We start from the raw sequence: 57,671 nt of genomic DNA on the forward strand, positions 1-57,671 counted from the left end.
GGAGTATCCGCATCCGGATGGTTGAGAAAAACCGCTGACGGGACAAAGCACTGTTGATCAGAAGTCATGAATCATTTCCAGGATTTGTATTGTCCGGGCTGGCCTCTTCGCCGAGAAAATCGATCAAGGTACGCACCGACGGCAACAACCCGCGCCGCGATGGGAAAATCGCATGCACCACCCCGGACTTGGGCGCCCAACCCGGAATCAGCTCGACCACGCGTCCGGCGGCAATGTCCTCACGCACCACCACACTCGGCAAGTGCGCCACACCGACCCCGGCAATCACTGCCTGACGCAAGGCGATCAGATCATCAGTGACCAGCCGTGGCGTATGGCGGATCAGCGCCGTGTTGTCATTCGGCCCCAGCAACTCCCACTGATACTCACGCTGCGCCGCGCCCCAGTGCAGGCTCGGCAGTCCGTTGAGGTCCGCAGGCGAGGGCGGTGACGACAGGCGTTCGACAAACTGCGGGCTGCCGACCACTGATTGCGTACTGTTGCCGAGCACTTTCATGACCATGTCGGTGTTCTCCAGTGGCGGAAAACGCACTCGCAGCGCAATGTCGAATCCTTCGTGAATCAAATCGACACGGCGGTTGGTGCTCTCGATGAACAGCTCCACCAGCGGGTACTTGAGCATGTAACGCGTGAGCATCGGCCCGACCCACGAATTGAGCAGCGCCGTCGGGCAACTCAGGCGCACCAGGCCTTGTGGTTCGGAACGATTGCGCTCGATCAGCTCGGCGGCGCTTTCGGCCTCGACGCGCATCGCAAGGCAGCGCTGGTAGTAGGCTTGACCGATTTCGGTCAATGAACAGTGGCGACTGGTGCGGTGCAGCAGGCGCACGCCGAGGCGTTCTTCCAGTTCGGAAATCCGTCGGCTGAGCTTTGATTTGGGCATGTCCAGCGCCCGCCCGGCTGCAGCGAAACCATGATGTTCGACTACTTGGGTGAAGTAGTAGAGGGTGTTGAGGTCTTCCACCATCGTTCTCCATATAGAACGCTAAGGCTGATTTTTGCAGTCTAGTGCATTAATGGTCATGGATTTAAGCTTGATCCATCGCATCACTCACCCTATTGGAGACGACCATGAAAAATATCATCGGTATCTACACCAGCCCGCGCGGCCATTGGGTCGGCGATGGTTTCCCGGTTCGCACGCTGTTTTCCTACGACAACCTGGGCAAGCACATCAGCCCATTCCTGCTGCTCGATCACGCCGGCCCTGCCGATTTCACCCCGACCACCGAACGCCGTGGCGTTGGTCAGCATCCGCACCGTGGGTTCGAAACCGTGACTATCGTGTATGAAGGCGAAGTGCAGCACCGCGACTCGACCGGCAGCGGCGGCATCATCGGCCCGGGCGATGTGCAATGGATGACCGCGGCGTCGGGGATCCTCCACGAGGAATTCCACTCGGAAAACTTCGCCAAGACCGGCGGCAAACTGGAAATGGTCCAGCTGTGGGTCAACCTGCCGGCCAAGGACAAAATGGCCGCGCCGGGTTACCAGACCATTCTCGACCGCGACATCCCGAGCATCGCGCTCAAGGACAACGCGGGCAGCCTACGGCTGATCGCCGGTGAGTTCGATGGCCACACCGGTCCGTCGCGCACCTTCACACCGATCGACGTGTGGGATCTGCGCCTCAACGCCGGCAAGTTGCTGACGCTGGATCTGCACGAAGGCCGCAATACCGCGCTGGTGGTGTTGAAAGGCTCGGTGCAGGTCAACGGTGTGGAATCGGTGCGCGAAGGGCAGTTGGCGCTGTTCGAACGTGACGGCCATCAGTTGACGCTCGAAGCCAGCCAGGACGCGGTGGTGTTGCTGCTCAGCGGCGAGCCGATCGACGAACCGATCGTCGGCCACGGCCCGTTCGTGATGAACACCGAGCAGGAAATTCACCAGGCGTTCGCCGACTTCCAGTCCGGCCGCTTCGGCCAGATGCACGCTTAACGCACAACCACTCAACGACATCGAAGGGCTGGGCACGCTGTTCTCCAATCACATCCCGGATTACCGCAACCTGTTCACCAGCTACAACAGCCTGACCAACGGTAAGTAACTCCGGGCATATGCAATACCTGTAGGAGTGAGCCTGCTCGCGATAGCGGTGGGTCAGTCAACGAGATTTCGACTGATACCCCGCCATCGCGAGCAGGCTCACTCCTACAAGGGTTTTGCGGTGTTTTTGCGCAGGCGTTCATGCTCTGAAATCAATTGCTCCTACACTTGCTCAATCTGTGCGATCTTCTCGCGATTGGCCCCCGTCGGAGTTGTTTGATGCTGTCTCTGCTCACCGAACATCCGTTGTTCTGCGCGTTGATCCTGATCCTTCTCGATCTCGGTCTGTGGCGTCTGATCAGTTCCCATGGCAGCGAGTGGAAACTGCTGGTGCGGGTGCTGATTTTCACGCTGTTCAGCGTGCTGCTGTTCAACGAAGGCCTCAACCCGATGGAGCCGGCGCCGTGGGCCGACAACGTGCCACTGCACCTGGCGGCGACCGGGTTGCAGATCGGCTGGTGGCTGTTCGGTGCGCGGACTTTGACGGTGTTGATCGGCGCTGTGATGATGCAACGGGTCGGCCACACCGGACGACTGTTGCAGGACTTGCTCGGCGCGGTGATTTTCCTCATCGCGATCATTGCCGCGCTGGCCTATGTGCTGGATCTGCCGGTCAAAGGCGTGCTCGCCACCTCCGGCGCCTTGGCGATCATTGTCGGTCTGGCCTTGCAGAGCACGCTCAGCGACGTGTTCTCCGGGATCGTCCTCAACACCACCAAGCCTTATCAACTGGATGACTGGATTTCCATCGACGGCACTGAAGGCCGGGTCACCGATATCGACTGGCGCGCCACGCGCCTGCAAACCAGTCAGGGCAGCATGGCGGTGATCCCCAACTCGCTGGCGGCCAAGGCCAAGATCATCAACTTCAGCCGGCCGAGCAATATGTTCGGCGTCGCGGTCAGCGTGCAGGTCAGCCCGCATGCGCGGCCCAGTTCGGTGATCGATGCGCTGGAACGGGCGATGCAGGGCTGTCGGCAACTGCTCGATATACCTGCTCCGAGCGTCGCACTGAAAAGCTCCGGCAGCAGCGGTGCGGAATACGAGATCAGCGGTTTTGTCGCTTCGATGGGTGAGAAGCGCGTGGTGCGCAATCAACTGTTTGACCTGGCGTATCGGCATTTGCAGGCGTCCGGGGTCAATCTGCTGTCGAGCGATGAAAGCACTGCGCCGACCAACCTGTCGCGGCCTCGGGCGCTGCTCGACAGTTCGCCAATCTTCTCCACCCTGCGTCAGGAGGAAAAAGACACCTTCAGTCAGAACATGAGCCAGCAAACCTTCCGCGCCGGTGAGGTCATTCTCGCGGGCGGCGAGGTCAGCGATCACCTGTTCATTATTGAGTCCGGCGTGGTTTCGGTGACGTTGAAACGCCACGGTACGCCGTTCGAATCCGGGCGCATGGGGCCGGGGGAAGTGATTGGCGAGGCGGGGATTCTGTCCGATTCCTCGTTGCCGGCGGACTTTTCGGCGAAGACCTTCTGCGTGCTGTACCGCATCGAAAAATCCTACCTCAAGCCGTGCCTCGATGCGCGTCATGACATCCACGACGCGATGCAGACGCTGCTCGATTACCGCTTGCACAAAGCGCAGTCCCTGACCGAGGAAGCGCCGGCGGTGGTACCGAAAAGAGGCTTTCTGCAGTGGCTGCGCAATCGCGCCTGAAGGGTCAGGCGCCGAGTTTCTGTTCCAGATGCAAGCGCACCTGTGGCCACTCGTCGTCGATGATGCTGAAACGGACCGAATTGCGCTTGCGCCCGTCCGGCATGATCCGCTCATGCCGGACGATGCCTTCCTGCTGCGCACCAAGACGCAGGATCGCGTTGCGTGACTTCTGGTTGTTCTCGTCGGTGGTGAACTGTACGCGCACACAATCGAGCACGTCGAAGGCGTGACACAGCATCAGGTACTTGGCTTCGGTGTTGACGAAGGATTTCTGCCAACTCGCGGAGATCCAGCTGCTGCCGATTTCCAGCTTGCGATTGAGCGGGTCGATCTTCCAGAAACGTGTTGAACCGATCACTTCGCCAGTGTCTTTCAATACGATGACAAATGGCATTACCGTGCCGGCGTCACGGCCATCGAGCGCTTTTTTCAGGTAGTTGTCGACGGTGCTGGCCGACGGCACCACGGTGACGGTGAGATTCCACAGCTCGCCGTCGGCGGCGGCATGGAGCAGGGCAGCGGCGTCGGCATACTGAAGCGGGCGCAAGAGGATGCGCTGACCTTGCAGCGTGGTTGGCATGGGATTCCGGTCTCGGCAGTGCGGGCGAAAGGCGAGCGCCTATTACGCCGTACCGGGCGGATCCGATGCAACCGCCGCGATGATTGCAGGGTCAGATTTTTTACAGCCCATGGGCAGGAGCCTCAGCCGATGAAAAACCTGCGGATCGCCACCTACAACGTCAATGGCCTGCGCGCACGCTTGCCAAACCTGCTGGACTGGCTCAAGCGCGAACAGCCGGACATTGCCTGCCTGCAAGAACTCAAATCCGTCGACACGGCGTTCCCCGCCGCCGAACTGGAAGCCGCTGGTTACGGCGCGATCTGGCAGGGTCAAGCTTCGTGGAACGGCGTGGCGATTCTCGCCCGCGATGCGCAGCCACTGGAGAGCCGGCGCGGTCTGCCGGGCGATCCGGATGACAAGCACAGTCGTTATCTGGAGGCAGCGGTGCACGGCGTACTGGTCGGCTGCCTGTATCTGCCCAACGGCAATCCGCAGCCTGGGCCAAAATTCGATTACAAACTGGCCTGGTTTGAACGATTGATCAGCTATGCGAAAGACCTGCAAAGCAGCGATCACCCGGTGGTGCTGGCGGGTGACTACAACGTCGTGCCCACCGACATGGACATCTACAACACTCGTTCCTGGCTCAAGGATGCGTTGCTGCAACCGCAGAGCCGCGAGTGTTATCAGCGCTTGCTCGATCAGGGCTGGACCGATTCGCTGCGGCATCTGTATCCCGCGGATCGGCTCTATACGTTTTGGGATTACTTCCGGCAGCATTGGCAAACCAACTCCGGTTTGCGCATCGATCATCTATTGCTCAACCCGGCGCTGAGCCCGTACTTGCAGGAAGCCGGGGTAGACGCCTGGGTGCGCAACGAACCCCACGCCAGTGACCATGCGCCAACGTGGATTCGTATCGGCTCACGCAAGAAACGCTAGTGGGCGATTGGCGAAATCAATTGTCGAAAACACTGCCCGATCCCGTATACATGGCGACCATCAACGCAGTGACCTGCGGCCCCATGCATAAGGACCGAGCAATGAGCGAGCCACGCCTGACGAATCTGAAGCTGTACCTGCAACGCCTCGGTTTCGAAACGCCACCAGCACCGACACTCGAGACCTTGCGTCTCCTGCAATTGCGCCATACCGGCGTGTTTCCTTTCGAGAACCTGGCGACGATTACCGGGGCTCCGGTGTTGATCGATCTGCCGTCCATCGAGGAAAAAGTCCTGCTCGGTGGGCGCGGTGGCTACTGCTATGAGCTGAATAACCTGTTCTTTGCCTTGTTGCTGGAATTGGGTTTCGACGCTCGGGCCATCAGCGGGCGGGTGGTGATGAATCAGCCGGAAGGCAGCTGGACGGCACGCACGCACCGTTTGAGTCTGGTGACCATCGACGACGTGCGTTACATCAGCGATGTCGGCTTCGGTGGCATGGTCCCGACCGCGCCGCTGCTCCTCGACACCGAGACCGAGCAAGCGACCCCTCACGAACCGTATCGCATTGAAAAGCAGGCCGACGGCTACATGCTGCGTGCCAACGTAACGGGTGAATGGCGGCCGATGTACCTGTTTGACCTGCAACGCCAGGAAGACATCGATTACACCATTGGCAACTGGTATGTCTCGACGCATCCAGAGTCGCCGTTCACCCAGCGTCTGATGGTCGCGCGCACGGGTAATGGCTGGCGCAAGACCCTGAACAACGGCAGTTTCGCTGTTCATCGCATGGGCGCCAACAGTGAGCGACGCGAGGTAACGCAGGTCGATGAGCTGATTGAATTGCTGGCGCGCGAGTTTGCTCTGCACCTGCCGGATCTGCCCCACATACGGCAAGCTCTGGCGCGGATGATCGTACCGGCTTCCGTTTAGGGTTTGGCGTCGGGCTCCAGCACTCGGCGGATTTCCCCGACCGCTGCCGACAGTTTTTTCTCGAGACCCTTGAGGTCTGCGGCGGTGATGCCTTTCTTGAATTGCCCGCTCGATTCGGCTTGTTCCGGTTTGGCAACGGCGTCGAGCAGGGCATGACGCAGGGTGTTATTGATCACCGTCTGATAACCGAACCCTTCGTTCTCCGCGACCGTACGCGCCGCTTCGATGACGGCGTCGTCGAGCATGATGGTGATGCGGGTTTTGCCTTTGTTTGACGCCACTGCGCCGCGTTTGCCCTGAGAAAAGTCATATTCGTCTTGCATCGATCAAGCCTCCAGAAAATAAGCGCTACGTTCGCTGGGTGTGGCGACACGTGCAGAAATGATTCGAACGACATTCGCATCCCGGTAACTGTAAGCAACGACCAACAAGCGCCCTTTGCCGTTGAGGCCAATCGTGATCCAGCGCTGTTCGTCATGGTCGTTATCCTCGATCGTCAGTGCTCGTTCGTCGTCAAAGACCGGCCCGGTCTCGGCGAGGCTGACGCCTTTGTGCTTGAGTTTGTTGGCTGCGTTCTTGCTTTTGTCGTACTGAATTTCGAATAACTTAATTATGCATACTTTATATGTATAAAAAGAGCGCGACGGTGCCGTCGGTCGCCATGAACAATTCAGCCTAGTGCGCACGCGGGCAGGTGCAGGAAGGGATGTGTTGCCGGATTTGTGGGGGATGGGACCGGCGGGATAGAAGGTTGGGTGGCTACCTATCCATTTTGTGACTGACAAGTTGTATACAACTCTATGGACATTTGTCACGAGTATTGAATACAGTGTGTGCATAACAAAAACCAGGGAACCCCCCACCATGAAAACGCCCCATGTTTCACACCAACGGCCCGAGGACGAAAATCTCGGGGTCGGCGCGAATATGGCTTACGGCCTGCAACATGTTCTGACCATGTACGGCGGTATCGTTGCGGTGCCACTGATCATCGGCCAGGCGGCCGGCCTGTCGCCGGCGGACATTGGTTTGCTGATTGCTGCTTCATTGTTTGCGGGGGGGCTGGCGACACTGCTGCAAACCCTGGGTCTGCCGTTTTTTGGCTGTCAGTTGCCGCTGGTACAGGGCGTGTCGTTCTCCGGCGTAGCGACCATGGTCGCGATCGTCAGCAGTGGCGGGGAGGGCGGCTTCCAGTCGGTGCTTGGCGCTGTCATTGCGGCGTCGCTGATCGGCTTGCTGATCACGCCGGTGTTCTCGCGCATCACCAAGTTCTTCCCGCCATTGGTTACCGGTATCGTCATCACCACCATCGGCCTGACGCTGATGCCGGTGGCCGCGCGCTGGGCGATGGGTGGCAACAGCCACGCGCCGGACTTCGGCAGCATGCAGAACATCGGTCTGGCGGCGGTGACGCTGGTGCTGGTATTGCTGCTGAGCAAGGTCGGCAGCTCGACCATCTCGCGTCTGTCGATTCTGTTGGCCATGGTGATCGGCACGGTGCTGGCGGTGTTCCTCGGCATGGCGGATTTCTCCAGCGTCACCACCGGACCGATGTTTGGCTTCCCGACGCCGTTCCATTTCGGCATGCCGACTTTCCACTTCGCCGCGATCCTGTCGATGTGCATCGTGGTCATGGTGACGCTGGTGGAAACTTCGGCGGACATTCTGGCGGTCGGTGAAATCATCGGCACCAAGGTCGATTCCAAACGTTTGGGCAATGGCCTGCGGGCGGACATGCTGTCGAGCATGTTTGCGCCGATTTTCGGTTCGTTCACCCAGAGCGCTTTCGCCCAGAACGTCGGGCTGGTGGCGGTCACCGGGATCAAGAGCCGTTACGTGGTCGCTACGGGCGGTATCTTCCTGGTCATCCTCGGCCTGCTGCCATTCATGGGCCGGGTCATTGCGGCAGTGCCGACTTCGGTGCTCGGTGGCGCCGGTATCGTGCTGTTCGGCACCGTGGCAGCGAGCGGCATCCGTACGCTGTCCAAGGTTGATTACCGCAACAACGTCAACCTGATCATCGTCGCCACCTCGATCGGTTTCGGCATGATCCCGATTGCCGCACCGAACTTCTACGATCACTTCCCGAGCTGGTTCGCGACCATTTTCCACTCGGGCATCAGTTCGTCGGCGATCATGGCGATTCTGCTCAACCTGGCGTTCAACCACTTCACTGCCGGTAACTCGGATCAGCAATCGGTGTTTGCGGCGGCGGAAGAGCGGACTTTGCGTTATCGCGATCTGGATGCGCTGCGCGAAGGCGATTACTTCAGCGACGGCAAACTGCATGACTGCGATGGCAAGGAAGTGCCGGTCATCGAGCCTGATGACCACGATCACGGGCACGGTGCCCCGAAAGCGCAGGTGAGACCCAGCGAGCATGTCTGACGGCTGTGCCTGAATAGAAAAGGGCCGATCTGGTAAGCACAGATCGGCCCTTTTTCATTTCAAGATCTTTTAACCTTTTCGAGCGCCCACAAAAAAGCCCCTGAATCTTTCGATTCAGGGGCTTTGCTATTTGGCTCCACAACCTGGACTCGAACCAGGGACCCAATGATTAACAGTCATTTGCTCTACCAACTGAGCTATTGCGGAATTGGTGCGTATGTTACTGATTCAAAAAGAGAAGTCAAGCGCCGGTGGCAAAATTAAGTGAATCATCGGGACGAACGGCGTTTTGTCAGCGATTGGCGGTTACCAGAACCGCAGCAGAGGTCTACCATGGCCGCCCGGAAGTGGTCACACGCGCTGCCGGCCATTCGCCGAAAAAGGTCCGCGTCATGAACCATTTATCCCGCAACAGCGAGGTGTTCGCATGAGCATCGCGCAAATCAGCCTGCCCAAGGGCGTCGGCCCACACGCCGAAAAACTCTTCGATGCGATCACTCAGGCCAGCACAGCTGAAGAGCTGAATCGTGCCGGTGGCAAGGCCGAAGGATTTGTCCTCGGTCTGGAAAGCACCAAAGCGATCAAAAGCCAGATCGCCGAATCGCTTTACGTCGCTTATGACGATGCCGCCACTCAGCGCGCGAGCGAACTGGCTTAACTGCCGAAGGTAATGGTGCCCAGCATCAGTTTGGCGTAAGCCGCAGTGGCGGCCAGTTGCACCAGCCACAGGGCGAGGCCGCCAAGGAAGACCCCGGCCGCGACTTGCAGCACCAGGCTTTTTTCGCGTTTGGCCGATGCGCGGGGGATGAAATCATCCAGATCGTCACGGTCGGCGCGCAGGTTGTCGTTTTTCATATCTGATCTCACAAAATTCTGGAATGTACTCATCACCTGTGGGAGCGAGCTTGCTCGCGAAGGCGTCATGTCAGTCGACAACGATGTTGAATGACAGATCGCTTTCGCGAGCAAGCTCGCTCCCACATTTGGACATGTGTGCAGTTTAGAGGGGATAGGGATTGTTTCGTGACAATAAAAAACGGGAAGCCCCAAGGCTTCCCGTTTTTCATCACGCAGCGTTATCAGATGACCTGAACAATCGCATCCGTCACAGCCGTGATGTTGCTCTGGTTCAGCGCAGCCACGCAGATCCGGCCGGTGTCCAGTGCGTAAATGCCGAACTCGTTACGCAGGCGATGCACTTGCTCAGTGGTCAGACCCGAGTAGGAGAACATGCCGCGCTGACGACCGACGAAGCTGAAGTCGCGACCCGGGGCTTTCTCTGCCAGCAGATCGACCATCTGCGTACGCATGCCACGAATGCGCAGACGCATTTCAGCCAGCTCGGCTTCCCACTGCGCGCGCAGTTCCGGGCTGTTCAACACTGCAGCCACGATGCTCGCACCGTGTGTTGGCGGGTTGGAGTAGTTGGTGCGGATCACGCGTTTGACCTGCGACAGCACGCGCGCGCTTTCTTCTTTCGATTCGCTGATGATCGACAGCGCACCAACGCGCTCGCCGTACAGCGAGAACGACTTGGAGAACGAGCTCGAGACGAAGAAGGTCAGGCCGGATTCAGCGAACAGGCGCACGGCAGCGGCGTCTTCGTCGATACCGTCGCCGAATCCCTGGTAAGCCATGTCGAGGAACGGCACGTGACCTTTGGCCTTGACCACTTCCAGCACGTTGTTCCAGTCCGCCGGGGTCAGGTCGACGCCGGTCGGGTTGTGGCAGCACGCGTGGAGGATAACGATCGAGCCGTTCGGCAGGGCGTTGAGGTCTTCGAGCATGCCGGCACGGTTAACGTCGTGGGTGGCGGCGTCGTAGTAGCGGTAGTTCTGCACCGGGAAACCGGCGGTTTCGAACAGCGCGCGGTGGTTTTCCCAGCTCGGGTCGCTGATCGCTACAACAGCGTTCGGTAGCAGTTGCTTGAGGAAGTCGGCACCGATTTTCAGTGCGCCGGTCCCGCCGACAGCCTGAGTGGTGATGACGCGACCGGCGCTGATCAGCGGCGAGTCGTTGCCGAACAGCAGCTTTTGCACGGCCTGGTCGTAGGCAGCGATGCCATCGATCGGCAGGTAACCGCGCGAAGCGTGTTGAGCAGCGCGAACGGTTTCGGCTTCGATCACGGCGCGCAGAAGTGGAATTCGCCCCTCTTCGTTGCAGTAAACACCCACGCCCAGGTTGACCTTGGTGGTCCGGGTATCGGCGTTGAATGCTTCGTTGAGGCCCAGGATTGGATCGCGGGGTGCCATTTCGACAGCGGAGAACAGGCTCATTATTGCGGCGGCTCTGAATGGAGAATGGAGGGACGTGTCGCGCTCCAGCCGGATGCACTAGAGCGGTGCACAAACGGGGAGCTAGTATAGAGGCCATTACTGAACAATGGCGACAGGCGATTCGGCTTTTCGGGTAAGTTTTTCCGATTATTTCTTGACCGTTAGTCGACTGCGCGTGTCAGAGTCTTTACCGGATGTAGGACGTTTGCCTTGAAAGGTGAGGCAATCGCCACCACATTGAGCACAATCCAGGTTTTTTCTTGCGCGACACCGGTCGTTTGCGGTCGTCCCCGTGGTGCTCCGCTTTGCTCGGAATGCCGCGATTCCAGAGGTGTTTATGTCCGAATTCCAGCTCGTCACCCGCTTCGAGCCCGCCGGCGATCAGCCGGAAGCCATTCGCCAATTGGTCGAGGGCATCGAAGCCGGGCTGGCGCACCAGACGCTGCTCGGTGTGACCGGCTCGGGCAAGACCTTCAGCATCGCTAATGTCATCTCGCAGATTCAACGGCCGACGTTAGTGTTGGCGCCGAACAAAACCCTCGCCGCGCAGCTGTACGGCGAGTTCAAGGCGTTCTTCCCGAACAACGCCGTCGAATACTTCGTTTCCTACTACGACTACTACCAGCCCGAAGCCTATGTGCCGTCGTCCGACACCTTCATCGAGAAGGACGCGTCGATCAACGACCACATTGAGCAGATGCGCCTGTCCGCGACCAAAGCGCTGCTGGAGCGCAAGGACGCGATCATCGTCACCACGGTGTCGTGTATTTACGGTCTGGGTAGCCCGGAAACCTATTTGAAGATGGTGCTGCACGTTGATCGCGGCGACAAGCTCGATCAGCGCGCGCTGCTACGGCGTCTGGCCGATTTGCAATACACCCGCAACGACATGGATTTTGCCCGTGCGACGTTCCGGGTACGCGGCGATGTGATCGACATCTATCCGGCGGAATCCGATCTGGAAGCGATCCGCATCGAGCTGTTCGATGACGAAGTCGAAAGCATTTCCGCATTCGACCCGCTGACCGGCGAAGTCATCCGCAAGATGCCGCGCTTCACCTTCTACCCGAAGAGCCACTATGTGACGCCACGGGAAACCCTGCTCGACGCTATCGAACACATCAAGGTCGAATTGCAGGAACGCCTCGAATACCTGCGCAGCAACAACAAACTGGTGGAAGCCCAGCGCCTTGAGCAGCGCACCCGTTTCGACCTGGAAATGATCCTTGAGCTGGGTTACTGCAACGGCATCGAAAACTACTCGCGCTACTTGTCCGGGCGTCCGGCCGGTGCCGCGCCGCCGACCCTTTACGATTACCTGCCGGCTGACGCCTTGCTGGTGATCGACGAATCCCACGTCAGCGTGCCCCAAGTCGGCGCGATGTATAAGGGCGACCGTTCGCGTAAGGAAACCCTCGTCGAATACGGTTTCCGCCTGCCGTCGGCGCTGGATAACCGGCCGATGCGTTTTGACGAGTGGGAAGGGGTCAGCCCGCAGACCATTTTCGTTTCGGCGACGCCGGGTAACTACGAAGCCGAGCACGCCGGGCGCGTGGTCGAGCAAGTGGTGCGGCCGACCGGTCTGGTCGACCCGCAGGTTGAAGTACGTCCGGCGCTGACTCAGGTCGATGACTTGCTCTCGGAAATCAGCAAGCGTGTCGCGGTTGAGGAGCGGGTGCTGGTCACCACGCTGACCAAGCGCATGGCCGAAGACCTCACCGATTACCTTGCTGACCACGGCGTGCGCGTACGTTATTTGCACTCAGACATCGACACCGTTGAACGAGTCGAGATCATCCGCGACCTGCGCCTTGGCACCTTTGATGTGCTGGTCGGGATCAACCTGCTGCGTGAAGGCCTCGACATGCCGGAAGTGTCGCTGGTGGCGATTCTCGACGCCGACAAGGAAGGATTCCTGCGTTCCGAACGTTCGCTGATCCAGACCATTGGCCGCGCGGCGCGGAACCTCAATGGCCGGGCGATTCTGTATGCCGATCGCATGACTGGTTCGATGGAACGGGCGATTGGCGAGACCGAGCGTCGTCGCGACAAACAGATCGCTTTCAACCTGGAAAACGGCATCACCCCGCGCGGGGTGATCAAGGACGTCGCCGACATCATGGAAGGCGCCACCGTGCCGGGCTCGCGCAGCAAGAAGCGCAAAGGCATGGCCAAAGCCGCCGAAGAGAACGCCAAGTACGAAGCCGAACTGCGCTCGCCGAGCGAAATCACCAAACGCATTCGTGCGCTGGAAGAGAAGATGTATCAGTTGGCGCGGGATCTGGAGTTTGAAGCGGCGGCGCAGATGCGCGACGAGATTGCCAAACTGCGCGAGCGGCTTTTGGCTGTCTAAAGATTTGCAGTGTTTAGTCGGGCCTCTTCGCGAGCAAGCTCGCTCCCACATTGGAATTGTGTCGTTTGCAAATTCCCTGTGGGAGCGAGCTTGCTCGCGAATGGCGGCGACTCGGTCTTAATGAGACTCCCCAGCCTTCAACCCTTGCGGCAGTTTTTTGGTCAACAATATCGCCAGCATGCTGATCCCCAGCGCAATCCCGACAAAGTGAAACGCATCGTTGTAAGCCATGATCGCTGCCTGCTGATGGACGATCTCACTTAACTTGCCCAACGCTGCTGTATCACTGCCAAACCGATCGGTCATCGACGCCAATCGCTCCGCCACCTGCGGATTGGTCGGCACCACCGCCTCGCGCAAATAGTCGAAGTAGGTCTTGGTGCGCGCATCCAGCAGCGTCGCGAGCAGGGCAATACCAATCGCGCCGCCCAGATTTCGCAGGATATTGAACAGGCTCGACGCCGACCCCGCGTCCTGCGGCAGGATGTACGCCGTGGCGATCAGCGAAATGGTCACCATGATCAACGGCTGCCCCAGCGCCCGAATGATCTGGATCTGATTGAACTGCGGCCCGGCAAAATCCGGATTGAGCACACCGGACGAAAAACTCGCCAATCCGAACAGTCCAAATCCGATCGTGCACAGCCATTTTGGCGAAACAAACTTCATCAGCTTGGGCACCAGCGGAATCAGAAACAGCTGCGGCACGCCCATCCACATGATCACTTCGCCGATCTGCAGGGCGTTATAGTTCTGGATCTGCGCCAGATACAACGGCAACAAATAAATCGAACCGTACAACCCGACACCCATTCCCAGGCTGGAAATACTCGACAAGCCAAAGTTGCGATTGCGCAGAATGCCAAGGTTGATCAGCGGATTGGGTTTGGAGATCTGCACGATCACAAAGGTGATCAAGCTCACCAGCGCAATGCTGCCCAGCGTCACGATCAGGCTTGATTCCAGCCAGTCCTTGCGATGGCCTTCTTCCAGAAACACCTGCAAGCAACCGAGGCCAATCCCCAGCGTGAGGATGCCGGTGTAGTCGGTACTTTTCAGCAGCTCCCAGTGCGCTTCTTTCTTCTCCAGCCCGTACATCAACCCGGCGATCATGATCAGGCCCGGCGGAATGTTGATATAGAAGATGTATTCCCAACCCCAGTTTTCCGTAAGCCAGCCGCCCAGCGTCGGGCCGATCGACGGGGCGAACGTGGCGGTCATGGCGAACATCGCCATGCCTTTGGCGCGGTGGTGTTCGGGGAGTTTGATCAGGGTCAGGGTGAACGCCAGCGGGATCAGCGCGCCGCCGGTAAAACCCTGCATGGCGCGAAAGACGATCATGCTCTCCAGGCTCCAGGCCATCGAGCACAGCAATGACGAAACCAGAAAACCCAGCGACACCCACACCGCCAGTCGCCGCGCCGACAGCAACTGCACCAGCCACGCGGTCAGCGGAATCATGATGATTTCCGCGACCAGATACGACGTGGAAATCCACGAGCCTTCTTCCAGCGTCGCCGACAAGGCGCCCTGAATATCTTTCAAGGAAGAGTTGGTGATCTGGATGTCGAGCACCGCCATAAAGGCGCCGAGCATCACGCTCATCACTGCGATCCAATCGCGCCGGGTCGGTTCGCCGACCGGGCGGATCAGCGAATCACCGGCCATTGTCCGGGGCGTCTTTGATGTTCACGGTGGCGGTCACCGACATGCCCGGACGGATCTTGCCGTGCAACGGGTTATCGGCCTTGAAGGTCAGTTTCACCGGAATCCGCTGCACGACCTTGGTGAAGTTGCCGGTGGCGTTGTCCGGCGGCAGCAGACTGAATTGCGCGCCGGAGGCAGCGAACAGGCTGTCGACCCGCGCTTCGATCGGCGTGTCGCCATACGCATCAAAGGTCAGTTCGGCTTTTTGCCCGGGCTGCATGTGGCCGATCTGGGTTTCCTTGAAGTTGGCCTGCACCCAGATGTCTTCGTCCGGGACGATCGACAGCAGATAAGCGCCGGCCTGCACCACTTGGCCGTTACGGGCGGCGCGCTGGCCGACCAGACCACTGATTGGCGCGTGGATTTCGCTGCGGGTCAGGTTGAGTTCGGCTTGCGCGAGATCGGCGCGGGCGTTGGCGATCTGTGCGTCGAGGCGTTTGATTTCCGCGTTCAGGGCGTTGACCTGCTGGCGCTGGCCCTGTGCGTCGGCTTGCGCCTTGGCCACTTGCGAACGGGCGATATGCGCGTCAGCGGAGAGGGTGGTCACGCGTTCTTCGGAAACATAACCGGGTTTGCGCAGGGTTTCGGCCCGCGACAAATCCATCTGCGAGCGGCCGAGCGTTGCTTGTGTGGTCGCCACCTGCGCATCACTGGAAGCAATCAGACTGGCTTGCTGAGTCAGTTTGCTTTGCGCCTGCAGGCGTTCGGCTTCTCGGGTGGCGAGGGCGGCATTGGCGCGATCAATGGCCAGGCGGAAATCATTCGGCTCAAGGCGCACCAGCAGTTGGCCTTTTTCCACGTGCTGATTGTCCTGCACCAGCACTTCATCGATACGCGCGCTCAACTGGCTCGACACACGGGTGATTTCGCCCTGGACATAGGCGTTGTCGGTGCTTTCATAAAAGCGTCCCTTGAAAAACCAATGGGCGAAAAAGCCCCCGGCGATCAGCAGGACGAGCAGCAGGAAAATCAACAGGCGACGCTTGAGTTGGGCAGGCATGGGCAAACTGTAGTCGAGGAATTGTAAGGAAAGTTATCAGCAGGCGAATCTGGCATACAGCCGATAAACGGTAAATGCCATCCGTTGATTATTGCCCATTCACCACGGCTTACGGGCGTTACAGACGCAAACTTGGCTTAAATGCCCTGCCCGCTGGAGCGGGGCGGGTGTCGCCTGTTACCATTCGCCGCTTGATTGTTTTGCTTTTCATTCTTTTCGAGACATGCCATGACCACCGTCCGCACTCGCATCGCGCCATCGCCTACCGGGGATCCCCACGTAGGTACCGCTTACATCGCATTGTTCAACTACTGCTTTGCCAAGCAGCATGGCGGTGAGTTCATCCTGCGGATCGAAGACACCGACCAGTTGCGTTCGACCCGCGAGTCCGAACAGCAGATCTTCGACGCCCTGCGCTGGTTGGGTATCGATTGGAGCGAAGGCCCGGACGTTGGCGGCCCGCACGGTCCATACCGTCAGAGCGAGCGTGGCGATATCTATCAGAAGTACTGCCAGCAGCTGGTCGACATGGGTCATGCGTTCCCATGCTTCTGCACTGCTGAAGAACTCGATCAGATGCGCGCTGAGCAAATGGCTCGCGGCGAAACCCCGCGCTATGACGGCCGCGCGCTGCTGCTGTCGAAGGAAGAAGTTGCGGCGCGTCTGGCTGCCGGCGAACCCCACGTGATCCGCATGAAAGTGCCGAGCGAAGGCGTTTGCGTCGTCCCGGACATGCTGCGTGGCGATGTCGAGATCCCGTGGGATCGCATGGACATGCAAGTGCTGATGAAGACCGACGGCCTGCCGACGTACTTCCTCGCCAACGTCGTCGACGACCACCTGATGGGCATCACCCACGTGCTGCGTGGCGAAGAGTGGCTGCCATCGGCGCCGAAACTGATCCTGCTTTACGAATACTTCGGCTGGGAACAACCAGAGCTGTGTTACATGCCGCTGCTGCGTAACCCGGACAAGAGCAAGCTGTCCAAGCGCAAGAACCCGACCTCGGTGACGTTCTACGAGCGCATGGGCTTCATGCCGGAAGCGATGCTCAACTACCTCGGTCGCATGGGCTGGTCGATGCCGGACGAGCGCGAGAAGTTCTCGCTGCAGGAAATGGTCGACAACTTTGATCTCAAGCGTGTTTCGCTGGGTGGGCCGATCTTCGACATCGAGAAGCTGTCGTGGCTCAACGGCCAATGGCTGCGTGACCTGCCGGTGGAAGAGTTCGCCAGCCGCTTGCAGACCTGGGCATTGAACCCGGAGTACATGATGAAGATCGCGCCGCTGGTGCAGGGCCGCGTTGAAACCTTCAGCCAGGTTGCACCGCTGGGCGGTTTCTTCTTCGCCGGCGGCGTCAATCCGGATGCCAAGCTGTTCGAATCGAAGAAACTGTCGGGCGATCAGGTTCGGCAGTTGATGCAGTTGATCCTGTGGAAGCTGGAAAGCCTGCGTCAGTGGGAGAAGGACAACATCACTGCAACGATTCAGGCTGTGGTTGAATCGCTGGAGTTGAAACTGCGCGATGCGATGCCATTGATGTTTGCCGCGATCACCGGGCAGGCGAGTTCGGTGTCGGTGCTCGATGCGATGGAAATCATTGGCCCGGACCTGACCCGTTATCGTCTGCGTCAGGCGATTGACCTGCTGGGTGGCGTGTCGAAGAAAGAAAACAAAGAGTGGGAAAAGCTGCTGGGCGCTATCGCTTAAGCACGTCTGACTCTGCAGGAACCACCGAAGGCCGGGATCTTTTGATTCCGGCCTTCGGCGTTTTTCCCCCCGAATTTACGGGGGAGGGCGGTAAGTGATTGTTATGCCGACGAAAAACTTTGAAAAATTTCAAAAATAAGTTTGACAGGCTTTCGATACGCCCTTAAGATTCGCCCCGTCCTCAGCGATGACATCAACGATGAGGGGCTATAGCTCAGCTGGGAGAGCGCCTGCATGGCATGCAGGAGGTCAACGGTTCGATCCCGTTTAGCTCCACCAATTTACACTTCGAAGCCTGGCCACACCGGCTCCGAAGCGATCAACACTCAGCGTTGATCAGTTGTATAGAAGGGTTTGCGTCCCCTTCGTCTAGTGGCCTAGGACACCGCCCTTTCACGGCGGTAACAGGGGTTCGAGTCCCCTAGGGGACGCCAGTTTTACAGAAGCGATGTTGCAAGATGTCGCTCCGCCGCGAGGCGAAAAATCCGGGGCTTTAGCTCAGCTGGGAGAGCGCCTGCATGGCATGCAGGAGGTCAGCGGTTCGATCCCGCTAAGCTCCACCAATTTTACACGTTCAAGGTCTGGCCACACCGGCCTTGAATCGATCAGATCTCAGCACTGATCAGTTGTATAGAAGGTTTGTGTCCCCTTCGTCTAGTGGCCTAGGACACCGCCCTTTCACGGCGGTAACAGGGGTTCGAGTCCCCTAGGGGACGCCACGATTACCCGCTCTGCGGGATTTTATAAGGGTCATTCAATTATTGAATGGCCCTTTTGTTTGTCTGGCGTTTGGCCAATTCTCCTTTTTCCTTACACTGTGCTTCAGACCAGCGGTCATATCCTTGACTTGCAGAATATTATTATGCGAATAATATTCTAGTCGTAATATTCGGAGGCAACGATGAACGATAAAAAAGCTCAAACCCGCGAACGCATCCTCAAGGCTGCCAGCGCCGCACTGATTCAGCGCGGCCCGGCTGACCCGAGCGTGGGCGAAGTGATGGGCGCAGCCGGCCTCACCGTCGGTGGCTTCTATGCGCATTTCGAAAGCAAGGACGCGATGATGCTCGAAGCGTTCAAGCAATTGCTCGGTCGCCGCCGCGACCTGATTGCCGACATGGATGCCGAATTGACCGGCGAAGAGCGGCGCGCCTTGGTTGCCGCGTTCTACCTGTCGCGCAAGCACCGTGATTCCAGCGACGCCGCGTGCCCGATTCCAGCGTCCATCGGCGAATTGGGTCGTCTGCCGGAATCGTTCCGCATCGCGCTGAACGAACACCTGGAGTTGATGATTGCGCAGTTGGCGTCCAGCCCTGAGGACACCGACAAAGCCCTGGCCGACGTGGCCTTGATGGTGGGTGGTCTGGCGCTGGCAAGGGCGCTGGGCCCGGGAGATTTATCCGATCGATTGCTGCGCGCTGCCAAGTCGGCGGTGCGTTGACCTGAAGGCAACAGGCCTGAGGAGAGAGCGATGAACACGTTGAAGTGGGTTCGTGGCGTTAATGGCACCTTGGGCTGGATTGCACCGCAACGAGTGGCGAGCAAAATGCGTCTGGCATTCATGACGCCACGCTCGCTGCCGCTGCGCGATTGGGAGTTGCCGCTGCTGGCCAGTTCCGAACGCATCACTTTGCGCTTCGGCCTCTCGGCGCTGCGCTGGGGCCAAGGTCCGACAGTGCTGCTGATGCACGGTTGGGAAGGGCGGCCCACTCAGTTCGCCGCACTGATTACCGCGCTGGTCGAGGCCGGTTATACCGTTGTCGCGCTCGATGGTCCGGCCCACGGGCGTTCGCCGGGGCGTGAAGCCAACGTCGTATTGTTTGCTCGGGCGATGCTCGAAGCAGCTGCGGAGTTGCCGCCGCTGCAAGCGGTGATCGGTCATTCCATGGGCGGCGCCAGCGCCATGCTCGCCGTGCAATTGGGCTTGCGCACCGAAACGCTGGTCAGCATTGCCGCGCCGGCTCGAATACTCGGCGTACTGCGCGGTTTTGCCCGCTACGTCGGCATGCCGCCCCGAGCCCGTTCCGCTTTCATCCGCCAAGTCGAGCAAGATGTCGGTATGCGCGCCGCCACCCTTGATGTCGCTCACTATCAACTGGATATGCCCGGCCTGATCGTGCATGCCGAGGATGACAATTTCGTCTCGGTCAAGGAATCGCAAGTGATCCACGAATCCTGGTTCGATAGCCGTTTGTTGCGCCTTGAAGATGGCGGTCACCAGCGCGTGCTGGCCGACCCTCGGGTGATTGATGGCGTGTTATCACTGCTCGCCGGTCGCAGCCTTCAGGCGCGCCAATCGGCGTGAGCTCCGTTACACTGCCCCGGTTGAATACATTGACCGGGAGTGGGGCATGGGCTGGGATCGGGCAACGCCGTTTACCATTGATCTGCAAGTAGGCGCCGAGGACATCGACGGGCTGGGCCACGCGAACAACGCGGTGTACGTCACCTGGCTCGAGCGCTGTGCCTGGCGCCACTCGCAACGTCTGGGCCTGGATCTGGTCGAGTATCGGCGACTGGATCGGGCGATGGCTGTAGTGCGCCACGAGATCGATTATCTCGCTGCAGCCTATGAAGGCGACGAACTGCAATTGGCGACCTGGATCGTTGATTGGGATCAGCGCCTGAAAATGACCCGGCATTTTCAGCTCAAACGTCCGAGCGACAATGCGACGCTGCTGCGCGCGCAGACCACGTTTGTCTGTATTGAACTGTCCACGGGCAAGCCTAAGCGCATGCCGACCGAATTCATTGACGGTTATGGCCCGGCGATCCAGATCCCGGAATCTGCCCGAATCTAAACTGTAGGAGTGAGCCTGCTCGCGATAGCGGTGTGTCAGCCAACATATGCCTCACTGACACACCGCTATCGCGAGCAGGCTCACTCCTACAAGGGATATGTGTTGTTCTGCGGATTTGTGCGATATCCAGTAAACTGCCGCACGTTTTTCTTCAAGTAGTATTTTCCCATGCAAATTGCTCTGGCGCCCATGGAGGGGTTGGTCGACGACATCCTTCGCGACGTGCTGACCCGCGTTGGCGGCATCGATTGGTGCGTGACCGAATTCATTCGGGTCAACGACCAGTTGCTCACTCCAGCCTACTTTCACAAGTTCGGCCCTGAGCTGCTCAACGGCGCGCGTACCGCATCTGGCGTGCCATTGCGTGTGCAATTGCTCGGTTCCGATCCGGTGTGTCTGGCGGAAAACGCTGCACTGGCCTGCGAACTCGGCTCCGAAGTCATTGACCTCAACTTCGGCTGCCCGGCCAAGACCGTGAACAAATCCCGTGGCGGCGCCGTTCTGCTCAAAGAGCCGGAACTGCTCAACCAGATCGTCGAGCACGTGCGCCGCGCCGTACCCGCGCACATTCCCGTCACCGCAAAAATGCGCCTCGGTTTCGACAGCCCCGACGGTTCGCTGGTCTGCGCCACGGCGCTGGCCGAAGGCGGCGCCGAACACATCGTGGTTCACGCCCGAACTAAAATGGATGGCTACAAACCGCCGGCGCATTGGGAATGGATTCCGCGCGTGCAAGACGTGGTCAAAGTCCCGGTTTTCGCCAATGGTGATATCTGGAGCGTTGAAGACTGGCGGCGTTGCCGCGAAATCAGTGGCGTGGAAGACATCATGCTCGGTCGCGGTCTGGTGTCGCGCCCGGATCTGGCCAAACAGATCGCTGCTGCTCGCGCTGGAGAAGAAGTGGTCGAGATGACCTGGGCCGAGCTGATGCCGCTGATCCAGGACTTCTGGCTGCAAGCCAAAGCGCAGATGACCGCGCGCCAGTCGCCGGGCCGTTTGAAGCAATGGCTGGCCATGCTGACGCGCAATTATCCCGAGGCGGTTGAGCTGTTCACCGTCCTGCGCCGTGAAACTGAGCCGGATCACGTCTCGCGTTTGCTCGGTCTGCCGGTCGCCGAAGCGGCCTGAAAAAAATCTGCAAATAGTCTCTTGAAATCATTTCAGCGGTCCTTATCTAAGGGTTACGCGATGCCGAATTCGGGTCGCGGAGTCAAAAAACCTTGCTGATTGTTTTCAGGAGATTTGAACCATGAGTACTGCATTTTCCCTCGCGCCACTGTTCCGTTCCTCGGTCGGTTTCGACCGTTTCAATGACCTGTTCGAAACCGCCCTGCGCAACGAGCCAGGCAGCAGCTACCCACCTTACAACGTCGAAAAACACGGTGATGACCAATACCGCATCGTCGTAGCGGCCGCCGGTTTCCAGGAAGAAGACCTGGAGCTGCAAGTCGAGAAGGGTGTGCTGACCATCAGTGGCGGCAAGCGTGATGCCAACGAAGGCGTGACCTTCCTGCATCAGGGCATCGCCCAACGTGCTTTCAAGCTGTCCTTCCGCCTGGCCGATCACATCGAGATCAAGGCGGCGGATCTGAGCAATGGTCTGCTGAGCATCGACCTGCTGCGAGTGATCCCGGAAGAAGCGAAAGCCAAACGCATCCCGATCAACGGGACGCAGAAGCCGGCGTTGCAGCACTGAGTCATGCGCCGCAACACAATCGTCTGAACAGGCGATGAGCCGCTGAATGAAGGCCCCGATACGTCGGGGCCTTTTTTGTGCGCGCAAGAAAAGCGCTGTACGACTTTGCCGCCGGCGGCGGTTTCTCTACAATCCGCGGCAGTTTTGCCGACCCCCATTCCTCACCGGTCGGCCTGGAGCCTTTTTTCATGGACGAGATTCAACAGCGCTGGCTGTGCGCCCTGTCTGCACCCATGGCGGCGATCAATACCGGCGCCAGCTACGACGACCCGGCGTTCTGCAATGATCGCTACATCGACCTGCAGGACAGTTGGGGGATCGATGACCGTGGCCAGCTGTTCGACATGCTCGTACGGATGACCGACGAGGGCCATGCCAAGCACCTCAGCGCGGCGTACTTGGCGTGGCAGCGTTGTCTGCCAAGTGAATGGCAGGCTCTGCTCGACGACCTGAGTCTCCGCGAACGCATCCTGCATGAGTTTGCCAGTCGCACGTTCGGCAGTTGCGGGCCGGGCGGGATTCTGTCCTGGGACTATGGCCGCATGGGTTTTCTCTTGCGTTGCGCGGTGCGCAATCAGTGGGTCGACCTGGACGAAAGCAACTGGCTGCACAGCCGTTTGGCCCTCAGAGCGCAATTTCACTACGGTAGCTGGATGGCTTACTTCGATGGCTTTGTCGTGGGCCGGACGTTTTGGTCGTGCCTGAGTGCCAGCGACGATGAGCTTGCGCGTGAGCTGGACCGACAAGGCGCCAATCCCCTTAACGTGCGGATTGCCCGCGGCCTTGCCGAGAACATCCCTCAGTTTCTGGCTGATTTGCCATGGCACATGGAGATTGATCTACCACCACGCCCGGCATCGCTCAAGGAGTTCGACTGGTCATGAGTTGCTGGATCCGCCTGGGCATCGAGCCTACCAACGACGAAACCCTGATTCGCAACGCCTACCGCGCACGCTTGCCGGCGCATCACCCGGAGACTGACCCGCAAGGCTTCCAGGCGTTGCGCATGGCCTACGAAAACGCCCTGCGTCTGGCTCGTGAAGGCGAGGAAGAAGAGCCCGAACAAACGCTCGAAGCATCAGAACCCGAGGTCGTTGAAATCCCTCGGGCATTCGTGGAATTCTGCGAGCTGCTTGATGATCCTGCTCGCCGGTTCAATTTCGCTGCGTGGCAGGCATTTGTCCGGAGGCTGGATGAGCTGTCGCTGGACGTGCTCGATGAACTCAGCTGGGGCTTGTACCACCGGCTGGCCGACGCCGGTCCGTTGTCGTACCGCTGCGCAAATCTTTTGGCCAAACGTATGGCCTGGGATCAACAGTTGCTGGATCTGGGTTTCGACGACGCGCATCGGGTGGAGTCCTTTCTCCAGCGAATCGAAACGCCGGACCCGTTCGATACGGATCTGATGAGCACATGGTCAGAGGCCGCCCAGACTGAATCACTGTGGTATGCCCGTAGCCTCGACTTCATCTTCAACCAGCGTCCACTGCCTGAGTTCGCCGACTTCGCCAGTCAGCACACCTGCCTGCCGTTGCCGAATGATGCCGCGTTCCTCAAGCGTCTGCTGGTGCAGTTCACTCAGGCAGGTATTGGCGGGCCGACGTTTTTGCAGTGCTGTATCGAGCAGCAGCTTGCTGCACCGGACGATGTCGACTGGCTTTACCTGTTGGCGTGTCAGAGCAGTCTGCTGGGGCGCGACGATCAGGCATTGCCGTGCTGGATCCGGCTGTGGAACGAACATCGCCATCCGATGGCGGAAAGTTGTCTGCTGGAGCTGTGTGCCAAGCGCCAGCCGACTTTTCTGCCCTTGCTGATTCAGGCATTCGATCGTCTGCAGGGCATTTCTGCCTGGCCAGAGGATCTTGGCGATGACGCCCAGGTGTATGGCTGTCCGTCACAACATCCCGAGACGCTGAACCGTTGGCTGGGTGTCGGGCGGTTAAAGCTTGAGAGCCTTGCGCAAAGCTTTGTCGATTGGCGCGTGACCGGTGATGAACTGCCATTGCTCGCGCAATTGCTGGGCGAAAATGCCGACAGCCGATTGCTGCATTTATACCGGTACGCCTGGGCGCTGCATCGCGGTGATACGGCGTTGTTGCAGCAGATTGTGGATGCACCGCTGCCCATCGATGCCCTCGAAAGCCTGGTGATGAGCGGGTTCAAATATCAGGCCGGGCAACACCTGCACTGGTTGCGCACGGCGCCGATTGCGTCGGCCATGAGCGTGTTCAGCGATGCTGATTCAGCTGCGCGGCCATTGCCGCAGGTGCTGACCGACGGCGAGCGGCACAAGGTCTGTCGGCTGTGGTTGCGTCGCTTGCGGCCTTACAGCGACGCTGCGCTGGAACGATTGGCAGACGCGTTCAAGCTGGCTGCGCTCAAAGACGACTGTGACTTGTCCGAGCTCGACTTGATGCTCCAGTTGAGCCGTCGCGGCATTCAGTTTCCGCCAGTCGGGCTGGGTGAGGCCACTTGGGAGTGGCACGCACAGACCTTGTTTTTGCTGGCATTGCTGGACCAGCCCGAACGCTGGTTGCAACTGATTGACGCGCAGTGCGTGGAGCGCCTGCCTTTCAATCCGGCCCATCCCTTGGGTCGCCTGCAACCGTTGTTGCGGCGCTTGCAGCGTGAGCAAGGCCATTGCGCCGGTTTGCTCGGATGGTTGCAAGGCAATGACCCGGTGCACGGCTTGTTGGTGCAGCAATTGTTCAGCGTACAGCAGGCACTCGACAGTATCCGGTTGCCGGCCAATAGCCTGCTTTACACCTGCCTCGAAAGTGATCGTGCTGCCTGCGGCGACGATTTGCTGGGGTTGATGATGTTCTGGGGCGTGCTCTATCACGATCCGAGCCTGAGTGCCGAGCAGCATCGCGCGTTGTTGCAATCGATCGCGGCGATCAGTTGTGAGGACGATTGGTTCGAAGGCTTCCGCGACGGTTTGATCAAAGGCGAACCGGTGTGGCCGCCGCGCAACGTGCTGACGGATTTTGGCGTCGACAAACTGTTGGCGTACGAAGCACTGGATGCGCTCAAGGGCTTGATTCGTTATGGCGCTGCCGGGGTGCCGAAAACGCGCGTCCTGCGCCAACTGCAACAGGGCAAGGACGATGTGCAGAACAGCGTCGGCCTGCGCCTGGCTCTGTGCGCGTTATTGTCCTGGTCGGAACGATTGCTGCTGGCGAAAAGCGATGCTCAGCCGGTACCGGCGACAGCGATCTGGCGTCTGGGATCGCGGTTGGGGCGTAAGGCTTTTATCGCTCAGGTCTTGGCCTGCGTAGTGATTGCGCCAGTGGCCGGGCTGATCAGTGGCACCACGGGCGCTGGCATTCTTATCCTGCTATTGGGCGTGCTGCTGGTGTTCGGCGCCATTCTGCGCCGTTTGCACGACATGGGCCGGGGCATTCCGACGTTGCTGATCTTCATGGCGCTGACGCCGTTTTTGCCATTCCTGCCGTTGGTGTTGTTCGGGCTTGCCGGTGACAAGTTGCCCAACCGCTATGGTGTGCCGCCGGACAGCGGCGATAGCGAGACGCTGTCCGGCGGCCTGCAGGCTGCTTTACGGCGGCTCAACGGCTAGAGGCGCAGTTGATCCAACGCCTTGTTCAGCTCTGTGCGATGGCTGGCAATCTCCGCTGATTGCTGGCCGCCGAGCACGCTGGTGAAGTTGTGCAACCATTCGGCAATGTGCTCGCGTTGCTCGCCCAGACTCTGCATCCATGCCCGCTCCAGGCGGGCGAGCAACGTGCGGTTGGGCAGCGCGTCGCGTGGATGGACTTTCAGAGTAGACAGCCGGTTATGGCTGTCTCGGCGCGCTTGCTCGTCCAGGCCGGTGGGGCTGCGGTCGATGCTGTGACTGTGACGCTCGCCGGTTTCGAGCAGGGTAACGTCGACTTCGAGCAAACCGTTGATGTCATAACTGAAGCGCACGTCCAGTTCCTGGATGTGTTCAGTGGGCGTCAACGTGACATCGAAAGCATCAATCAGAATGTTGTCGCAAACCCACGGCCGTTCACCCTGATAGACGGCGATGCGCAGCACTGTTTGCTTGGGTTGGGTGGTGTAATAGCGTTCCACCCTTGAGGTCGGGATGACGGTGTTACGTTCGATGATCGGCGAAAACGCGCCGTTGATGCCTTTGCCACGCATGGTCGCAATGCCCAGCGTGTAAGGGCAGACATCGGTCAGAATCAGTTCTTCGACCGCCCCGTCACGCGCCTTGCACGCCGCTTGCGTCGCCGCGCCCAGCGCAACAATGGTATCCGGATCAAGATGTCGGTAAGGCAGGCGCCCGAACAGCGTGGCGACCATTTGCTGCACGGCGGGCATGCGCGTGGCGCCGCCGACCAGCACCAGGCTGTCGAGGTCGCGGGGCTTGAGTCGGGCATCGCGCAGCGCTTGTTCGATCGGCGCGCGCAAACGCGCCAGCAGCGGTTCCCAGATTTTTACCGCCGCCGCTTCGTCCAGTGACCATTCGAAGGTTTTGTCGGCGTGGCGCCAGCTCAGGTGTTGAGTGCCTTCGCCGAGTTTGCATTTGAGCTGCTCAAGCGCATCACCGAGGCTGGCCATGCTTTGCGCGTCGACCATTGCCGGGGTCAGTTGCCAGTGTTTCAGGCAGGCCTGCAACAGCGCAGCCGTGAAGTCTTCGCCGCCGAGAAAGTTGTCGCCGGTGGAGGCGTGCACTTCGATCAGCGGCAAAGCGTATTCCAGCACCGTGACGTCGAAGGTGCCGCCGCCCAGATCGAAGATCAGCGTGCGTTCGAACTTCTGCTCATGCAGCCCGTAAGCCATGGCGGCGGCCGTGGGTTCGTTGATCAGGCGCGTCACCGAGAGCCCGGCCAGTTCGGCGGCGAACAGTGTGCGTTTGCGTTGTTCATCGCTGAAATACGCCGGGACGGAAATCACCGCTTCCGTAACCGGGTGGCCGAGAAAGGCTTCGGCGTCCTGCTTGAGTGAACCGAGCACCAGCGCTGACAACTCTTCCGGACTGAACTGACGTGCCCCGAGCTGGACTTGTTTATCGCTGCCCATGAAGCGCTTGAACGCCGCAGCGCTGCGTTCCGGATGTGTGGTCAGGCGGGCGCGGGCAGCTTTGCCGACCAGAATCGTGTCGTCTTCATCGAGGCTGATCACCGAGGGCGTCAGCACATCACCCAGGGCGTTGGGAATCAGGCGGGCCTGACCGTCCTGCCAGACGGCGATCAGACTGTTGGTGGTGCCAAGGTCGATGCCCAGCAGAGCCGGGCGGGGGAGGGTTGCATCCTGCATGTCAGATCTCGAAACGGCGCAAAAAACGCGACCCTACAGGTTGGCGCAAATCGTGGCAATTGCGCTTCTGTTGCAACGTGCACCGGTTATGGCAGGAGCTTTTTCAGATCCTCCAGTGCAACCGGTCTGCTGTGCAGATAGCCTTGATACAAATGGCAGCCCAAACCCTGAAGGAACGCCAGTTGTTCCGGGGTTTCCACGCCCTCGGCAATCACCTCCAGCTCAAGGCTGCGCGCCATGGCGACGATTGCGCGGATGATCTCGGCATCGTTCGGATCGGTCGTCGCATCGCGAATAAACGACTGATCGATTTTCAGCGTGTCCACCGGCAGCCGTTTGAGGTAAGTCAGCGACGAATAACCGGTGCCGAAATCATCCATGGCGAAACTTACGCCGAGCTTTTTCAGCCGGCGCATTTTGCTGATGGTGTCTTCCAGATTCTGGATGACGATGCCTTCGGTGATCTCCAGTTTCAGTAGCGAACAGGGCAGGCCATGGCTGCTCATGCTGTGCTCGATGCGCTCGACAAAGTCGTTCTGGCGGAACTGTCGTGGACTGATATTCACGCACAGGCTGAAATTCAGCGGATCGACCAGCTTCAACGCAATCAGTTGTTTGAAGGCGTTGCAGGCTTCGTCGAGGATCCAGGTGCCGACTTCGAGAATCAGGCCGCTGTCTTCCAGCACTTTGATGAACTCGGTGGGTGACTGCGCGCCCAGCTCCGGGTGATTCCAGCGCACCAAGGCTTCGGCACCGATGATGCGGTTGTCGCGGGCGTCGACCTGCGGCTGAAAGTGCACGTTGAATTCACCGCGCGACAGCGCCAGGCGCAAGTCGGTCTCCATGCGCAGCCGTTCGCTGGCGGCTTTCTGCATGGTGTTGTGGTACATCTGCGTGGTGTTGCGCCCGGAATCCTTGGCCCGGTACAGGGCAATGTCGGCGCGTTTGAGCAGGTCGGTCGGCGTCGAGCCGTGATCGGGGATCAGCGCTACGCCAATGCTTGGCGTGACTTGCAGGCGCTGGCCGTCGAGGAACATCGGTTCCGAGAGCAATTCACGCAGGGTGTCGGCCAGATTGCGCACTTGCGCGCTGACTTCATTGCGCGAGCCTTCGAGACCGCTGAGCAGCACGACAAACTCGTCGCCACCGAGGCGCGCGACCGTGTCTTCCATGCGCACGCTGGCTTCGAGCCGCGCGGTGATGATCTTCAGCACCGTGTCGCCGACCGGGTGGCCGAGGGAATCGTTGATGTGCTTGAAGTGATCGAGGTCGAGAAACAGCAAGGCGCCGCGCAGGTTGTGGCGCTTGAGCAGGGCGATCTGCTGGCTCAGGCGATCCATCAGCAGGGCGCGGTTGGGCAGGTTGGTCAGCGGGTCGTGATAGGCCAGATGTCGAATCTGCGCTTCGGCGTTTTTCAGCAGGCTGACGTCCCGCGCGGTCAGCAGCAGGCACGCGGTTTCATTGAGAGTGATCGGCTCGACCGAGACCTCCACCGTCAGAATTTCCCCGCGTTTGTTGCGCCCGAGCATTTCCTGGTGGTGTACGCGACCCTTGATCTGCAACTCGGCGAGTAACGCCGAACGCTGTTTCTCTTCAGCCCAAATACCCACCTGATAAACCGTTTTGCCCACGACCTCTTCGGCACGATAGCCAGTGAGACGGCAAAAACCGTCGTTGACCTCCAGATAACGCCCGGTGTCGCGCTCGGTAATGGTGATTGCGTCGGGACTGGAGTGGAACGCCTTGGCGAATTTCTCCTCACTGGCTTTCAGCGCCGCTTCCGAGCGCTGCTGCTGGGTAATGTCGCGCAGGGTGGTGACGATACAAGCCTGGTCGCCGACGCTGATCTGCCGGCTGGAAATCACACAGGTCAGCGACTGGCCGTCCTTGTGCTGGACGATGATCGCGACATTGCTCAAGCCCTGTTCGCGAATCACCCGTTCAATCCGTTGCAGGCTTTTCGCCGAGGCGTCCCACAGGCCAATTTCTTCTGCGGTATGGCCGATGACGTCGGCGGCGCTCCAGCCGAACGTCTGGGTAAAGCTGTTATTGATCTCGATGAACTCGCCGCTGTCCTGGCGGGTGACGCAGATCGGGTCCGGGCTGACCTGGAACAGCGTGGCGAATTTCTCTTCCGAGGCCACCAGCCGCTGTTCACGCTCGACCTGATCGGTGATGTCGAGCAGTGTGCCGGCCATGCGCAGCGGTGCGCCGTCGTCGTCGCGGTAGAGGCGGGCGCGGCTTTCCAGATAGCGCGAACTGCCGTCCGGCAATTGCACGCGATAGGTCAGTTGATAATTGCCCGCCGGGCCTTCGCGCAGGCTGCGGTAGGCGTCGCGCATGCTGTCGCGCTCTTCGCCGGGCACGCCTTCGAAAAACTCTTCGAATGATTCATGAAAAGGTTTCGGTTCCAGCCCGTGCAATTGCGCGGCCCGCGCTGAACCGTAGAGCATGCCGCTGGGGATGTGCCAGTCCCAGGTGCCGAGCTGTGCCGAGTCCAGTGCCAGATCGAGGCGTTCCTGGCTGTCCTTCAAGGCGTGTTCGGCGGCTTTGCGTTCGGTGGTGTCGAGGAAGGTGCTGAGCAGATACGGCTGGCCTTCGAGCTCGACTTTCTGCGCACTGAGAATGCCGTCGTGAATCTGCCCGTTGCTGGCGCGAAACTGCACCTCCATGCTGATCAATTCGCCCTTGGTGTTGGTCTTCTTGACCAGTTCGCCGCGCTGTTCGGGGTGCACCCACAGGCCCAGTTCCAGCGTGGTGCGGCCAATAGCGCTTTGTACCGGCCAGCCGAACAGGCTTTCGAAATACTGGTTGGCCTCACTGATCAGGCCGTCTTCCTGGCGGGTGAGCAAAACCATGTTGGGGCATAGGTGAAATAGTGTGGCGAAACGTTTCTCCGAGCTGCTCAGCGCTTGCTCGCGTTGGCGCTGGTGGGTGATTTCGCGAATCACCCCGATCATTCGGGGGCGGCCGTTTTTGTCCGGCAGCAGACTCCCGCTGATCTCCAGCCAGTGCAGGCTGCCGTCAGGCCATTGGATGCGGTGGTGCATGGCTTGCTCCAGCGGCGCACCGGCAATCACCGCGTGGAAGGCGCGCACGGTTTTCGCGCGGTCTTCCGGAGGCAATAAATCGAGGTATTCGAGGTCTTCCGGCAACGGCTGGCGTGGATCGAAGCCGAACAACGCCTGAGTGCCCCGTGACCAACTGATCTGCCCGCGCTCGATGTCCCAATACCAGGCGCCGAGCCGCGCGCCGTTGAGCGCCGCCAGCAATTGCGGCGCACTCTCCCAGCTCTGCTCGGAATGACGCGGGTCAATCGCCTGAATACGCGGCATCGGCGGAGTTCGGTCAACAGATTTCGGCATTGTGGACAGGCCTTGAGCTGATGGTGTCATTAGGCACAGGGGCAGCGGCTCTATAGGAGTAGCACAAGTTGGCCTCAAGTCCCTGGCAGATCGAGTTGTGCGTCCAGCAATGCCATAAAGGCTCTCGCCGCATTCGATAGCGTCCGTTCGGTATGCAGGATATAGCCTAGCTGGCGAGTGAGTTGTATGCCCGGTAAAGCGATGCTCGCCACCTGATCATCGAGCATGGTGCGCGGCAAAACGCTCCAGGCCAGGCCAATCGACACCATCATCTTGATGGTTTCCAGGTAGTTGGTGCTCATGGCGATGTTCGGCGTCAGGCCCTGGGCCTCGAACAAGCGTTGGACGATGTGGTGCGTGAAGGTGTTGCCACCGGGGAAAACCGCCGGATGACCGGCGATGTCCGCCAGATTGACGGGGCCATTGCTGATCAGCGAATGCTCAGGGGCAACCACGAAATCCAGCGGGTCGTCCCACACCGGCGTGGCTTTGACCAGTGCGTGCGGCTCTGGCGCCAGGGTGATGACCGCCAGTTCGGCGCGGCCATGGAGAATTTCCTCGTAGGCCACTTCCGAATCTAGGAACTGAATATCCAGCGCCACCTGTGGGTAACGGCGGGTGAATTCCCTTAATAGAGGCGGCAAACGGTGCAGGCCAATGTGGTGACTGGTGGCCAGCGTCAGGCGACCGCTGACTTCGCCGGTGAGGTTGGTCAGGGCGCGGCGGGTGTCATCCAGCACGTTGAGAATCTGATAAGCCCGTGGCAACAGGGCGCGGCCGGCCTCGGTCAGGCCGACTTCACGGCCCAGTCGATCGAATAGGCGCACCTTCAATTGCTGCTCCAGCCCGGCGATGCGTTTGCTGATCGCCGGCTGCGTCAGATGCAGACGTTCGCCGGCGCCGGAGAAGCTGCCGGTCTCGGCAATCGCGATAAAAGCGTTGAGGTTGGCCAGATCCATGTTCGTATTCCAGTTGGTTATCCAAAGCATAAAAAATATGAATTTGAGTTATTTAATCTAACCCCATAGGATCGGCCTCACAAGCCAAAGGGTTATTGATAAGCCCAGGGCATAGAAACAAGCTGATGAGGAACCGTCTGATGGCCGGCAAAACGCTCTACGACAAGCTCTGGGATTCGCATTTGGTCAAGCAGCGCGACGATGGCTCGGCGCTGATCTATATCGATCGTCATATCATTCACGAAGTGACTTCGCCGCAAGCCTTTGAAGGCCTGCGTCTGGCCGGGCGCAAGCCTTGGCGCATCGATGCCAACATCGCGACCCCGGACCACAACGTACCAACGACTCCTGAGCGCAAGGGCGGCATCGAAGCCATTGCCGACCAGGTCTCGCGTTTGCAGGTTCAGACCCTCGATGACAACTGTGATGAATACGGCATCGTCGAGTTCAAGATGAACGACGTCCGCCAAGGCATCGTCCACGTCATCAGCCCGGAGCAGGGCGCGACCTTGCCGGGCATGACCGTGGTCTGCGGCGACTCGCACACATCGACCCACGGCGCGTTCGGCGCTCTGGCGCACGGTATCGGCACTTCCGAGGTCGAGCACGTGCTCGCCACCCAGTGCCTGGTCGCCAAGAAAATGAGAAACATGTTGGTGCGCGTTGAAGGGCAGTTGCCGTTCGGCGTGACCGCCAAGGACATCGTTCTCGCGGTGATCGGCAAGATCGGCACTGCCGGCGGTAACGGCCACGCCATCGAATTCGCTGGCAGCGCGATCCGCGACTTGTCCGTCGAAGGCCGCATGACCATCTGCAACATGTCCATCGAAGCTGGTGCCCGCGTCGGTCTGGTGGCGGCGGATCAGAAGACTGTCGACTATGTGAAAGGCCGCCCATTCGCCCCGAAAGGCGCGGAATGGGACATGGCCGTCGAAGCCTGGAAAGATCTGGTCTCCGACGCCGATGCCAAGTTCGATACCGTGGTTGAACTCGACGCTGCGCAGATCAAGCCGCAAGTCAGCTGGGGCACTTCGCCGGAAATGGTATTGGCCGTTGATCAGAACGTGCCGGACCCGGCCAAAGAGATGGATCTGGTCAAACGCGACTCGATCGTCCGTGCCTTGAAATACATGGGTTTGACCGCCAATCAGGCGATCACCGACATTCAGCTGGATCGCGTGTTCATCGGTTCCTGCACCAACTCGCGTATCGAAGACTTGCGCGCTGCGGCAGTGATTGCCAAGGGCCGCAAAGTCGCTTCGACCATCAAGCAAGCGATCGTGGTGCCGGGCTCGGGTCTGGTCAAGGCGCAGGCGGAGGCCGAAGGTCTCGACAAGATTTTCCTCGAAGCCGGTTTCGAATGGCGTGAGCCGGGTTGCTCGATGTGCCTGGCGATGAACCCGGACCGTTTGGAGTCCGGCGAGCATTGCGCCTCGACGTCCAACCGTAACTTCGAAGGCCGTCAGGGCGCCGGTGGCCGCACCCACCTCGTCAGCCCGGCCATGGCGGCTGCGGCAGCGGTGAACGGTCGTTTCATCGACGTTCGTGAATTGATCTAAAGGAGCGCAGCATGAAAGCTTTTACCCAGCACACTGGTCTTGTCGCGCCTTTGGATCGTGCCAACGTCGACACCGACCAAATCATTCCCAAACAGTTCTTGAAGTCGATCAAGCGCACCGGTTTCGGCCCGAACCTGTTCGATGAATGGCGTTACCTCGATGTTGGTCAGCCGTATCAGGACAACTCCAAGCGCCCGTTGAACAAGGACTTCGTGCTCAACGCCGAGCGTTATCAAGGCGCCAGCGTGTTGCTGGCCCGTGAGAACTTCGGTTGCGGCTCCAGCCGTGAACACGCGCCATGGGCGCTGGAAGAATACGGTTTCCGCAGCATCATCGCGCCGAGCTACGCCGACATTTTCTTCAACAACAGCTTCAAGAACGGCTTGCTGCCGATCATCTTGAGCGACGCTGAAGTCGATGAGTTGTTCAAGCAGGTCGAGGCTGAGCCGGGCTATCAATTGCAGGTCGATCTGCAAGCGCAGACCGTGACCCGTCCGGATGGCAAGGTGTACAGCTTCGAGATCGATGCGTTCCGCAAGCACTGCCTGTTGAATGGTCTGGACGATATTGGTTTGACCTTGCAGGACGGTGATGCGATTGCGACGTTTGAGGCCAAGCATCGGGTTAGCCAGCCGTGGTTGTTCCGCGACGCATAAGCAACTTTTGAATTGATGCAGTTCAGGCTGGCCTCTTCGCGAGCAAGCTCGCTCCCACAGGGGAATGCATTTCAAGTGTGGGAGCGAGCTTGCTCGCGAAGGCGTTAGTCCAGGCAATAAAAGGCTAAAACCCAGAAGGATGTGACCATGACCAGCACCGCCCAGCACACTCAGGTCGTACAAAAGCAATTCGGTGAACAGGCCGCCGCCTACCTGAGCAGCGCCGTTCACGCTCAAGGCACCGAGTTCGCCCTGCTACAGGCTGAGCTGAAAGGGCAGGGCAGCGCCCGGGTGCTGGATCTGGGCTGCGGCGCCGGTCACGTCAGTTTTCACGTGGCACCGCTGGTCAGGGAAGTGGTCGCCTACGACCTGTCGCAGCAAATGCTCGACGTGGTCGCCGCCGCTGCCGTTGATCGCGGCATAAGCAACATTGCCACGGTCAACGGCGCCGCCGAGCGTCTGCCGTTTGCCGATGGCGAGTTCGACTTCGTGTTCAGCCGTTATTCGGCGCATCACTGGAGCGATCTCGGCGTGGCCCTGCGCGAAGTGCGTCGGGTGTTGAAGCCGGACGGTGTGGCGGCGTTCGTTGATGTGTTGTCACCGGGCAGTCCGTTGTTCGACACTTACCTGCAAAGCGTCGAGGTGCTGCGTGACACCAGTCATGTGCGCGATTATTCCGCCGCCGAATGGCTGCGTCAGGTCAGCGAGGCCGGTTTGCATGTAAGCAGTACCACGCGTCAGCGCCTGCGTCTGGAGTACACCAGTTGGGTTGAACGCATGCGCACGCCTGAAGTGATGCGCGCCGCGATCCGCCAGTTGCAGCAGTCGATGGGCCAAGAAGTGCGTGAATATTTTGAGATTGATGCCGACGGCTCGTTCAGTACAGATGTAATCGTATTGATGGCTGAGCGATAAGAATTTTTCCGGGCGCGCCTAAGTTGGCGCACCGACTGAAGACACGAGGAAAGCATGAGCAAGCAGATTCTGATTCTCCCAGGTGACGGTATTGGTCCGGAAATCATGGCCGAAGCGGTCAAGGTGCTGGAGTTGGCCAACGACAAATACAGCCTGGGCTTCGAGCTGAGCCATGACGTGATCGGTGGCGCCGCCATCGACAAGCACGGCGTGCCGCTGGCCGATGAAACCCTCGACCGTGCCCGCGCTGCTGACGCCGTGTTGCTGGGCGCCGTTGGCGGCCCGAAATGGGACACCATCGAGCGTGACATCCGCCCTGAGCGTGGCCTGCTGAAAATCCGTGCGCAACTGGGCCTGTTCGGCAACCTGCGTCCGGCGATTCTGTACCCGCAACTGGCCGATGCTTCGAGCCTGAAGCCGGAAATCGTTGCTGGCCTGGACATCCTCATCGTCCGTGAACTGACCGGCGGCATCTACTTCGGCGCGCCACGCGGCACCCGTACCCTGGAAAACGGCGAGCGTCAGTCCTACGACACGCTGCCATACAGCGAGAGCGAAATCCGCCGCATCGCCCGTGTCGGTTTCGACATGGCCATGGTCCGTGGCAAGAAGCTCTGCTCGGTGGACAAGGCCAACGTGCTGGCTTCCAGCCAACTGTGGCGTGAAGTGGTCGAGCAAGTGGCCAAGGACTATCCAGAAGTCGAACTGAGCCACATGTACGTCGACAACGCCGCCATGCAACTGGTGCGCGCGCCGAAGCAGTTCGACGTGATCGTCACCGACAACATGTTCGGCGACATCCTGTCCGACGAAGCGTCGATGCTCACCGGTTCCATCGGCATGCTGCCGTCGGCCTCGCTGGACTCCAACAACAAGGGCATGTACGAGCCGTGCCACGGTTCGGCGCCGGACATCGCTGGCAAAGGCATCGCCAACCCGTTGGCAACCATTCTGTCGGTGTCGATGATGCTGCGTTACAGCTTCAATCTGCACGACGCGGCTGATGCTATCGAAAAAGCTGTCAGCGTTGTCCTTGATCAAGGGCTGCGTACTGGCGACATCTATTCGGCCGGTTGCACCAAAGTCGGTACGCAGGAAATGGGCGACGCAGTAGTCGCCGCGCTGCGGAATCTGTAATCTCTCGGGCCCGCTGCGAAATTCAATACAAAGCAGCGGCCCACTTTTCAAGAAGGTGTAGTTGCGATGAAACGTGTAGGTCTGATCGGTTGGCGCGGGATGGTCGGTTCCGTGCTCATGCAGCGGATGCTGGAAGAGCAGGATTTCGATCTAATCGAGCCGGTGTTTTTCACCACGTCCAACGTCGGTGGCCAAGGCCCGTCCGTGGGCAAGGACATTGCTCCGCTCAAGGATGCTTACAGCATTGACGAGCTGAAGACCCTCGACGTGATTCTGACCTGCCAGGGCGGCGACTACACCAGCGAAGTGTTCCCCAAGCTGCGCGAAGCCGGCTGGCAGGGTTACTGGATCGACGCGGCCTCGAGCCTGCGCATGAACGATGACGCGGTGATCATTCTCGATCCGGTCAACCGCAAGGTCATCGACCAGCAGCTCGACGCGGGCACCAAGAACTACATCGGCGGCAACTGCACCGTCAGCCTGATGCTGATGGGCCTGGGCGGTCTGTTCGAAGCCGGTCTGGTCGAGTGGATGAGCGCCATGACCTATCAGGCGGCCTCCGGTGCCGGCGCGCAGAACATGCGTGAACTGATCAAGCAAATGGGCGCGACCCACGCTGCTGTCGCCGATCAACTGGCTGATCCGGCCAGTGCGATCCTCGACATCGACCGTCGCGTGGCCGATGCCATGCGCAGCGAAGCGTACCCGACCGAAAACTTCGGCGTACCGCTGGCCGGCAGCCTGATCCCGTGGATCGACAAGGAACTGCCGAACGGCCAGAGCCGCGAAGAGTGGAAAGCCCAGGCCGAGACCAACAAGATCCTCGGTCGCTTCAAGAGCCCGATCCCGGTCGACGGCATCTGCGTGCGCATCGGCGCCATGCGTTGCCACAGCCAGGCGCTGACCATCAAGCTGAACAAAGACGTGCCGATCGCCGATATCGAAGGGCTGATCAGCCAGCACAACCCTTGGGTCAAGCTGGTACCGAACCAGCGCGAAATCAGCATGCAGGAGCTGAGCCCGACCAAGGTCACCGGCACCCTGAATGTTCCGGTCGGTCGTCTGCGCAAGCTGAACATGGGTTCGCAGTTCGTCGGTGCCTTCACCGTTGGCGACCAACTGCTGTGGGGCGCGGCCGAGCCGCTGCGTCGCATGTTGCGGATTTTGCTTGAGCGTTGATTGCTTGAAGTAATGAAAGAACCCGTGCCTTGAAAGGGGTGCGGGTTTTTTTATGCCTGGAGTTTCCAGGCACCGCAAATGTCGGGCAGAAATTGCCTGTGCGCCAGTCACCCGGTAAAGTGCCGCTCCCCCCGTTTCGCCAGAGGCTCGCACCATGACCCAGACCCTAGATATTGCCGTGATCGGCGCCACCGGTACTGTCGGCGAAACCCTCGTTCAGATTCTCGAAGAACGCGACTTCCCGGTCGGTAATCTGCACTTGCTGGCGAGCAGCGAATCCGCCGGCAGCTCGGTGCTGTTCCGCAACAAGAACGTGCGCGTTCGCGAAGTCGACGAGTTCGATTTCAGCAAGGTCAAACTGGTGTTTTTCGCCGCTGGCCCGGCTATCACCCTGAGCTACGCCGCCCGTGCCCACGCCGCCGGTTGCTCGCTGATCGACCTGTCCGGCGCGCTGCCGGCCGCTCAGGCGCCGCAAGTGGTGCCGGAAGCCAACGCCGAAGTACTCGCCGGTTTGAAAGCGCCGTTCCAGGTCAGCAGCCCGAGTCCGTCGGCCACCACCCTCGCCGTGGTGTTGACGCCGTTGCTCGATCTGATCGACCTGCAATACGTCAATGTCAGCGCCAGTCTGGCGATGTCCGCCCAAGGTCGCGAAGCGGTGACTGAGCTGGCGCGGCAAACTGCCGAGCTGCTGAATATGCGCCCGCTGGAACCAACGTTTTTTGATCGGCAAGTAGCGTTCAACCTGCTGGCCCAGGTCGGCACGCCCGACGCGCAGGGTCATACACCGCTGGAAAAACGTCTGGTGCGCGAGCTGCGTCAGGTGCTGGCACTGCCTTTATTAAAGATTTCCGCAACTTGCGTTCAAGCCCCGGTGTTTTTTGGCGATAGCTTTAGCGTGACCTTGCAGTCAACGCAGGCTGTCGACCTGGAAAAGGTCAACTCTGCACTCGAAGCAGCGCCGGGCATTGAGCTGGTCGAGGCCGGTGATTACCCGACTGCAGTCGGTGACGCGGTAGGGCAGGATGTTGTCTATGTCGGTCGCGTGCGCAACGGTGTCGACGACCCGGCGGAACTAAATCTGTGGCTGACGTCAGATAACGTACGCAAAGGCGCAGCCCTAAACGCTGTGCAGGTGGCTGAATTGTTGATAAAAGACCTGCTGTAAAAGATACTTGGCAACAATTTGTCGACTGATTCTAGGTGAGCGCTATGCTTGCCCAGATTGCTTGATAACGTGTCACCCTCCGGGACTTTCCGGGGCATCAAAGAAATGATCGCGCGCGACATCTGTCGTCGTCGCGCGCAATGCCTTACGGCAGCGGTATTCAACATCTTCTCGCTGGCCGAGGAACGTTCAAACAAAGGATGAGGCTATGGTTCAAGTTCGCAAACTGGTGTTAGCAATAGCGGCCGCCTCGGCGCTGTCCTCCGGTATGGCGCATGCCCTCGGGCTCGGGGAGCTGACCCTGAAGTCGACCCTGAACCAGCCGCTGGTGGCTGAAATCGAGCTGCTCGACGTCAAGGATCTCACCGCTGCCGAAGTGGTGCCGAGCCTGGCTTCACCTGAAGACTTTGCCAAGGCCGGCGTCGATCGCCAGGCCTTCCTCAATGACCTGACTTTCACTCCGGTGCTCAACGCCAGTGGCAAAAGCGTACTGCGCGTCACCTCGAGCAAACCGCTGTCGGAGCCGATGGTCAAATTCCTCGTGCAGGTGATGTGGCCGAACGGCCGTCTGCTGCGCGATTACAGCGTGTTGCTCGATCCGTCGAAGTTCTCGCCACAGACCGCTGATGCTGCCGCACAACCGGCGCCGTCGCAGACCATCACTGCGCCAACCACTGGCGCTACGCACCCGACGCAATACACCACCACGCCGCGCGACACCTTGTGGGAAATCGCCGCGAAGGCGCGTACCGGCGGTTCTGTGCAGCAGACCATGCTGGCCATTCAAGCGCTCAACCCGGATGCGTTCATTGGCGGCAACATCAACCGCCTGAAAACCGGTCAAGTGCTGCGCCTGCCGGATTCGGTACAAAGCACTGCATTGCCGCAATCGAAAGCGATTGCTGAAGTGGCGGCGCAGAACGAAGCCTGGCGTCAGGGCCGTCGTTATGTGGCTAAGCCAGGCACCGGTCAGCAGCAGCTCGATGCGACCAACCGTGGTCGTGGCAATACCGGTGCAGCACAGAACGCCCAGGACAATCTGAGTCTGGTCTCCGCTGAAAGCGCCAAGGCGCGCGGCAAAGGCCCGGCGGGTGATGCCAAGGCGCTGAGCAACAAGCTCGCGGTCACTCAGGAAAGCCTCGACACGACCCGTCGTGACAATGAGGAACTGAAAAGCCGCGTGTCCGATTTGCAAAGCCAGATGGACAAGCTGCAAAAGCTGATCGAGCTGAAGAACAATCAACTGGCGAAACTGCAGGCCGAAGGGGCGGGCACTGCACCGGCCGCGAACGGCGCAGTCGCGCCGGTTCCGGCGATCACTGCTGAGCTGGCTGCCACACCGCCGGCAACTCCTGCAGAAGCAGCGCCGACGCCAGAGTCTGCCATCGCGCCGCCTGCCGAGACGCCGGTTGAGCCTGTGGTCGAACCGGTTGTCGAAACCAAGCCTGCCGCCGATGATGAAAAGACCTTCAACGAACTACTGACCAACCCGATCCTGCTGGGTCTGATTGGTGGTGGCGCAGTTGTTCTGCTGCTTCTGCTGTTGCTGCTGGCGCGTCGCCGCAAAGCTCAGCAGGAAGCCGAGAAACATCTGCGCATGGCCCGAGCGCTGTCTGAGGAGCAAGAGTTCTCCGCCGAGCAGGATCTGCCGGAAAGCAGCTTTGAAGGTCTGGAGACCCCGGCGGCGAGCGTCAAGCTCAACACCCCGGCGCCTGCTCCTGCTCCAGTCGTGGCTCCGGTAGTGGCGCCGATCGTGATGGCTGAGCCGATTGCCGCGCCGCTGGTGGCACCGGCCGCCGAGCGCTCCGATGACGTGCTCGACAAGGCGCAATCGCACATCAACGCCGGCCGTTTGAATCAGGCTGCCGCACTGCTGGAAGAGGGCGTCAGCCTGGAGCCGCAGCGCAGTGATCTGCGTCTGAAACTGATGGAAGTCTATGGTCAGCAGGGTGACCGCGATGCGTTCGTCGGTCAGGAGCGTCAACTGGTGGCCAATGGCGACAACTTCGCCAAGGTTGAGGAGCTGAAGAGCCGCTTCCCAGCGATGGCCGTCGTGGCTGCCGCTGGTTTGGCGGCTGCTGCCGTCGCAGCCGAACTGGATGCGCAATACGTCAAGGATCTGCTGCTGGACGAGCCAGAAGTACCTGCGCCAGCCCCGGTTGAAGATGACCTGGACAGCGCGTTTGACCTGAGCCTGGACGATCTCGACAACATCACGCCGGTAGAGCCTGCGCCGGTGGTTGAGGCAGAAGCGCCGGTCGAGCTGGACGAATTCCCGTCCGACGACGACCTGAGCTTCGAATCGGTGCTGCAACAGCAGACCGAGATCAAAGAGAACCTGGACGACCTGTCGGACTTCGACCTGGATATGGATCTGGGGGCCGAGCCGGCGCCTGCGATTGATCTGGCGGACGATGATTTCCTGCTGGATCTGGACGAAGGCGTGAAGGATCTGTCGCCAGTCGAGCCGCCGGCCGTCGCTGACGTGCCACAGGATGATCTGGAGCTGCCGGCCGATTTCGACCTGTCGCTGGCCGACGAAATGGACAGCAATCCAGCGGCGGAACCGGATGCGTTCGCTACCGAACTGGATGATGTCAACGCCGAGCTGGATCGTCTGTCGCAAACTATTGCCGAACCGACCTTCACCGAAGCCGATGCGGCAATCGGTGGTGATCTGGGCGAAGATGATTTTGACTTCCTCGCCGGCACTGATGAAGCCGCTACCAAGCTCGATCTGGCCCAGGCCTACATCGACATGGGCGACAGCGACGGTGCACGCGACATCCTCAACGAAGTGTTGACCGAGGGTGACGAGAAGCAGCGTGGCGAGGCCAAGGACATGCTCTCGAGCTTGTAGTAAGTCCAGCGGTAAATGAAAACGGCAGCCCATTTAGGCTGCCGTTTTTGTTTGTCTTTTTTGAATCAAAAGATCGCAGCCTTCGGCAGCTCCTACATGAGATGGCGTTCCCCTGTAGGAGCTGCCGAAGGCTGCGATCTTTTGCTCTTGAAACTGGTATCCCCGGTCCACAGCCTTATAATGCCCGCCTTTGCACAAACAGCAGGCTGTCCCACCTTGGCAAACATAGATAACCCGGTCGCCGAAATGGCCCCCGACGGCTTTTACCGCGTCGCGCTGGGCGTGGAGTACAAAGGCTCGCGCTACAGTGGCTGGCAGCGTCAGTTGACGGGTGTGGCGACGGTGCAGGAAGAACTCGAAAAAGCCCTGTCGAAAGTCGCCAACTCACCGGTTTCACTACAGTGCGCCGGACGCACCGACGCGGGCGTGCATGCCTGCGGACAAGTGGTGCACTTTGATACGACGGTCGATCGTTCGCTGAAGGCCTGGGTCATGGGCGCCAACATCAATCTGCCGCATGACATCAGCGTCAGTTGGGCGCGGGTGATGCCGGCGCATTTCCATGCGCGCTTCAAAGCTATCGCGCGGCGTTATCGCTATGTGATCTACAACGATCAGATCCGTCCGGCGCATCTCAACGAAGAAATCACCTGGAACCATCGCCCGCTCGACGTCGAGCGCATGGCCAAGGCCGCGCAATACCTGATTGGCACCCACGATTTCAGTGCGTTCCGCGCCGGGCAGTGCCAGGCTAAGTCGCCGATCAAGAAGATGCATCACCTGCGCGTGACCCGTCACGGCAAGATGATCGTGCTCGACATCCGCGCCAATGCGTTCCTGCATCACATGGTGCGCAATATCGCCGGGGTGCTGATGACCATCGGTGCCGGCGAACGTCCGGTGGAGTGGATGAAAGAAGTTCTGGAAAGCCGCGAGCGCCGGTCCGGCGGTGTCACGGCGCATCCGTACGGCTTGTATCTGGTGCAGGTCGAGTACCACGACGAATTCCCGTTGCCCGAGCGTTTTATCGGGCCACATTTCCTTACGGGTTTCTCCGAACTTGACGGCTGACGCCCTCGAACGCTTTTGTTACCATCCGGGACTTTCCCGGATTTTGCCTTGGAGTTTTTCTCGACATGTCAGCCGTTCGCAGCAAGATCTGCGGGATTACCCGCATAGAAGATGCGTTGGCCGCCGTCGAAGCCGGGGCGGATGCGATCGGGTTCGTGTTCTACGCCAAGAGTCCGCGTGCTGTCACCGTGCAGCAGGCGCGGGCGATTATTCAGGCATTGCCGCCGTTCGTGACCACCGTGGGCCTGTTCGTCAACGCCAGCCGCTGCGAGTTGGGGGAAATCCTCGATGCCGTGCCGCTGGATCTGTTGCAGTTCCATGGCGATGAAGTCGCTGAAGACTGCGAAGGCTGGCATCGTCCGTATATCAAGGCGCTGCGGGTCAAGGCTGGCGACGATATTGCGGCAGCGATTGATGCCTATCCAAGCGCCAGTGGCGTGCTGCTCGACACCTACGTTGAGGGCGTGCCCGGTGGAACCGGGGAGGCGTTTGACTGGTCATTGATTCCGCAAGGTTTGAGCAAACCGTTGATTCTGGCCGGTGGTTTGACCCCGCAGAACGTTGCAGACGCCGTGGCTCGGGTGAAACCGTACGCGGTAGACGTCAGCGGTGGGGTAGAGGCGAGCAAGGGCATCAAGGATCACGCAAAGATTCACGCGTTCATCAACGCGGTACGCAAAGCGCCATATTGATGTGACGGCTGGCAGTCTGCCGCCGTCCATCAATGCACTTGCACAAAGCAGGCGCGGCTGAGGGTTTCTGGATAGCACGCAGGTCATGTTTCGCGCTGACCGTGGCTGTCCATCAACCATCGCCACACACATGAATTTAGCTGAAGGGCATACGCGGGGCTGCGAACCAGAGCGTTCGGGCCGCCGGTACTGGAGAAAGAAAGCATGAGCAACTGGTTAGTAGACAAACTGATCCCTTCGATCATGCGTTCCGAGGTCAAGAAGAGCTCGGTCCCTGAAGGTCTGTGGCACAAATGCCCGTCTTGCGAGGCGGTGCTGTATCGTCCAGAGCTGGAAAAGACCCTGGACGTTTGCCCTAAATGCAACCACCACATGCGCATCGGCGCACGTGCACGCATCGACATCTTCCTCGATGCTGAAGGTCGCAACGAACTGGGCGCCGATCTGGAGCCGGTTGACCGTCTGAAATTCCGCGACGGCAAGAAATACAAGGATCGTCTGACCGCTGCCCAGAAGCAGACTGGCGAGAAAGACGCGCTGATCTCCGTCAGCGGCACCTTGCTGGGCATGCCGGTGGTGGTTTCTGCGTTCGAATTCAGCTTCATGGGCGGTTCGATGGGCGCTATCGTTGGCGAACGCTTCGTGCGCGCGGCCAACTACGCGCTGGAAAACCGCTGCCCGATGATCTGCTTCGCCGCCTCCGGTGGTGCGCGCATGCAGGAAGCGCTGATCTCGCTGATGCAGATGGCCAAGACCTCGGCGGTACTGGCGCGTCTGCGTGAAGAGGGCATCCCGTTCATCTCCGTATTGACCGACCCGGTCTACGGTGGTGTTTCGGCGAGTCTGGCGATGCTCGGTGACGTGATCGTCGGTGAGCCGAAAGCCCTGATCGGCTTCGCTGGTCCGCGCGTTATCGAACAAACCGTGCGTGAAAAGCTGCCGGAAGGCTTCCAGCGCAGTGAATTCCTGCTGGAACACGGTGCGATCGACATGATCATCCACCGTCAGGAACTGCGCCCGCGTCTGGGTAACCTGCTGGCACAAATGACTGGCAAGCCGACGCCGAAATTCGTCGCCGCGCCAATCGAGCCAATCGTGGTTCCACCGGTACCTGCTGGCCTATGACCGAGCGCACCCTTGGCGAATGGCTCGCCTACCTTGAGCAGTTGCATCCGTCGGCCATCGACATGGGCCTGGAGCGTTCGCAACAGGTAGCGTCCCGCATGGGGCTGGGCCAGCCGGCGCCTCGGGTGATTACGGTCACCGGCACCAACGGCAAGGGTTCGACCTGCGCTTTCGTGGCTTCATTGCTGCGTGCGCAGGGTCTGAGCGTTGGTGTCTACAATTCTCCGCACCTGCTGCGTTACAACGAGCGGGTGCAGCTCAATGGCGTCGAAGCCACTGACGCGCAGCTGTGCGAAGCCTTTGCTGCGGTCGAGGCCGGGCGTGGCGACACTTCTCTGACTTACTTCGAAATGGGCACTCTGGCGGCGTTCTGGCTGTTTCAACAGGCAAAACTCGACGCTGTGGTGCTGGAAGTCGGGCTGGGCGGGCGTCTGGATACGGTCAACGTGGTCGATGCTGATATCGCGCTGGTTACCAGCATTGGCGTCGATCACGCCGATTATCTGGGCGACACTCGCGAATCCGTGGCTTTCGAGAAGGCTGGAATTTTCCGTCAGGGCAAACCTGCCTTGTGCGGCGATCTGAATCCTCCGCAACCGTTGCTCGACAAGGTGCGTGAACTGGCTTGTCCATTCTTTTTGCGTGGGCGTGATTTCGACCTCGGGATGACTGATCAGCACTGGCAATGGCGCGGTACCGATGCGCGAGGCCAGGTTGTCGAATTGCGTGATTTGCCGCTGCTCGATCTGCCGATGGAAAACGCCGCGCTGGCGTTGCAGGCGTATCTGCTGCTCGATTTGCCGTGGGAAGCTCAGCAGATCGTGACGGCGTTGCAGGCGACGCGCGTGGTGGGTCGGCTGGATCGTCGTTCCTTCGAGTGGAATGGCAAGCGCCTGAATCTGTTGCTCGATGTAGGCCATAACCCGCATGCCGCCGAGTATCTGGCCCGTCGTCTGGCCTCGCGGCCAGCGGTCGGCAAGCGTCTGGCGGTGTTCGGTCTGCTGGCGGACAAGGATCTGGATGGTGTTGTCAGTGAATTGAATGCTAGTGTCGAGCATTGGGCTGTTGCCCCGCTGGATTCGCCGCGTGCCCGTCCGGTGGCTGAATTGAACGCGGCATTGCAGAACCTTGGTGCCGCCGTCACGTCTTACGACAGTGTCGCCGCTGCGCTGGAAGGGCAGTGCGCAGTAGCCACCAGTGACGACGAGATTCTGTTGTTCGGATCATTTTATTGTGTCGCCGAGGCCCTTGAATGGCTGGCCCGGCACTCCACGGAGGAAGCGGCAAATGGCTTTGCTGGATAAAGCGTACAAGCAACGCATGGTTGGCGCTTTGGTGCTGGTTGCGCTGGCGGTGATCTTCCTGCCGATGCTGTTTTCGCGTCAGGATGAGCAGCGTCAGGTGACCGTTGAGGCGCCGGCCGCTCCGCAAGCACCCGCCATGCCGCAAGTGCAAATGGAAACGGTGGCCGTGCCTGAGCCACAAACCTTACCGCAAGAACCTGTGCCGACGGATGAAGAAGTCGCAGAAGAGACGGCGCCTACCGCACCCGTTGCGACGGCGCCGGCACCGACAGCGCCCATTATGATCACCAAGCCTGTTGCGCCGCCGGCGGTCGCCAAGCCGATTCCTGCGCCTGCTCAGCCGATCACTGCGTCCTCGTCCAAGCCGGACACAACGCAAAGCCGCGTCGATGCCAACGGTCTGTCGGTGAGCTGGTCGGTGCAACTGGCCAGTCTGTCGAGTCGTGCCAGCGCCGAAAGCCTGCAGAAGACCCTGCGCAGTCAGGGCTATAACGCTTACATCCGCTCCGCCGATGGCAAGAATCGGGTGTTTGTCGGTCCGCTGATCGAGCGTGCCGAAGCCGATCGTCTGCGTGATCTGTTGGGTCGTCAGCAGAACCTCAAGGGTTTTGTTGTTCGCTTCCAGCCTGAGCGCGGTTAAAAACTATCGCCTCGATTGAAATGCACTGACAATCGCAGCTTACCGAGAGGCATGCGCTCTGCTAAAATGCGCCGCCTTATCCGTCTGTAGGCTGCACTGTGCCATTTACCTGGGTTGACTGGGCGATCGTTGCAATCGTCGCCATCTCCGCTTTGATCAGTTTGAGCCGCGGCTTCGTCAAGGAAGCATTATCGCTGGTGACCTGGATCATCGCAGGAGTCGTCGCCTGGATGTTTGGTGGTTCATTGTCCGAGTACCTCGCCGGATACATCGAAACCCCATCGGCTCGCGTGATCGCGGGCTGTGCCATCATGTTTGTCGCCACACTGATCGTGGGCGCAATGATCAATTATCTTATCGGCGAGTTGGTTCGCGTCACCGGGTTGTCCGGGACCGATCGATTCCTCGGCATGGCCTTCGGCGCAGCGCGTGGCGTGTTGCTGGTGGTCGTGGCGGTCGGGCTGTTGAGCCTGGGGCCGGTACAGCAGGACGGGTGGTGGAAAGAATCACAGCTCGTACCAAAATTTCTATTGGTCGCTGATTGGTCCAAAAACCTGATTCTCGGGTGGAGCAGTCAGTGGCTTGCCAGCGGAATCAGCGTACCCGCTGATATTCCGTTCAAGGAGCAACTCTTGCCGTCGGCGAAAACGCCTCAGTGAGTGTTGTTCAGTTCAGATCCATTAAGTAGGGGTTGCGTCGCATGTGTGGCATCGTCGGTATCGTCGGTAAGTCGAACGTCAATCAGGCGCTGTATGACGCGCTAACCGTGCTCCAGCACCGCGGCCAGGACGCTGCCGGTATCGTCACCAGCCATGATGGCCGGTTGTTCCTGCGCAAGGACAATGGCCTGGTGCGTGACGTCTTTCAACAGCGTCACATGCAGCGTCTGGTCGGCCACATGGGTATCGGCCACGTCCGTTACCCGACCGCGGGCAGCTCGACGTCGGCCGAAGCCCAGCCGTTTTACGTCAACTCGCCTTACGGCATTACTCTGGCGCACAACGGTAACCTGACCAACGTTGAGCAGTTGGCCAAAGAGATCTACGAGTCCGATCTGCGTCACGTCAACACCAGTTCCGACTCGGAAGTGCTGCTCAACGTGTTCGCGCATGAGCTGGCCCAGCGCGGCAAGCTGCAACCGACCGAAGAAGACGTGTTTGCCGCCGTGACCGACGTGCACAACCGTTGTGTCGGCGGCTACGCAGTAGTCGCCATGGTGACTGGCTACGGCATCGTCGGTTTCCGTGACCCGCACGGCATCCGCCCGATCGTGTTCGGCCAGCGTCATACCGACGAAGGCGTCGAATACATGATCGCGTCCGAAAGCGTTTCGCTGGACGTGCTCGGTTTTACCCTGATTCGCGACCTGGCACCGGGCGAAGCGGTCTACATCACTGAAGACGGCAAGCTGCACACACGTCAGTGCGCGACCAACCCGTCCCTGACTCCATGCATTTTCGAGCACGTCTACCTGGCGCGTCCGGATTCGATCATCGACGGCGTGTCGGTCTACAAGGCCCGTCTGCGCATGGGCGAGAAGCTCGCCGAGAAGATCCTGCGCGAGCGTCCAGAGCACGACATCGATGTGGTTATCCCGATTCCGGACACCAGCCGTACCGCGGCACTGGAACTGGCCAACCACTTGGGCGTGAAATTCCGCGAAGGTTTCGTCAAGAACCGTTACATCGGCCGTACCTTCATCATGCCGGGCCAAGCGGCGCGCAAGAAGTCGGTACGCCAGAAGCTCAACGCCATCGAGCTGGAATTCCGCGGCAAGAACGTGATGCTGGTAGACGACTCGATCGTGCGCGGCACCACCTGCAAGCAGATCATCCAGATGGCCCGCGAAGCCGGCGCGAAAAACGTCTACTTCTGCTCGGCCGCGCCGGCGGTACGCTTCCCGAACGTGTATGGCATCGACATGCCAAGCGCCCACGAGCTGATCGCACACAACCGTTCGACTCAGGACGTGGCGGATCTGATCGGTGCTGACTGGCTGATCTATCAGGACCTGCCTGACTTGATCGAAGCGGTCGGTGGCGGCAAGATCAAGATCGAGAACTTCGATTGCGCGGTGTTTGACGGCAAGTACGTCACCGGCGATGTCGACGAGGCCTATCTGGACAAGATCGAGCAGGCACGCAACGATGCCTCGAAGGTCAAGACCCAGGCGGTCAGTGCGATCATCGATCTGTACAACAACTGAGTTTCTACCGGCCCTGAGGGGCCGGTTTTGTATCTGAATTTCAATTTTTGCGAACAGGGCAAGGAGTGACAGCATGAGTCAGGAATGGGATGCCGGTCGGCTGGACAGCGACCTCGAAGGCGTAGCGTTCGATACCCTGGCCGTACGTGCCGGTCAGCACCGTACGCCGGAAGGCGAGCACGGTGATCCGATGTTCTTCACCTCCAGCTACGTGTTCCGTACCGCTGCCGATGCAGCCGCACGGTTCGCCGGGGAAGTGCCGGGCAACGTTTACTCGCGTTACACCAACCCGACCGTACGTGCGTTCGAAGAGCGCATTGCCGCGCTGGAAAGCGCCGAGCAGGCCGTGGCGACCGCCACCGGCATGGCGGCGATCATGGCGGTGGTGATGAGCCTGTGCAGCGCCGGCGATCATGTGCTGGTTTCGCGTAGCGTATTCGGCTCGACCATCAGCCTGTTCGAGAAGTACTTCAAGCGTTTTGGCGTGGAAGTCGATTACGTGCCGCTGGCTGACCTTTCGGGTTGGGACGCGGCAATCAAGTCGAATACCAAGCTGCTTTTCGTCGAATCTCCGTCCAATCCTTTGGCAGAGCTGGTCGATATCACCGCACTGGCGGAAATCGCCCACGCCAAAGGCGCGATGCTGGTAGTCGACAACTGCTTCTGCACCCCGGCGTTGCAGCAGCCGCTGAAAATGGGCGCAGATATCGTGGTGCACTCGGCGACCAAGTTCATCGACGGCCAGGGTCGTTGCATGGGTGGCGTGGTTGCCGGTCGCAGCGAGCAGATGAAAGAAGTCGTCGGCTTCCTGCGCACCGCCGGGCCGACCTTGAGCCCGTTCAATGCGTGGATCTTCCTCAAAGGTCTGGAAACCCTGAACCTGCGAATGAAGGCGCACTGCGCGAATGCCCAGGAACTGGCTGAATGGCTGGAGCAGCAGGACGGCATTGAGAGGGTGCATTACGCCGGTCTCAAGAGTCATCCGCAGCACGAGTTGGCCCAGCGCCAGCAAAAGGGCTTTGGTGCAGTGGTGAGCTTTGAGGTCAAGGGCGGCAAAGAGGGCGCGTGGCGCTTTATCGATGCCACCCGGTTGATTTCGATTACTGCCAACCTCGGTGACAGCAAAACCACCATCACGCACCCGAGCACCACTTCCCACGGCCGTCTGGCGCCGCAGGAGCGTGAAGCAGCAGGCATTCGCGACAGTCTGATCCGCATCGCGGTCGGTCTGGAAGACGTAGCTGACCTGCAAGCCGATCTGGCGCGCGGTCTGGCAGCGTTGTGATCGAGTTGTCGACGCCAACAGCAGGCACCCATGGCCGCGTTGCGTTGGTCACGGGTGCTGCGCGCGGTATCGGTCTGGGAATTGCGGCATGGCTGATCAGCGAAGGCTGGCAAGTGGTGCTGACGGATCTGGATCGTGCGCGCGGTTCGAAAGTGGCGAAAGTGCTGGGCGAAAACGCCTGGTTCATCGCCATGGACGTCGCGGATGAAGGGCAAGTAGCGCTGGGCGTTGCCGAGGTGTTGGGGCAGTTTGGTCGTCTCGATGCACTGGTGTGCAATGCGGCGGTGGCTGATCCGCACAACATCACCCTGGAAAGCCTTGATCTGGCGTACTGGAATCGCGTGCTGGCGGTGAATCTCAGTGGGCCGATGTTGTTGGCCAAGCACTGTGCGCCGTATCTGCGTGCGCACAACGGTTCCATCGTCAATCTGGCTTCGACCCGTGCCCGGCAGTCGGAGGCCGACTCCGAGGCGTATGCGGCGAGCAAGGGCGGCTTGCTGGCGCTGACGCATGCGCTGGCGATCAGCCTCGGGCCGGAGATTCGCGTCAACGCAGTCAGCCCGGGCTGGATCGATGCGCGAGATCCTTCTGCGCGTCGGGCTGAGCCGCTGGCGGATGCCGATCATGCCCAGCATCCGGCGGGCAGGGTAGGGACGGTTGAAGACGTAGCGGCGATGGTCGCCTGGTTGCTGTCGAGGAATGCCGGGTTTGTCACCGGGCAGGAATTCGTCGTCGATGGCGGCATGACGAAAAAGATGATTTACACAGAGTAGGAGGCGAAGCTGCGATCCTGTAGGAGTGAGCCTGCTCGCGATAGCGTTCTTCTGGTTGCTGACTTTTCCCGAGAATGACTCAATTTCGTCTTTTTTAGAAAAACTTCAATCCTGCTATTGACTTAGGTTCGCTACCTGCGTAAATTTCGCGGCCTCGGAGATGCAAACGGGTGATTAGCTCAGCTGGGAGAGCGTCTGCCTTACAAGCAGAATGTCGGCGGTTCGATCCCGTCATCACCCACCACTCCCGAGAGACTTGCGTAAGCAAGAGCGTAGGCTGAAAGTGCCTGCACCGACGCGCAGCGGTAGTTCAGTCGGTTAGAATACCGGCCTGTCACGCCGGGGGTCGCGGGTTCGAGTCCCGTCCGCTGCGCCATATTTTACGAGTCAGACTTGTCTGGTTCGCGATTGCAAAGCACCGAAGCCTGCAGTCAAAACGAGTTACTTGAGCGAAAGCTCAAAGCGATACGCAGCGGTAGTTCAGTCGGTTAGAATACCGGCCTGTCACGCCGGGGGTCGCGGGTTCGAGTCCCGTCCGCTGCGCCATATCTGCTTCAAGGACCACTGAACGCCTTGAAGCACCGAAACCAGCCATTGGCTGGTTCGGAATCGATAGCAAAGACCCTGGTCGAAAGACCGGGGTTTTTTGTGTCTGAAATTTGGCTTTTCCGCTTTTTTCTTCTATCCCCTCCATCCTGTGCCCTACACAAATCCCTGTGGGAGCGAGCTTGCTCGCGAAGGCGTCGGCACATTCAAAATTTGCATCGGCTGGCACAACGCTTTCGCGAGCAAGCTCGCTCCCACATGGGCATGCCCAATTATCTCTGCGGTCTAGATGCGGTACCACGTCGCATTGATTTTTTGATTCTTTAGTCAAATTTTTGTAACTGGTTGTTTGCTGCGAGCGCAGAAACCTTTAAAGTTAACCTTTCGGTCAGCTTTGCACTGTCAACACGCCCTTTGTTTAGCCAAAGAGGGCTTCTGCAAGACTCGAGATTCCCCAGTAGATAACCAGAAGGGCGGACACATAACCGCCCAGAGGATGATCCATGTCCAACCGTGATATATCCCGGCGCTCGTTCCTCCAGGGCGGGCTGGTGGCGGGTGTGAGCGTCACGCTCACGCCGCTCAGCAGTCAGGCGCTGGCTGCCTTGATGGAAAACACTGTCACCGTGCCGTCCGAGAAGTGGCTCGGCAACAACGGCAAGGCGCGTCAGCGTAACGACGCACTGTCCAAAGTCTGCGGCAGCAAGGTCTTTGCCCGCGACATCCGCTCCAAGGACATGCCGGGCTGGCCCGAACTGCAAGGCCACGCCATGTTGCTGAAAACCATCAAGGCTGACCGCATCTACGACGGCTACGATCTGTCGTGGCTTGGCGCCGACCTGCAGCCTGACCGAATCGTCACCGCCGCTGACCTGGACAAGGACGGTATTGTCTTCCCGGAAGAACACGCACCGGATCCACTGCTGCCAGAAGGCAAGGTGCCGATGTTCATCGGTCACCCGGTGGCAATCCTGATCTGGAACGACTTCGAGCGTTTCCGTCAGGCCAAGAACAAACTCAAATTCAATGACAAAGCGATTCGTTACGGTGCCCAAGTGCCGTTCTACGAAGGCGACCCCTATGGCAGTTTCCGCTACGTACGTGTGGGTGGCGCGACCTCGGCTGACGAGGATGAATTCGCCAGCCTCAAGGATTCGATCCTCTTTCCGATGCTGAAGAACCGTCGTCCGGTGTGGAATTCCCAGCCGAACCTGCACGGCAACCTGACCGAGCGCGGCCTGTTCTACGCCGACCGCATGAAGCAAGAGATCGATACGCCGCCAGACAACTGGCTGGTGTTCGACGAGCGCTACAAGACCCCGTCGATCGAACCGGCCGCGATGGAGCCGGACAACGGCAACGGCTGGTACGACCCGAAAACCAAGACCCTGCACTTCGTGGTAGCCACCCAGTGCCCACTGGAAGCTGCGACCGAGACCGCAAAAATGATCTCGCCGTCGCGCTTCGGCCTGGCCAACCTCAACATGCACCCGGGTTACACCGTGGGTTACGGTTCCAAAGACCATAACATCTTCGTCTACTACGCAGCCCTTGCTGCGCTATACGGCGCCGGTGTGCCGGTGCGTCTGGCCAACGACCGCTACGAGCAATTCCAGAGCGGCATCAAGCGCCACCCGTTCGACATCCGCTACCAGTTGGCCGTGGATAAGAATGACTACACCTTCAAGATTTTCCGCGCGGAAATGAGTGTCGACGGTGGCGGCCGAATCAACTACAGCCCCTCCGTAGCAGCAGTAGGTGCCACGGCGGCGCAATCGATCTACTACATGCCGCAGAACGATCTGCAAGTCACCGCTTATCACTCGCGTGGTGTTGAGGCCGGTTCGATGCGCGGGTACGGCACCCTGCAAAGCATGGCAGCGACCGAAATGATGGTCGACGAAATCGCCAATCGCCTCGGTGTCGATGCCATCGACCTGCGTCGCAAGAACGCCCTGCGTTCGGGCATGAAAAATACTCAGGGCGCGATTCCGGCCGGTGCTCTGCGCTTGCATGAAATTCTCGACAAAGCCTCGGTGCACGAAGTCTGGAAAAACCGCGACGCGATCAAGAAGCAGCGCGAAGCCGCCGACCCGGACAACTGGTACGGCGTTGGTTTTGCCATTTGCCAGAAAGACTTCGGCACCGGTTCTGAAGCGCCAATGGCCAGTATCGAATTCACCGCAGACGGCCGCATCACTCTGCGCCATATCGGCATTGAAATCGGTACCGGCATGTCCACCTCGCAAGCCCTGGTCGTGGCCGATTTCCTCGGCAGCCCGGCGCACGAAGTGAAGACCGGTGAAACCGAATGGAAGGAAATGCAGCTGATCACCAGCGGCAACCCTTACATCATGAGCCAGGCCGAGCAGGACAACCTGCTGCGCAATCCGCGTTGGGTCGGCAAGCTGGCATCGGCTTCGTCCGCGACCAACTCGGCGTACTACTTCAGCCATGCCACCCGTGAAGCGGCGCGCGTGCTGTTCAACAACGGTTTGTGGCCAGCGGCCATGGAGATCTGGCGTCAGGGCCCTTATGGCGGTCAAGCCAACCCTTACGTCGTGCGTCGCGAAGATGCGCACTGGGTCGACGGCAAACTCACCGCCAACGGCATGCAGCCGTTGACCTTCGAAGAGCTGGCCAAACACGCTCACGAGCGTGGTCTGGTGACCGGCGCTACCGTTCACGCGTTCAACCGCTGGAGCTGGGCCGAAGCCGAATACAGCATCGACGGCGTGCGCGAACGCCTGCCGCTCGACGGTTTGGCGGTGAAGTATGGCGACGGTGCGCCGAAAGCGAAGAAAGCGTTGATGACCACCTCCGGTTTCCACTTGTTGGATCGCCAGAACATCAATTACCCGGTTGTGCAGTTGAACAACGCTGCTGTGACCTACTACAGCCCGGTCGCCACGCTGGTCGAGTTGAAGGTCAACAAGGGCTCGGCGGAAGTCGAAGTGCTCAACCACCATTCGTGGGTCGAGTGCGGTCGCGTGTTGGTTGAAGAATTGGTCAAGGGCCAGCTCGAAGGCGGTATCGCCATGGGCATCGGCCACGCCTTGATGGAAGAGATGCCGCTGTATGAAGGCGGCCCGGGGGAGGGTGACTGGAACTTCAACCGTTACCGTCTGCCGATGGCGCGTCACGTTGCCGTATGGAAGCAGACGTCGGAGATTCTCCCGGCGCTGTCGCCAAGCGACCCGTCCAAAGGTATCGCCGAAGTGGTGATGATCCCGATTGTCGGTGCCATCGGTAACGCCGTGGCGCACGCCATCGGTAAACGTGTTCGCGATCTGCCTATCACTGCTACGCGCATCAAGGAGGCCCTCAATGGCTAACCGTCCGCTTCAACTGACCCTCAACGGTCAATTCGTCGGCCCGGTGGACATCCCTGATGACCTGCCGATGATCGACTACCTGCACGAATACAAAAACCTCACCGGCTCGCGTCTGGGCTGCGGCCAGGGCATCTGCCACGCCTGCGTGGTGATCGTCGACAACCCGGATGGCACCAGCGAAGAAGTGCGCACCTGCATCACCGGCGCACATTATTTCGAAGGCAAGCAAGTCCGCACGATCGAAGCTCACGCCAAGCGTGATGAGGCGGGCCAGGTCACCGAACTGAACCCGATCCAGCAGCGCTTCGTCGACGAATTCGCTTTTCAGTGCAGCTACTGCGCACCGGGCTTCGTCAACGCCGCGACCGTGCTGGTCGAGAAGTTGCAACGCCAGCCGACCGTGCAAAGCAAGCTCGAACAAGTCATCGAGGACAGCCTCGGCCATCACGTCTGCCGTTGCACCGGGTACGTGCGTTATTACAACGCCACCCGCAACGTGCTGACCGATCTCGGCCTGGTCAAGGAGGGTTAAGCATGAAGCTTTTACTGACTCGCCTGACCCTGGCGGTCGGCCTCGCTGCGCCGCTGTTGTTTGCCCACGCCGATGATCAGGTCAAGCGCGGCGAATACCTCGCCCGCGCCGCCGACTGCATGGCTTGCCACACCGCACCGGGCGGCGCGCCATTTGCCGGAGGTCTGCCGATCGTCTCGCCGTTCGGCACGATCTATGGCACCAATATCACGCCGAGCAAAGAGCACGGCATTGGTTTGTACAATGATGATGAGTTTTTCGTTGCGCTGACCGAGGGCAAGCGTCGTGATGGCGCCAATTTGTATCCGGCGATGCCTTACACCTCGTATCACCTGATGCCGCGTGAAGACTCGGACGCGATCCATGCGTACCTGAAAACCATCGAGCCGATCGAGCGTGCAGCCCCGGTCACCAGCCTGAGTTTTCCGTTCAACGTGCGTCCGGGTCTGATCGGCTGGAACATGATGTACGGCAAAGCCCTGAAGCTGGAGTCGGCGGAAGGCAAAAGCGAAGCCTGGAAGCGTGGCCAGTACATGGTCGAGGTGCTCGGTCACTGCGGCGAATGTCACACCCCGCGCGGTCTGCCGGGTGCGATGCAGTTGGATAAGCGCCTGACCGGCGGCATCCTCAATGGCTACCTGGCGCCGAGCCTGCTGGCCACTGATCTGGCCGCGCGCGGCTGGAACGAGCAGGATCTGGGCACGTTCCTCAAGCATGGCATGAGTGCGCAGGGGACGATGTTCAACGAGATGTTCCCGGTGTTCCACAACAGCACCCAAGGCCTGAACGATACCGATCTGGCGGCGATGGCGACCTTCCTGCTCGGCGACAAACCGCCGGCAGCGAAAGCACTGGTTGAAGTGCCCGTCGAGCAACTCAGTGCCAGTGCCCAACGCGGCCGTCAGGAATATCTGAACGTCTGCGCCGGCTGTCACGCGGTCGGGGGCGAAGGCAAGCCGCACATCGCGGTGGCCATGCGCGGCAACACCACGCTGCGCCTGGAAGACCCGCGCAATCTTTTGCGGGTGATCGAGGACGGTATCGGCGAGCAGAAGTTCTCCGGCTTCGAGCACATGCAACCGATGCCGGGTTTCGCCGACAAGCTCAGTCCTGAACAGCTGACCGATCTGCTCAACTACCTGCGTCAAGGGTGGGGTGGGCAGTCCGCCGAGCTGGCAGTGAGCGAAGTGCAAAAGCTGAAAGACGACGCACCGTCCATCGAGCACAAGGCGCACTGACATGCAGCATCTCGATCTACAAGTGGTGCGCCGCGCGCTGGAGTGGTCGGTGGCGGGGCAGCGCATCTGGCTTTGCACCGTGCTGACGACTTACGGTTCGGCACCGCGTGCGCCGGGTTCGCTGCTGGCGGTGAACGATGGCGGACAGTGGATCGGCTCGCTATCGGGTGGTTGCGTTGAGGAAGATTTCCTTGAGCGCGTCGCCGAAGGTGCGTTTCTCGATGCAGTCAATGTCGTGCGTTACGGCGAGGGCGACGATCCGCGTTCGCGGGTCAGCCTGCCCTGTGGCGGCATTCTCGATGTGCTGGTAGAGAAATTTGACGCCGACTGCGAAGTACAGGCGCATTTGCGTGAACTGGAGTCGGCGCTGCTTGGTCAGCGGCGCTTGATTCGCGAGGTCGATCTGGCCAGCGGTGCGCGCAGTCGGTTCGCTGATAGTGAGCAGGGTGCGCGGATCGAGCGGGAGATTGATCGGGTGCGCATTCGTGTCGGCGGGGCGCAGCGTTTGTTGCTCGCCGGGTATTCCAGCGTGGCGCAGGCCTGTGCCGAATTTGCCGTTGGCCTTGGCTTTGAAGTGATTCTCTGCGATCCGCGTGATGAAGTGCTGGAAGGCGTGGTGCTGGATGGCGTGGAGATTCGTCGGCAATTGCCGTCGGTGTTTATTGCTGACGGTGGCTGTCATCGTGATACGGCGGTCGTGGCGCTAACCCACGATCCACGTATCGACGACTTGGCGATGATGGAAGCGGTACGCACCGAAGCGTTCTATATCGGCGTGATGGGGTCGCAGCAGACGTCGCAAAAGCGCTTCGAACGGTTGCGTCGGATTGGCGGTTTAGGGGAGGGTGAGCTGGCGCGGATTCATGCGCCGATCGGTCTTAACCTCGGCAGCAAGACGCCGGCAGAAATCGCGCTGGCTGTGCTGGCGGATATCTTGCGCATCCGTAGCGGGATTGCTCGGGATCAGCTCTGAAACCGTTCAGTGTTTAATAAAAAGGGCCGCTGTTCAGCGGCCCTTTTTTACATCCCGAATTTGTCGCGTAAGCCGTAATACCAGGCACCCAGCGCGGCAAACGGCGTGCGCAACAGTTGCCCGCCGGGGAACGGATAGTGCGGTAAATCGGCAAACGCATCAAAGCGTTCGGCCTGACCGCGCAACGCTTCGGCGAGGACTTTGCCTGCCAAATGCGTGTAGGTCACGCCATGGCCGCTGCAGCCTTGCGAGTAATAGATGTTGTCGCCCAGGCGCCCAACCTGTGGTAACCGAGACAAGGTCAGCAGGAAATTTCCGGTCCAGGCGTAATCAATCTTCACATCCTTGAGCTGCGGAAAGGCCTTGAGCATTTTCGGACGGATGATCGCCTCGATGTTCGCTGGATCCCGTGCCCCATACACCACGCCGCCGCCGAAGATCAGGCGCTTGTCGCCCGTGAGGCGGTAGTAGTCGAGCAGGTAGTTACAGTCCTCGACACAGTAATCCTGCGGCAGCAGCGCTTTCGCCAGCTCATTACCTAGCGGCTCGGTAGTGATCACTTGTGTGCCGCATGGCATCGATTTGGCCGCCAGTTCCGGCACCAGATTGCCGAGATAGGCGTTGCCGGCGACGATAATGAACTTGGCCCTGACCTTGCCTTGCGGTGTATGTACCACCGGATTGGCGCCGCGCTCGATGCGCACGGCAGGCGATTGTTCATAGATAGTGCCGCCGAGGGACTCGACCGCCGCCGCTTCGCCGAGCGCGAGGTTCAGCGGATGGATGTGGCCG

At 59.8% G+C, this 57,671-nt stretch carries 47 protein-coding genes, 8 tRNA genes and 1 pseudogene (1 of these 56 running past the window's edge); 43 read left to right on the top strand and 13 right to left on the bottom strand.

All coding sequences use genetic code 11. The features are described from left to right. Positions 1-64 precede the first annotated feature (64 nt). Positions 65-988: a LysR substrate-binding domain-containing protein gene (locus GTU76_RS14515; RefSeq protein WP_180698897.1), complete on the bottom strand. Its 924-nt coding sequence runs from the start codon at positions 986-988 to the stop codon at positions 65-67. A 104-nt stretch (positions 989-1,092) separates the two neighbouring features. Here GTU76_RS14515 and GTU76_RS14520 point away from each other — a divergent pair, with 104 nt between their 5' ends. From GTU76_RS14520 to GTU76_RS14525, 3 genes and pseudogenes are all read left to right on the top strand, one after another. Next, positions 1,093-1,959, top strand: coding sequence for a pirin family protein (locus GTU76_RS14520; RefSeq protein ID WP_016983532.1), 867 nt, complete (start codon positions 1,093-1,095; stop codon positions 1,957-1,959). 10 nt (positions 1,960-1,969) lie between these two features. Further along, positions 1,970-2,068 (top strand): annotated as a pseudogene (locus tag GTU76_RS29880) (hydrolase); the annotation flags it as partial. 218 nt (positions 2,069-2,286) lie between these two features. Continuing rightward, a complete protein-coding gene (locus GTU76_RS14525) occupies positions 2,287-3,729 on the top strand; it encodes a mechanosensitive ion channel family protein (protein ID WP_180698898.1) in 1,443 nt (480 codons plus the stop codon). A 4-nt stretch (positions 3,730-3,733) separates the two neighbouring features. Here the strand turns inward: GTU76_RS14525 and GTU76_RS14530 are convergent, their stop codons facing one another. Continuing rightward, complete coding sequence (locus tag GTU76_RS14530) at positions 3,734-4,309, bottom strand: GNAT family N-acetyltransferase (protein ID WP_016983534.1); 576 nt, start codon at positions 4,307-4,309, stop codon at positions 3,734-3,736. A gap of 129 nt (positions 4,310-4,438) precedes the next feature. Here GTU76_RS14530 and xth point away from each other — a divergent pair, with 129 nt between their 5' ends. Beyond that, positions 4,439-5,233 (top strand): exodeoxyribonuclease III, encoded by a 795-nt coding sequence (xth, locus tag GTU76_RS14535; protein ID WP_016983535.1) that lies wholly within the window; start codon positions 4,439-4,441, stop codon positions 5,231-5,233. Between the two features lie 101 nt (positions 5,234-5,334). Then, positions 5,335-6,168, top strand: coding sequence for an arylamine N-acetyltransferase family protein (locus tag GTU76_RS14540; protein ID WP_180698899.1), 834 nt, complete (start codon positions 5,335-5,337; stop codon positions 6,166-6,168). On the opposite strand, the gene GTU76_RS14545 is transcribed toward GTU76_RS14540, so the two are convergent. Together GTU76_RS14545 and GTU76_RS14550 are read right to left on the bottom strand one after the other, a co-directional pair. Next, positions 6,165-6,491 carry a BrnA antitoxin family protein gene (locus GTU76_RS14545; protein WP_180698900.1) on the bottom strand — a complete coding sequence of 109 codons (327 nt, stop codon included), beginning with the start codon at positions 6,489-6,491 and terminating at the stop codon, positions 6,165-6,167. The two genes, GTU76_RS14540 and GTU76_RS14545, sit on opposite strands and share 4 nt — an antisense overlap. Before the next feature lie 3 nt (positions 6,492-6,494). Beyond that, the gene (locus tag GTU76_RS14550; RefSeq protein WP_180699018.1) at positions 6,495-6,779 is read right to left on the bottom strand and encodes a BrnT family toxin; all 285 of its coding nucleotides are present in this window, start codon (positions 6,777-6,779) and stop codon (positions 6,495-6,497) included. A gap of 253 nt (positions 6,780-7,032) precedes the next feature. On the opposite strand from GTU76_RS14550, the gene GTU76_RS14555 reads away from it, so the two are divergent. Continuing rightward, on the top strand, positions 7,033-8,556 hold the full coding sequence (locus tag GTU76_RS14555) for a nucleobase:cation symporter-2 family protein (protein WP_180698901.1): 1,524 nt from the start codon (positions 7,033-7,035) through the stop codon (positions 8,554-8,556). A 131-nt stretch (positions 8,557-8,687) separates the two neighbouring features. On the opposite strand, the gene GTU76_RS14560 is transcribed toward GTU76_RS14555, so the two are convergent. Next, a tRNA-Asn gene (locus GTU76_RS14560) sits at positions 8,688-8,763 on the bottom strand. Positions 8,764-8,983: 220 nt separating this feature from the next. On the opposite strand from GTU76_RS14560, the gene GTU76_RS14565 reads away from it, so the two are divergent. After that, positions 8,984-9,214: a hypothetical protein gene (locus GTU76_RS14565; RefSeq protein WP_180698902.1), complete on the top strand. Its 231-nt coding sequence runs from the start codon at positions 8,984-8,986 to the stop codon at positions 9,212-9,214. Here the strand turns inward: GTU76_RS14565 and GTU76_RS14570 are convergent. Both GTU76_RS14570 and GTU76_RS14575 read right to left on the bottom strand, forming a co-directional pair. Then, positions 9,211-9,411, bottom strand: a complete 201-nt coding sequence (locus tag GTU76_RS14570) for a hypothetical protein (protein WP_016983541.1) — start codon at positions 9,409-9,411, stop codon at positions 9,211-9,213. The genes GTU76_RS14565 and GTU76_RS14570 overlap by 4 nt on opposite strands. 224 nt (positions 9,412-9,635) lie before the next feature. After that, on the bottom strand, positions 9,636-10,832 hold the full coding sequence (locus tag GTU76_RS14575) for an amino acid aminotransferase (RefSeq protein ID WP_016983542.1): 1,197 nt from the start codon (positions 10,830-10,832) through the stop codon (positions 9,636-9,638). Positions 10,833-11,169: 337 nt separating this feature from the next. On the opposite strand from GTU76_RS14575, the gene uvrB reads away from it, so the two are divergent. Continuing rightward, on the top strand, positions 11,170-13,185 hold the full coding sequence (gene uvrB, locus GTU76_RS14580) for an excinuclease ABC subunit UvrB (protein WP_007913411.1): 2,016 nt from the start codon (positions 11,170-11,172) through the stop codon (positions 13,183-13,185). A 117-nt stretch (positions 13,186-13,302) separates the two neighbouring features. Here the strand turns inward: uvrB and GTU76_RS14585 are convergent, their stop codons facing one another. After that, complete coding sequence (locus GTU76_RS14585; RefSeq protein WP_016983543.1) at positions 13,303-14,853, bottom strand: MDR family MFS transporter; 1,551 nt, start codon at positions 14,851-14,853, stop codon at positions 13,303-13,305. Then, the gene (locus GTU76_RS14590; RefSeq protein ID WP_127926569.1) at positions 14,843-15,892 is read right to left on the bottom strand and encodes an HlyD family secretion protein; all 1,050 of its coding nucleotides are present in this window, start codon (positions 15,890-15,892) and stop codon (positions 14,843-14,845) included. The genes GTU76_RS14585 and GTU76_RS14590 overlap by 11 nt, the downstream gene beginning before the upstream one ends. Before the next feature lie 228 nt (positions 15,893-16,120). On the opposite strand from GTU76_RS14590, the gene gltX reads away from it, so the two are divergent. From gltX to GTU76_RS14650, 12 genes are all read left to right on the top strand, one after another. After that, on the top strand, positions 16,121-17,602 hold the full coding sequence (gltX, locus tag GTU76_RS14595; protein WP_016983544.1) for a glutamate--tRNA ligase: 1,482 nt from the start codon (positions 16,121-16,123) through the stop codon (positions 17,600-17,602). Positions 17,603-17,805: 203 nt separating this feature from the next. Next, positions 17,806-17,881 (top strand) — tRNA-Ala (locus GTU76_RS14600). A 79-nt stretch (positions 17,882-17,960) separates the two neighbouring features. Beyond that, positions 17,961-18,036, top strand: a tRNA-Glu gene (locus GTU76_RS14605). Between the two features lie 53 nt (positions 18,037-18,089). Beyond that, positions 18,090-18,165, top strand: a tRNA-Ala gene (locus GTU76_RS14610). Between the two features lie 80 nt (positions 18,166-18,245). Then, positions 18,246-18,321 (top strand) — tRNA-Glu (locus GTU76_RS14615). A gap of 182 nt (positions 18,322-18,503) precedes the next feature. Beyond that, positions 18,504-19,043, top strand: coding sequence for a TetR/AcrR family transcriptional regulator (locus GTU76_RS14620; protein WP_007913421.1), 540 nt, complete (start codon positions 18,504-18,506; stop codon positions 19,041-19,043). Between the two features lie 30 nt (positions 19,044-19,073). Then, complete coding sequence (locus GTU76_RS14625) at positions 19,074-19,907, top strand: alpha/beta fold hydrolase (protein ID WP_175554843.1); 834 nt, start codon at positions 19,074-19,076, stop codon at positions 19,905-19,907. A 46-nt stretch (positions 19,908-19,953) separates the two neighbouring features. Beyond that, positions 19,954-20,403 (top strand): acyl-CoA thioesterase, encoded by a 450-nt coding sequence (locus GTU76_RS14630; RefSeq protein WP_180698903.1) that lies wholly within the window; start codon positions 19,954-19,956, stop codon positions 20,401-20,403. A 168-nt stretch (positions 20,404-20,571) separates the two neighbouring features. Continuing rightward, on the top strand, positions 20,572-21,531 hold the full coding sequence (locus tag GTU76_RS14635) for a tRNA dihydrouridine synthase (protein ID WP_175554841.1): 960 nt from the start codon (positions 20,572-20,574) through the stop codon (positions 21,529-21,531). A gap of 121 nt (positions 21,532-21,652) precedes the next feature. After that, on the top strand, positions 21,653-22,099 hold the full coding sequence (locus tag GTU76_RS14640) for an Hsp20 family protein (protein ID WP_007913433.1): 447 nt from the start codon (positions 21,653-21,655) through the stop codon (positions 22,097-22,099). A gap of 188 nt (positions 22,100-22,287) precedes the next feature. Beyond that, positions 22,288-22,983, top strand: a complete 696-nt coding sequence (locus GTU76_RS14645) for a DUF1266 domain-containing protein (RefSeq protein ID WP_180698904.1) — start codon at positions 22,288-22,290, stop codon at positions 22,981-22,983. Continuing rightward, the gene (locus GTU76_RS14650; RefSeq protein ID WP_180698905.1) at positions 22,980-25,676 is read left to right on the top strand and encodes a DUF805 domain-containing protein; all 2,697 of its coding nucleotides are present in this window, start codon (positions 22,980-22,982) and stop codon (positions 25,674-25,676) included. The genes GTU76_RS14645 and GTU76_RS14650 overlap by 4 nt, the downstream gene beginning before the upstream one ends. Here the strand turns inward: GTU76_RS14650 and GTU76_RS14655 are convergent. From GTU76_RS14655 to GTU76_RS14665, 3 genes are all read right to left on the bottom strand, one after another. Then, the gene (locus tag GTU76_RS14655) at positions 25,673-27,364 is read right to left on the bottom strand and encodes a molecular chaperone HscC (protein WP_180698906.1); all 1,692 of its coding nucleotides are present in this window, start codon (positions 27,362-27,364) and stop codon (positions 25,673-25,675) included. The two genes, GTU76_RS14650 and GTU76_RS14655, sit on opposite strands and share 4 nt — an antisense overlap. A gap of 86 nt (positions 27,365-27,450) precedes the next feature. Continuing rightward, complete coding sequence (locus tag GTU76_RS14660) at positions 27,451-30,729, bottom strand: sensor domain-containing protein (protein WP_180698907.1); 3,279 nt, start codon at positions 30,727-30,729, stop codon at positions 27,451-27,453. A 74-nt stretch (positions 30,730-30,803) separates the two neighbouring features. Next, positions 30,804-31,688 (bottom strand): LysR family transcriptional regulator, encoded by an 885-nt coding sequence (locus GTU76_RS14665; RefSeq protein ID WP_016984526.1) that lies wholly within the window; start codon positions 31,686-31,688, stop codon positions 30,804-30,806. Positions 31,689-31,828: 140 nt separating this feature from the next. On the opposite strand from GTU76_RS14665, the gene leuC reads away from it, so the two are divergent. From leuC to GTU76_RS14780, 23 genes are all read left to right on the top strand, one after another. Continuing rightward, positions 31,829-33,247, top strand: coding sequence for a 3-isopropylmalate dehydratase large subunit (leuC, locus tag GTU76_RS14670; RefSeq protein ID WP_180698908.1), 1,419 nt, complete (start codon positions 31,829-31,831; stop codon positions 33,245-33,247). Between the two features lie 11 nt (positions 33,248-33,258). After that, on the top strand, positions 33,259-33,903 hold the full coding sequence (gene leuD, locus GTU76_RS14675; protein ID WP_007913445.1) for a 3-isopropylmalate dehydratase small subunit: 645 nt from the start codon (positions 33,259-33,261) through the stop codon (positions 33,901-33,903). 147 nt (positions 33,904-34,050) lie between these two features. Continuing rightward, positions 34,051-34,818 carry a class I SAM-dependent methyltransferase gene (locus GTU76_RS14680; RefSeq protein ID WP_180698909.1) on the top strand — a complete coding sequence of 256 codons (768 nt, stop codon included), beginning with the start codon at positions 34,051-34,053 and terminating at the stop codon, positions 34,816-34,818. Between the two features lie 54 nt (positions 34,819-34,872). Next, a complete protein-coding gene (gene leuB, locus GTU76_RS14685) occupies positions 34,873-35,955 on the top strand; it encodes a 3-isopropylmalate dehydrogenase (RefSeq protein ID WP_003226430.1) in 1,083 nt (360 codons plus the stop codon). A gap of 66 nt (positions 35,956-36,021) precedes the next feature. Continuing rightward, positions 36,022-37,134: an aspartate-semialdehyde dehydrogenase gene (gene asd, locus GTU76_RS14690; protein WP_007913448.1), complete on the top strand. Its 1,113-nt coding sequence runs from the start codon at positions 36,022-36,024 to the stop codon at positions 37,132-37,134. 154 nt (positions 37,135-37,288) lie between these two features. Beyond that, a complete protein-coding gene (locus GTU76_RS14695) occupies positions 37,289-38,299 on the top strand; it encodes an aspartate-semialdehyde dehydrogenase (RefSeq protein ID WP_180698910.1) in 1,011 nt (336 codons plus the stop codon). 208 nt (positions 38,300-38,507) lie between these two features. After that, positions 38,508-41,159 carry a motility hub landmark protein FimV gene (locus tag GTU76_RS14700; RefSeq protein WP_180698911.1) on the top strand — a complete coding sequence of 884 codons (2,652 nt, stop codon included), beginning with the start codon at positions 38,508-38,510 and terminating at the stop codon, positions 41,157-41,159. A 246-nt stretch (positions 41,160-41,405) separates the two neighbouring features. Beyond that, the gene (gene truA / locus GTU76_RS14705; protein WP_180699019.1) at positions 41,406-42,230 is read left to right on the top strand and encodes a tRNA pseudouridine(38-40) synthase TruA; all 825 of its coding nucleotides are present in this window, start codon (positions 41,406-41,408) and stop codon (positions 42,228-42,230) included. Between the two features lie 65 nt (positions 42,231-42,295). Continuing rightward, on the top strand, positions 42,296-42,922 hold the full coding sequence (locus tag GTU76_RS14710) for a phosphoribosylanthranilate isomerase (RefSeq protein ID WP_175554833.1): 627 nt from the start codon (positions 42,296-42,298) through the stop codon (positions 42,920-42,922). A gap of 204 nt (positions 42,923-43,126) precedes the next feature. After that, the gene (gene accD / locus GTU76_RS14715) at positions 43,127-44,047 is read left to right on the top strand and encodes an acetyl-CoA carboxylase, carboxyltransferase subunit beta (RefSeq protein ID WP_016984535.1); all 921 of its coding nucleotides are present in this window, start codon (positions 43,127-43,129) and stop codon (positions 44,045-44,047) included. Beyond that, entirely contained in the window at positions 44,044-45,351 is a 1,308-nt protein-coding gene (folC, locus tag GTU76_RS14720; protein WP_180698912.1) for a bifunctional tetrahydrofolate synthase/dihydrofolate synthase, read from the top strand. The genes accD and folC overlap by 4 nt, the downstream gene beginning before the upstream one ends. Continuing rightward, positions 45,335-45,991: an SPOR domain-containing protein gene (locus GTU76_RS14725; protein WP_016984537.1), complete on the top strand. Its 657-nt coding sequence runs from the start codon at positions 45,335-45,337 to the stop codon at positions 45,989-45,991. The genes folC and GTU76_RS14725 overlap by 17 nt, the downstream gene beginning before the upstream one ends. Positions 45,992-46,089: 98 nt before the next feature. Continuing rightward, complete coding sequence (locus tag GTU76_RS14730; protein ID WP_016984538.1) at positions 46,090-46,650, top strand: CvpA family protein; 561 nt, start codon at positions 46,090-46,092, stop codon at positions 46,648-46,650. Positions 46,651-46,691: 41 nt separating this feature from the next. Further along, positions 46,692-48,197, top strand: a complete 1,506-nt coding sequence (gene purF / locus GTU76_RS14735) for an amidophosphoribosyltransferase (RefSeq protein ID WP_016984539.1) — start codon at positions 46,692-46,694, stop codon at positions 48,195-48,197. Between the two features lie 73 nt (positions 48,198-48,270). Next, the gene (locus tag GTU76_RS14740) at positions 48,271-49,482 is read left to right on the top strand and encodes an O-succinylhomoserine sulfhydrylase (protein ID WP_175554831.1); all 1,212 of its coding nucleotides are present in this window, start codon (positions 48,271-48,273) and stop codon (positions 49,480-49,482) included. Next, complete coding sequence (locus tag GTU76_RS14745) at positions 49,479-50,255, top strand: SDR family oxidoreductase (RefSeq protein ID WP_175554830.1); 777 nt, start codon at positions 49,479-49,481, stop codon at positions 50,253-50,255. Before GTU76_RS14740 ends, GTU76_RS14745 begins: the two co-directional genes overlap by 4 nt. Before the next feature lie 168 nt (positions 50,256-50,423). Further along, positions 50,424-50,499, top strand: a tRNA-Val gene (locus GTU76_RS14750). A gap of 55 nt (positions 50,500-50,554) precedes the next feature. Next, a tRNA-Asp gene (locus GTU76_RS14755) sits at positions 50,555-50,631 on the top strand. A 93-nt stretch (positions 50,632-50,724) separates the two neighbouring features. Beyond that, positions 50,725-50,801, top strand: a tRNA-Asp gene (locus tag GTU76_RS14760). Positions 50,802-51,304: 503 nt separating this feature from the next. Then, complete coding sequence (locus tag GTU76_RS14765; protein ID WP_180698913.1) at positions 51,305-54,136, top strand: xanthine dehydrogenase family protein molybdopterin-binding subunit; 2,832 nt, start codon at positions 51,305-51,307, stop codon at positions 54,134-54,136. Next, positions 54,129-54,668: a (2Fe-2S)-binding protein gene (locus GTU76_RS14770; RefSeq protein WP_180698914.1), complete on the top strand. Its 540-nt coding sequence runs from the start codon at positions 54,129-54,131 to the stop codon at positions 54,666-54,668. The genes GTU76_RS14765 and GTU76_RS14770 overlap by 8 nt, the downstream gene beginning before the upstream one ends. A gap of 2 nt (positions 54,669-54,670) precedes the next feature. Further along, positions 54,671-55,906, top strand: a complete 1,236-nt coding sequence (locus tag GTU76_RS14775; protein ID WP_175554828.1) for a c-type cytochrome — start codon at positions 54,671-54,673, stop codon at positions 55,904-55,906. A gap of 1 nt (position 55,907) precedes the next feature. Beyond that, positions 55,908-56,879, top strand: a complete 972-nt coding sequence (locus tag GTU76_RS14780) for an XdhC family protein (protein WP_180698915.1) — start codon at positions 55,908-55,910, stop codon at positions 56,877-56,879. Positions 56,880-56,926: 47 nt separating this feature from the next. On the opposite strand, the gene GTU76_RS14785 is transcribed toward GTU76_RS14780, so the two are convergent. Further along, positions 56,927-57,671, bottom strand: the 3' portion of a protein-coding gene (locus GTU76_RS14785) for an NAD(P)/FAD-dependent oxidoreductase (RefSeq protein ID WP_180698916.1). The gene runs 539 nt beyond the window's last position; 745 of the gene's 1,284 nt are visible here — the last part of the coding sequence; its start codon lies beyond the right edge, outside the window — the gene reads right to left on this strand; its stop codon occupies positions 56,927-56,929.

This window comes from Pseudomonas crudilactis, from assembly GCF_013433315.1.
Lineage (GTDB): Bacteria > Pseudomonadota > Gammaproteobacteria > Pseudomonadales > Pseudomonadaceae > Aquipseudomonas > Aquipseudomonas crudilactis.

What these genes read in the sequence shown, in the direction of transcription:
- GTU76_RS14515 (WP_180698897.1), bottom strand. Translation starts at nt 988, where the DNA reads ATGGTGGAAGACCTCAACACCCTCTACTACTTCACCCAAGTAGTCGAA.
- GTU76_RS14520 (WP_016983532.1), top strand. Translation starts at nt 1,093, where the DNA reads ATGAAAAATATCATCGGTATCTACACCAGCCCGCGCGGCCATTGGGTC.
- GTU76_RS14525 (WP_180698898.1), top strand. Translation starts at nt 2,287, where the DNA reads ATGCTGTCTCTGCTCACCGAACATCCGTTGTTCTGCGCGTTGATCCTG.
- GTU76_RS14530 (WP_016983534.1), bottom strand. Translation starts at nt 4,309, where the DNA reads ATGCCAACCACGCTGCAAGGTCAGCGCATCCTCTTGCGCCCGCTTCAG.
- xth (WP_016983535.1), top strand. Translation starts at nt 4,439, where the DNA reads ATGAAAAACCTGCGGATCGCCACCTACAACGTCAATGGCCTGCGCGCA.
- GTU76_RS14540 (WP_180698899.1), top strand. Translation starts at nt 5,335, where the DNA reads ATGAGCGAGCCACGCCTGACGAATCTGAAGCTGTACCTGCAACGCCTC.
- GTU76_RS14545 (WP_180698900.1), bottom strand. Translation starts at nt 6,491, where the DNA reads ATGCAAGACGAATATGACTTTTCTCAGGGCAAACGCGGCGCAGTGGCG.
- GTU76_RS14555 (WP_180698901.1), top strand. Translation starts at nt 7,033, where the DNA reads ATGAAAACGCCCCATGTTTCACACCAACGGCCCGAGGACGAAAATCTC.
- GTU76_RS14565 (WP_180698902.1), top strand. Translation starts at nt 8,984, where the DNA reads ATGAGCATCGCGCAAATCAGCCTGCCCAAGGGCGTCGGCCCACACGCC.
- GTU76_RS14570 (WP_016983541.1), bottom strand. Translation starts at nt 9,411, where the DNA reads ATGAAAAACGACAACCTGCGCGCCGACCGTGACGATCTGGATGATTTC.
- GTU76_RS14575 (WP_016983542.1), bottom strand. Translation starts at nt 10,832, where the DNA reads ATGAGCCTGTTCTCCGCTGTCGAAATGGCACCCCGCGATCCAATCCTG.
- uvrB (WP_007913411.1), top strand. Translation starts at nt 11,170, where the DNA reads ATGTCCGAATTCCAGCTCGTCACCCGCTTCGAGCCCGCCGGCGATCAG.
- GTU76_RS14585 (WP_016983543.1), bottom strand. Translation starts at nt 14,853, where the DNA reads ATGGCCGGTGATTCGCTGATCCGCCCGGTCGGCGAACCGACCCGGCGC.
- GTU76_RS14590 (WP_127926569.1), bottom strand. Translation starts at nt 15,892, where the DNA reads ATGCCTGCCCAACTCAAGCGTCGCCTGTTGATTTTCCTGCTGCTCGTC.
- gltX (WP_016983544.1), top strand. Translation starts at nt 16,121, where the DNA reads ATGACCACCGTCCGCACTCGCATCGCGCCATCGCCTACCGGGGATCCC.
- GTU76_RS14620 (WP_007913421.1), top strand. Translation starts at nt 18,504, where the DNA reads ATGAACGATAAAAAAGCTCAAACCCGCGAACGCATCCTCAAGGCTGCC.
- GTU76_RS14625 (WP_175554843.1), top strand. Translation starts at nt 19,074, where the DNA reads ATGAACACGTTGAAGTGGGTTCGTGGCGTTAATGGCACCTTGGGCTGG.
- GTU76_RS14630 (WP_180698903.1), top strand. Translation starts at nt 19,954, where the DNA reads ATGGGCTGGGATCGGGCAACGCCGTTTACCATTGATCTGCAAGTAGGC.
- GTU76_RS14635 (WP_175554841.1), top strand. Translation starts at nt 20,572, where the DNA reads ATGCAAATTGCTCTGGCGCCCATGGAGGGGTTGGTCGACGACATCCTT.
- GTU76_RS14640 (WP_007913433.1), top strand. Translation starts at nt 21,653, where the DNA reads ATGAGTACTGCATTTTCCCTCGCGCCACTGTTCCGTTCCTCGGTCGGT.
- GTU76_RS14645 (WP_180698904.1), top strand. Translation starts at nt 22,288, where the DNA reads ATGGACGAGATTCAACAGCGCTGGCTGTGCGCCCTGTCTGCACCCATG.
- GTU76_RS14650 (WP_180698905.1), top strand. Translation starts at nt 22,980, where the DNA reads ATGAGTTGCTGGATCCGCCTGGGCATCGAGCCTACCAACGACGAAACC.
- GTU76_RS14655 (WP_180698906.1), bottom strand. Translation starts at nt 27,364, where the DNA reads ATGCAGGATGCAACCCTCCCCCGCCCGGCTCTGCTGGGCATCGACCTT.
- GTU76_RS14660 (WP_180698907.1), bottom strand. Translation starts at nt 30,729, where the DNA reads ATGCCGAAATCTGTTGACCGAACTCCGCCGATGCCGCGTATTCAGGCG.
- GTU76_RS14665 (WP_016984526.1), bottom strand. Translation starts at nt 31,688, where the DNA reads ATGGATCTGGCCAACCTCAACGCTTTTATCGCGATTGCCGAGACCGGC.
- leuC (WP_180698908.1), top strand. Translation starts at nt 31,829, where the DNA reads ATGGCCGGCAAAACGCTCTACGACAAGCTCTGGGATTCGCATTTGGTC.
- leuD (WP_007913445.1), top strand. Translation starts at nt 33,259, where the DNA reads ATGAAAGCTTTTACCCAGCACACTGGTCTTGTCGCGCCTTTGGATCGT.
- GTU76_RS14680 (WP_180698909.1), top strand. Translation starts at nt 34,051, where the DNA reads ATGACCAGCACCGCCCAGCACACTCAGGTCGTACAAAAGCAATTCGGT.
- leuB (WP_003226430.1), top strand. Translation starts at nt 34,873, where the DNA reads ATGAGCAAGCAGATTCTGATTCTCCCAGGTGACGGTATTGGTCCGGAA.
- asd (WP_007913448.1), top strand. Translation starts at nt 36,022, where the DNA reads ATGAAACGTGTAGGTCTGATCGGTTGGCGCGGGATGGTCGGTTCCGTG.
- GTU76_RS14695 (WP_180698910.1), top strand. Translation starts at nt 37,289, where the DNA reads ATGACCCAGACCCTAGATATTGCCGTGATCGGCGCCACCGGTACTGTC.
- GTU76_RS14700 (WP_180698911.1), top strand. Translation starts at nt 38,508, where the DNA reads ATGGTTCAAGTTCGCAAACTGGTGTTAGCAATAGCGGCCGCCTCGGCG.
- truA (WP_180699019.1), top strand. Translation starts at nt 41,406, where the DNA reads ATGGCCCCCGACGGCTTTTACCGCGTCGCGCTGGGCGTGGAGTACAAA.
- GTU76_RS14710 (WP_175554833.1), top strand. Translation starts at nt 42,296, where the DNA reads ATGTCAGCCGTTCGCAGCAAGATCTGCGGGATTACCCGCATAGAAGAT.
- accD (WP_016984535.1), top strand. Translation starts at nt 43,127, where the DNA reads ATGAGCAACTGGTTAGTAGACAAACTGATCCCTTCGATCATGCGTTCC.
- folC (WP_180698912.1), top strand. Translation starts at nt 44,044, where the DNA reads ATGACCGAGCGCACCCTTGGCGAATGGCTCGCCTACCTTGAGCAGTTG.
- GTU76_RS14725 (WP_016984537.1), top strand. Translation starts at nt 45,335, where the DNA reads ATGGCTTTGCTGGATAAAGCGTACAAGCAACGCATGGTTGGCGCTTTG.
- purF (WP_016984539.1), top strand. Translation starts at nt 46,692, where the DNA reads ATGTGTGGCATCGTCGGTATCGTCGGTAAGTCGAACGTCAATCAGGCG.
- GTU76_RS14740 (WP_175554831.1), top strand. Translation starts at nt 48,271, where the DNA reads ATGAGTCAGGAATGGGATGCCGGTCGGCTGGACAGCGACCTCGAAGGC.
- GTU76_RS14765 (WP_180698913.1), top strand. Translation starts at nt 51,305, where the DNA reads ATGTCCAACCGTGATATATCCCGGCGCTCGTTCCTCCAGGGCGGGCTG.
- GTU76_RS14770 (WP_180698914.1), top strand. Translation starts at nt 54,129, where the DNA reads ATGGCTAACCGTCCGCTTCAACTGACCCTCAACGGTCAATTCGTCGGC.
- GTU76_RS14775 (WP_175554828.1), top strand. Translation starts at nt 54,671, where the DNA reads ATGAAGCTTTTACTGACTCGCCTGACCCTGGCGGTCGGCCTCGCTGCG.
- GTU76_RS14780 (WP_180698915.1), top strand. Translation starts at nt 55,908, where the DNA reads ATGCAGCATCTCGATCTACAAGTGGTGCGCCGCGCGCTGGAGTGGTCG.